The sequence below is a fragment of the Pseudomonas protegens genome (assembly GCF_003732485.1).
GTDB lineage: Bacteria > Pseudomonadota > Gammaproteobacteria > Pseudomonadales > Pseudomonadaceae > Aquipseudomonas > Aquipseudomonas protegens_B.
The window spans coordinates 360909-418579 of record NZ_MOAK01000081.1 but is presented as its reverse complement, the minus strand read 5'-3'; the positions used below and the strand labels follow the sequence as shown (position 1 = coordinate 418579).

At 65.4% G+C, this 57671-nt stretch carries 40 protein-coding genes and 1 pseudogene (1 of these 41 only partly in view); 22 read left to right on the top strand and 19 right to left on the bottom strand.

Annotated elements, in window-relative coordinates:
* A protein-coding gene (locus BLX41_RS25705; protein ID WP_123727145.1) for a sigma-54 interaction domain-containing protein crosses the window boundary here: on the top strand, positions 1-225 show its 3' end. 876 nt of this gene lie to the left of the window's left edge; only the last 225 of its 1101 coding nucleotides appear in the window; its start codon lies off the left edge, out of view; the stop codon is at positions 223-225.
* Here the strand turns inward: BLX41_RS25705 and BLX41_RS25700 are convergent.
* Positions 222-584, bottom strand: a complete 363-nt coding sequence (locus tag BLX41_RS25700; RefSeq protein WP_123727144.1) for an antibiotic biosynthesis monooxygenase — start codon at positions 582-584, stop codon at positions 222-224. The two genes, BLX41_RS25705 and BLX41_RS25700, sit on opposite strands and share 4 nt — an antisense overlap.
* 108 nt (positions 585-692) lie before the next feature.
* Here BLX41_RS25700 and soxR point away from each other — a divergent pair, with 108 nt between their 5' ends.
* The 5 genes from soxR (at position 693) to BLX41_RS25675 (ending at position 11653) form a co-directional block, all read left to right on the top strand.
* Positions 693-1166, top strand: coding sequence for a redox-sensitive transcriptional activator SoxR (gene soxR, locus BLX41_RS25695; protein WP_123727143.1), 474 nt, complete (start codon positions 693-695; stop codon positions 1164-1166).
* Between the two features lie 343 nt (positions 1167-1509).
* Positions 1510-3348: an AAA family ATPase gene (locus tag BLX41_RS25690; RefSeq protein ID WP_123727142.1), complete on the top strand. Its 1839-nt coding sequence runs from the start codon at positions 1510-1512 to the stop codon at positions 3346-3348.
* Positions 3345-3989: a 4Fe-4S cluster-binding domain-containing protein gene (locus tag BLX41_RS25685; protein WP_123727141.1), complete on the top strand. Its 645-nt coding sequence runs from the start codon at positions 3345-3347 to the stop codon at positions 3987-3989. Before BLX41_RS25690 ends, BLX41_RS25685 begins: the two co-directional genes overlap by 4 nt.
* 15 nt (positions 3990-4004) lie before the next feature.
* A complete protein-coding gene (locus BLX41_RS25680) occupies positions 4005-10322 on the top strand; it encodes an AAA domain-containing protein (protein ID WP_123727140.1) in 6318 nt (2105 codons plus the stop codon).
* On the top strand, positions 10319-11653 hold the full coding sequence (locus BLX41_RS25675) for a coiled-coil domain-containing protein (protein ID WP_123727139.1): 1335 nt from the start codon (positions 10319-10321) through the stop codon (positions 11651-11653). Before BLX41_RS25680 ends, BLX41_RS25675 begins: the two co-directional genes overlap by 4 nt.
* A gap of 254 nt (positions 11654-11907) precedes the next feature.
* Here the strand turns inward: BLX41_RS25675 and BLX41_RS25670 are convergent, their stop codons facing one another.
* From BLX41_RS25670 to BLX41_RS25660, 3 genes are all read right to left on the bottom strand, one after another.
* Complete coding sequence (locus BLX41_RS25670; RefSeq protein ID WP_123727138.1) at positions 11908-12678, bottom strand: MetQ/NlpA family ABC transporter substrate-binding protein; 771 nt, start codon at positions 12676-12678, stop codon at positions 11908-11910.
* 82 nt (positions 12679-12760) lie between these two features.
* The gene (locus tag BLX41_RS25665; RefSeq protein ID WP_123727137.1) at positions 12761-13426 is read right to left on the bottom strand and encodes a methionine ABC transporter permease; all 666 of its coding nucleotides are present in this window, start codon (positions 13424-13426) and stop codon (positions 12761-12763) included.
* A gap of 4 nt (positions 13427-13430) precedes the next feature.
* On the bottom strand, positions 13431-14654 hold the full coding sequence (locus tag BLX41_RS25660; RefSeq protein WP_123727136.1) for an SfnB family sulfur acquisition oxidoreductase: 1224 nt from the start codon (positions 14652-14654) through the stop codon (positions 13431-13433).
* 282 nt (positions 14655-14936) lie between these two features.
* Here BLX41_RS25660 and BLX41_RS25655 point away from each other — a divergent pair, with 282 nt between their 5' ends.
* The 10 genes from BLX41_RS25655 to BLX41_RS25610 all read left to right on the top strand — a co-directional run bounded on the left by BLX41_RS25655 (position 14937) and on the right by BLX41_RS25610 (position 22963).
* Positions 14937-15404 (top strand): VOC family protein, encoded by a 468-nt coding sequence (locus tag BLX41_RS25655; RefSeq protein WP_123727135.1) that lies wholly within the window; start codon positions 14937-14939, stop codon positions 15402-15404.
* Positions 15405-15751: 347 nt separating this feature from the next.
* Complete coding sequence (locus BLX41_RS25650; RefSeq protein WP_123727134.1) at positions 15752-16975, top strand: PepSY-associated TM helix domain-containing protein; 1224 nt, start codon at positions 15752-15754, stop codon at positions 16973-16975.
* Positions 16972-17511, top strand: coding sequence for a thiamine pyrophosphate-binding protein (locus BLX41_RS25645; protein ID WP_123727133.1), 540 nt, complete (start codon positions 16972-16974; stop codon positions 17509-17511). Before BLX41_RS25650 ends, BLX41_RS25645 begins: the two co-directional genes overlap by 4 nt.
* On the top strand, positions 17511-17849 hold the full coding sequence (locus BLX41_RS25640) for a hypothetical protein (protein WP_123727132.1): 339 nt from the start codon (positions 17511-17513) through the stop codon (positions 17847-17849). The genes BLX41_RS25645 and BLX41_RS25640 overlap by 1 nt, the downstream gene beginning before the upstream one ends.
* Positions 17846-18418 carry a DUF6162 family protein gene (locus BLX41_RS25635; protein WP_123727131.1) on the top strand — a complete coding sequence of 191 codons (573 nt, stop codon included), beginning with the start codon at positions 17846-17848 and terminating at the stop codon, positions 18416-18418. Before BLX41_RS25640 ends, BLX41_RS25635 begins: the two co-directional genes overlap by 4 nt.
* Before the next feature lie 36 nt (positions 18419-18454).
* The gene (locus tag BLX41_RS25630; RefSeq protein WP_123727130.1) at positions 18455-19384 is read left to right on the top strand and encodes a metal ABC transporter substrate-binding protein; all 930 of its coding nucleotides are present in this window, start codon (positions 18455-18457) and stop codon (positions 19382-19384) included.
* Entirely contained in the window at positions 19381-20124 is a 744-nt protein-coding gene (locus tag BLX41_RS25625; protein ID WP_123727129.1) for a metal ABC transporter ATP-binding protein, read from the top strand. Before BLX41_RS25630 ends, BLX41_RS25625 begins: the two co-directional genes overlap by 4 nt.
* Complete coding sequence (locus tag BLX41_RS25620; protein WP_011062450.1) at positions 20124-21023, top strand: metal ABC transporter permease; 900 nt, start codon at positions 20124-20126, stop codon at positions 21021-21023. Before BLX41_RS25625 ends, BLX41_RS25620 begins: the two co-directional genes overlap by 1 nt.
* Positions 21024-22013 carry a metal ABC transporter solute-binding protein, Zn/Mn family gene (locus BLX41_RS25615; RefSeq protein ID WP_123727128.1) on the top strand — a complete coding sequence of 330 codons (990 nt, stop codon included), beginning with the start codon at positions 21024-21026 and terminating at the stop codon, positions 22011-22013.
* A gap of 122 nt (positions 22014-22135) precedes the next feature.
* Positions 22136-22963: a class I SAM-dependent methyltransferase gene (locus BLX41_RS25610; RefSeq protein WP_123727127.1), complete on the top strand. Its 828-nt coding sequence runs from the start codon at positions 22136-22138 to the stop codon at positions 22961-22963.
* Between the two features lie 129 nt (positions 22964-23092).
* Here the strand turns inward: BLX41_RS25610 and BLX41_RS25605 are convergent, their stop codons facing one another.
* The 4 genes from BLX41_RS25605 to BLX41_RS25590 all read right to left on the bottom strand — a co-directional run bounded on the left by BLX41_RS25605 (position 23093) and on the right by BLX41_RS25590 (position 27050).
* Positions 23093-23317 carry an MbtH family protein gene (locus BLX41_RS25605; protein WP_011062453.1) on the bottom strand — a complete coding sequence of 75 codons (225 nt, stop codon included), beginning with the start codon at positions 23315-23317 and terminating at the stop codon, positions 23093-23095.
* Positions 23318-23399: 82 nt separating this feature from the next.
* A complete protein-coding gene (locus tag BLX41_RS25600) occupies positions 23400-24812 on the bottom strand; it encodes an aspartate aminotransferase family protein (protein ID WP_123727126.1) in 1413 nt (470 codons plus the stop codon).
* A gap of 234 nt (positions 24813-25046) precedes the next feature.
* Complete coding sequence (locus BLX41_RS25595) at positions 25047-26372, bottom strand: sensor histidine kinase (RefSeq protein WP_123727125.1); 1326 nt, start codon at positions 26370-26372, stop codon at positions 25047-25049.
* Positions 26373-27050, bottom strand: coding sequence for a response regulator (locus BLX41_RS25590; protein ID WP_011062456.1), 678 nt, complete (start codon positions 27048-27050; stop codon positions 26373-26375).
* A 154-nt stretch (positions 27051-27204) separates the two neighbouring features.
* Here BLX41_RS25590 and dsbD point away from each other — a divergent pair, with 154 nt between their 5' ends.
* The 3 genes from dsbD to dsbG are packed head-to-tail and all read left to right on the top strand — an operon-like array spanning position 27205 to position 30562.
* Positions 27205-28956 carry a protein-disulfide reductase DsbD gene (dsbD, locus tag BLX41_RS25585; protein ID WP_123727124.1) on the top strand — a complete coding sequence of 584 codons (1752 nt, stop codon included), beginning with the start codon at positions 27205-27207 and terminating at the stop codon, positions 28954-28956.
* Positions 28956-29819, top strand: coding sequence for a TlpA disulfide reductase family protein (locus tag BLX41_RS25580; protein ID WP_123727123.1), 864 nt, complete (start codon positions 28956-28958; stop codon positions 29817-29819). The genes dsbD and BLX41_RS25580 overlap by 1 nt, the downstream gene beginning before the upstream one ends.
* Entirely contained in the window at positions 29795-30562 is a 768-nt protein-coding gene (gene dsbG, locus BLX41_RS25575; protein ID WP_123727122.1) for a thiol:disulfide interchange protein DsbG, read from the top strand. The genes BLX41_RS25580 and dsbG overlap by 25 nt, the downstream gene beginning before the upstream one ends.
* Positions 30563-30775: 213 nt before the next feature.
* On the opposite strand, the gene BLX41_RS25570 is transcribed toward dsbG, so the two are convergent.
* The 8 genes from BLX41_RS25570 to BLX41_RS25535 all read right to left on the bottom strand — a co-directional run bounded on the left by BLX41_RS25570 (position 30776) and on the right by BLX41_RS25535 (position 52027).
* Complete coding sequence (locus BLX41_RS25570; protein ID WP_123727121.1) at positions 30776-31588, bottom strand: alpha/beta fold hydrolase; 813 nt, start codon at positions 31586-31588, stop codon at positions 30776-30778.
* A 108-nt stretch (positions 31589-31696) separates the two neighbouring features.
* Positions 31697-32053: a DUF6124 family protein gene (locus BLX41_RS25565; protein ID WP_123727120.1), complete on the bottom strand. Its 357-nt coding sequence runs from the start codon at positions 32051-32053 to the stop codon at positions 31697-31699.
* 409 nt (positions 32054-32462) lie between these two features.
* Entirely contained in the window at positions 32463-34904 is a 2442-nt protein-coding gene (locus tag BLX41_RS25560; RefSeq protein ID WP_123727119.1) for a TonB-dependent siderophore receptor, read from the bottom strand.
* Between the two features lie 86 nt (positions 34905-34990).
* The gene (locus tag BLX41_RS25555; protein WP_123727118.1) at positions 34991-35950 is read right to left on the bottom strand and encodes a FecR family protein; all 960 of its coding nucleotides are present in this window, start codon (positions 35948-35950) and stop codon (positions 34991-34993) included.
* Complete coding sequence (locus tag BLX41_RS25550) at positions 35947-36453, bottom strand: sigma-70 family RNA polymerase sigma factor (RefSeq protein WP_041752437.1); 507 nt, start codon at positions 36451-36453, stop codon at positions 35947-35949. Before BLX41_RS25550 ends, BLX41_RS25555 begins: the two co-directional genes overlap by 4 nt.
* A 111-nt stretch (positions 36454-36564) precedes the next feature.
* Positions 36565-37614, bottom strand: a complete 1050-nt coding sequence (locus tag BLX41_RS25545; protein ID WP_123727117.1) for a hypothetical protein — start codon at positions 37612-37614, stop codon at positions 36565-36567.
* A gap of 119 nt (positions 37615-37733) precedes the next feature.
* The gene (locus BLX41_RS25540) at positions 37734-38771 is read right to left on the bottom strand and encodes a hypothetical protein (protein ID WP_123727116.1); all 1038 of its coding nucleotides are present in this window, start codon (positions 38769-38771) and stop codon (positions 37734-37736) included.
* Between the two features lie 227 nt (positions 38772-38998).
* The gene (locus BLX41_RS25535; RefSeq protein ID WP_123727115.1) at positions 38999-52027 is read right to left on the bottom strand and encodes a non-ribosomal peptide synthetase; all 13029 of its coding nucleotides are present in this window, start codon (positions 52025-52027) and stop codon (positions 38999-39001) included.
* A 374-nt stretch (positions 52028-52401) separates the two neighbouring features.
* On the opposite strand from BLX41_RS25535, the gene BLX41_RS25530 reads away from it, so the two are divergent.
* Complete coding sequence (locus BLX41_RS25530) at positions 52402-52950, top strand: RNA polymerase factor sigma-70 (protein WP_011062465.1); 549 nt, start codon at positions 52402-52404, stop codon at positions 52948-52950.
* 40 nt (positions 52951-52990) lie between these two features.
* On the opposite strand, the gene BLX41_RS25525 is transcribed toward BLX41_RS25530, so the two are convergent.
* From BLX41_RS25525 to BLX41_RS25515, 3 genes are all read right to left on the bottom strand, one after another.
* Positions 52991-53350 (bottom strand): pyoverdine biosynthesis protein, encoded by a 360-nt coding sequence (locus BLX41_RS25525; RefSeq protein ID WP_123727114.1) that lies wholly within the window; start codon positions 53348-53350, stop codon positions 52991-52993.
* Between the two features lie 96 nt (positions 53351-53446).
* Positions 53447-54241, bottom strand: a complete 795-nt coding sequence (locus BLX41_RS25520) for a substrate-binding periplasmic protein (RefSeq protein WP_123727113.1) — start codon at positions 54239-54241, stop codon at positions 53447-53449.
* Between the two features lie 96 nt (positions 54242-54337).
* Positions 54338-54961, bottom strand: coding sequence for a TetR/AcrR family transcriptional regulator (locus BLX41_RS25515; RefSeq protein ID WP_102880406.1), 624 nt, complete (start codon positions 54959-54961; stop codon positions 54338-54340).
* Positions 54962-55139: 178 nt separating this feature from the next.
* On the opposite strand from BLX41_RS25515, the gene BLX41_RS25510 reads away from it, so the two are divergent.
* Both BLX41_RS25510 and BLX41_RS25505 read left to right on the top strand, forming a co-directional pair.
* Positions 55140-56930: an acyclic terpene utilization AtuA family protein gene (locus BLX41_RS25510; protein ID WP_123727112.1), complete on the top strand. Its 1791-nt coding sequence runs from the start codon at positions 55140-55142 to the stop codon at positions 56928-56930.
* Between the two features lie 10 nt (positions 56931-56940).
* Positions 56941-57671, top strand: a pseudogene (locus tag BLX41_RS25505) (SDR family oxidoreductase); the annotation flags it as partial.

Genomic DNA, 57671 nt, shown 5'->3' with positions numbered 1-57671 from the left:
AAACTCTTCGCCGAGCAGGCCGGCGCCTTGCATGAAAAGGTCGAGGACGCTCTGCTGCGCGCGGCCTACCGCTTCAGCCACTACAACCAGGTACACACCGCCAACCTGCTGGGCCTGAGCCGCAACGTCACCCGCACCCGGCTGATCAAGATCGGCGAACTGGCGGTCAACAAGCGGCGCCCGGTGGGCGCCCACAGCGAACGCACCCTGCAGCTGTCGATCTAGAGCAGGTTGCAGTGCAAGGCATTGTCCTGGCTGCGGGCAATACTGCTCAGCACCTGGAACGAGCCGAAGGTCACGGTCCTGGCCTGATGGGCCAGGATCAATTGCCAGAAATCCTGCTCGCCGCTCTCGAAACTCTCGAAGGCCGCCTCGCCGGCTTCCCGGGATTGCCATTGCAGGTAATTGAGCACCCGCCGACCGTCGTCGCTGGCCTGCACGCTGGCACTGAGAAAGCCGCCATAGCCCTGGGCCAGGCGCTCGGTCTGCGCGGACAAGGCCGACACCAGGGCCTCCTGCTGGTGCGGTTCGATCTCGAACTGGATCAATTGGGTAAAGCTGCGGTTTCTCTCAAATGCGGCCATGAACTGCTCCCTACGGCGGTCGGACAGAATCTTGCGATTGAATGCGCTGCAGGGTAATACCTCTAGTTAAGTCAAGGTCAAGCCTGTTTTTCATCCTGGTGCCCTTTAATGATCGAACCCGACGCCCTCCACAAAGAACTGACGGTTGGCCAACTGTCGGCGCGCAGCGGCGTGGCCGTGACCGCCTTGCATTTCTACGAAACCAAGGGGCTGATCAAGAGCAATCGCAACGCGGGCAACCAACGGCGCTACCCGCGCTCGGTGCTGCGTCGCGTGTCCCTGATCAAGGTGGCCCAGCGCCTGGGCATTCCCCTTTCGGAGATTGGCCAGGCCCTGGCCACCCTGCCCGCCGACCGCGCCCCCACTGCCGCAGACTGGCAGCGCCTTTCGGAACAGTGGAGCCGCGAACTGGACGAACGCATCCGCCAACTGAGCCTGCTGCGCGAGCGGCTGAACCAGTGCATTGGCTGTGGCTGCCTGTCCATGGAAGGGTGTCCGCTGCGCAACTATGGAGATGTCCTGGGAGACGCCGGCCCGGGCGCCCGCCTGCTGGAGCCCGACGCCGCCGCCGACAGCCCGTAGTCGGCTTCCCTCGCCGGAACCGGCTTGCCGGCCAAGGCTGACTCTCGGGCCTCTTCGCTGGCAAGCCAGCTCCTACAGCCACATCGCCTTCGTACCCGTAGGAGCCGGCTTGCCGGCGAAGGCGATCTCACGGGCTTTTTCGCTGGCAAGCCAGCTCCTACAGCCACATCGCCTTCATACCCGTAGGAGCCGGCTTGCCGGCGAAGGCGATCTCACCGGCATCTTCCCTCGCAAGCCAGATTCCCACTCAGCGCTGACAGGTAAGAAAACCTGTGGAGCATCGTAAGTAAAAACGTCCCTATGCTAATGTCGCGTCCTGCTTCCTACGACGAGCTCCGCTTCCATGCCAAGGACTGCCTCCTTCGAAAAGCCACGCTGGCTGCGCGATCTGCTGCGCTTTCTGCCCCTGAAAAGCCAGTTCGTACTGTCCGGCAACGTCCGCGACCTGCAAGCCAGTGAGGTGGCCCCCGGGGTCATTACCCCCCAGCCCTTCAACCTCAATCTGCGCGACGAACTGCTGGCGGTGGGCTATGCCCAGGTGCTGAGCTGGGACCCCCTTGGCGGCCTGCGCGTGCTGCTGCCTCCGGGCAGCGAACCGGCCCAGGCCGACAACCTGCTGCGCGAGCTGGGCCTGACCCCGGTGGAAGGAGCGGCGCCGGCCGGCCTCGATCTACTGGCGGCCACCTTGCCGCGCCTGGTGGAGCGCCAAGGCGCCCCCCTGGCCCTGATTGTCGACTTTGCATCACGCCTGGTGATCCGCAATGACGCCCTGAGCGCCGCCGAGCACCAACTGTTCACCCAGGCCCTGGTGCTGTCCCACCAGGCCCGCAGCCGCCCGGCCGGGGAGCAGCGCACGCCGTTCTTCAACAGCATCCTCTGGGTGGTGGAAAAGGAAGGCGACCTGCCCGACTGGATGCTGATCGACAACCCGCGCCTGCGCCCGATTCCCGTATCGAAACCCGACCAGCAGGCCCGCCAGGCCCTGGCACCGGCGCTGTTGCGAGGCCTGCCCGGCGCCCAGGAGGCTAGCGAAGAAAGCCGCGACAACGCGGTGCGAGCCTTCGTTGAGAATACCGAAGGCCTGCTGCTGCTCGACCTCAACGCGATCGTCCAACTGGCCCGGGTCGAAGGCCTGGCCATGGAGCGCATTGGCGACGCGGTGCGCCGCTATAAAGTCGGCGTCACCGAAGACCCCTGGCTGAAGATCGACCGCCAGCGCATTCGCCAGGCCGACGACTTCATCCGCCAGCGGGTCAAGGGCCAGGCCCACGCGGTGACCCACATGCTGGATATCGTCAAGCGCGCCATGACCGGGGTCGGCGCCAGCCGCAAGGGCAATCGCCCCCGTGGCGTGGCCTTTCTGGCCGGGCCCACCGGGGTCGGCAAGACCGAACTGGCCAAGACCATCACCAGCCTGCTGTTTGGTGATGAAAGCGCTTACATCCGCTTCGATATGTCGGAATTCAGCGCCGAACACGCCGACCAGCGCCTGGTCGGCGCACCGCCCGGCTATGTCGGCTACGACGTGGGCGGCGAACTGACCAACGCGATCCGCGAAAAGCCTTTCAGCGTGGTGCTGTTCGACGAGATCGAGAAGGCTCACCCACGGATCCTCGACAAGTTCCTGCAGATCCTCGACGACGGCGTGCTCACCTCCGGTCGCGGCGATCGCGTGTACTTCTCCGAAGCGCTGATCGTCTTCACCTCGAACCTGGGCATCTACCGCCAGGGCGACAACGGCGAGCGAGTCGCCAACGTCCAGCCCGGCGAAGCCTTCGAGGCCGTGCAGGGCAAGGTCCAGGGCGAGATCGAACGTTATTTCAAACTGGTGCTCAACCGTCCGGAAATCCTCAACCGGATCGGCGAGAACATCATTGTCTTCGACTTCATCCGCCCGGACATCGCCGAGCAGATCTTCCAGCAGATGGTCGGCAACATCCTCGCCGACCTGGCGGCCCAGGCACTGCATGTGCAACTCGATGACCCGTCCCTGAACAACCTGCGCCAGCTGTGCCTGCAGGACCTGTCCAACGGCGGCCGGGGCATTCGCAACCAGTTGGAGGCGCACCTGCTCAACCCCCTGGCCCGGGCCCTGTTCGACCAGGATGCCCAGCCCGGCCAATCCTTCGAAATCCGCCAACTGCAGGCCGGCGGCCTGCAACTGCTTGCCCGCGCCTCGTGAACATCAGCCTGTCGCGGGTGCACTTCCCGGTCACCACCCTGGGGCCGGGACAGCGCCTGGGCCTGTGGTTCCAAGGCTGCAGCATCCGTTGTGAAGGCTGCATTTCCGCGGACACCTGGGGGCCGGGCAAGCAGCCATTGCCGTTGAGCCAGGTGCTGCACGACCTGCAACCCTGGCTGGCCCGGGCCGAAGGCATCACCCTGTCCGGTGGCGAGCCCTTCGACCAGCCCGAGGCGCTACTGGCCCTGCTTAGAGCCCTGCGCGAACGCACCCAGGTCGACATCCTGGTCTACAGCGGGCACTCCCTGGAAACCCTGCAACCGCTGCTTGAACAAGCCGAAGGCCTGCTGGATGCACTGATCTGCGACCCCTTCGAGCAACAACAGGCGCAAACGCTGGTCCTACGGGGCAGCGACAACCAGCGCCTGATCCTCTTGACCGAGCTGGGCCGCCAGCGTCTGTCCGCCTACCAGCGCCCGCTGCACCGCGAGGACCGCGCGCTGGATGTGATGTTCGACGACAACGGCAGTGTCTGGATGGCTGGAATCCCTCGGCGTGACGACGTGCTGCGTCTGCGCGACCTGCTGCACGACCAGGGCCACCAACTCCAGATCAGCGCCCACACCTCACGCCGCCGTTAACCGGAACCGCTACCGATGATACGTTTTTGCCCCAATTGCCAGACTGAACGCTCACTGGCCGAAATCTTCTGCGAAGGGCGGGTCGACAACCGGGCCTGCGGCTGGGAACTCTCCGCCGAAGCGATTCATCCCGAAGGCTGGCGCCCACAGCCGGTCATCACCCTCGAAGCGCTTGAGCCGCAGCCCCCGGTCGCGGCGGACAGCGGCTCCCCCCTGCTCTGCGGCAACGGTCATGCCATGGCGGACGGCGACTTGATGTGCCTGGTCTGCGGCGCCGATCCGCTCGCCCCGGAGCAACAGCCACCCGCCGCGCCCCCAGCCGCCGACAGTGAAACCGTGATCGACGGCTGGCGCCTGTTGCGGCAGATCAGCAGCGGCGGCGTGCGCGAGCGCTTTATCGCCGAGCACCGTGAAACCGCCCACCAGGCGGTACTGACCCTCTACCAGGCCGGCGCCGAACCCGATCCCTCGGTGTACGAAGCCCTCAAGCGCCTGCCCCGGGAACACGTGCCGGAGATCATCCACACTGGCCGTTGGGACGAGCGCGCCTTCGAAGTGGCCGAGGAACTCACCGGCGGCACCCTGGCCGATCTGGGGATCGTGGTCAGCGACAGGGCCGCGGTGCAGCACATCGTCAGTGAACTGGGCCAGGCCCTGCATGCCTTCAGCGAAGCCGGCCTGCGCCACCGCGACCTGCGTCCCGCGACCTTGCTGGTGCGCAGCCGTGAGCCCCTGGACCTGGTGATCAGCGGCTTCGGTTCGGCGCGGCTGTCGGAGTTCGACCTGGACATCGTCTCGCCTCTGGAAACCAGCCGCTACATGGCCCCCGAAGCCATCGCCGGAGGCGTGGCCGCCGCCTCCGACTGGTGGAGCCTGGGGATGATCCTGCTGGAACAGTTGACCCAGGGTGAGTGCTTCGCCGGCATCAATGCCAACGCCTACCTGATTCACATCCTGGCCAATGGCGTAATGCTGCCGGACGACCTCGACCCGCGCCTGGAGCTGCTGCTGCGCGGCCTGCTGGCCCGGGACCGTCACCAGCGCTGGCAATGGCCCCAGGTGCAGGCCTGGCTCCAGGGCGAAAGCCCCAGCGTACCGGACTCGGTCGCCAGCGAAGAGGACGCCGACGAAGGCGCCAGCATCGCCCTGGGCAGCCGGCGCTTTCGCCGGCCGGGGCCGTTCGCCCTGGCGGCCGCCGAGGTCGAGCACTGGCCCCAGGCCCTGGATCACCTGTTGCGTGGGGTGATCGTCACCTGGGCCGAACAGGCCGGTTTGCCCGCACGGCAGCTGGCGGGCCTGCGCCAGGTGGCCCAGCACGAAGGGCTGGACGATGACACCCGGCTGATGCTCGCCTTGAAACTGCTGAACCCGGAAATGCCCCTGATCCAGCGCGGCGAGATCGTCACCCCCGGCTGGTTGCTGGAGCATCCCCTGGACGGTTACCGCTTGATCAGCGGCCCGGCCCCGGACCTGCTGGAACGCCTGGAGACCGAGCACTGGCTGTCGCGGCTCAAGCTGCGGGCCGAACAGGTACGCCAGCGCGCCCAGCACCAGGCCATCGAACTGGACGAGGAGCAACTGCGCATCTACCTGCTCTCCAGCTCCCGCGCCCGTCTGGCCGCACAGTGGGAAGAACGCCAGCGCCTGCTGCCGGACAGCGAGCACAACGGCATCCTGTCCCTGGCGGACCGCCGCTCCATCAGCGAAGAAGACCTGATCGTGCTGCTCAGTGCCGCCATCGGTCAGTTCCGCTCGGTGGACGCCATCCTGGAGGAGGCCACCACCCTGGCCCGCGAGGCCGTGGTCCTGAGCTTCGATGCCGATAGCGCCCGCGCACTGCTGGGGCTGCCGCGCCCGGCCTTGTACCGTGAAATCGACGAACGCATCAGCGGCTTCGCCCGCTGTGGCGTGCCGAGCATCGATGAGTGGGCCGAGCAATTTCGCCTGGAACGGCGCATGCCCCTGGCCAAGGCCCTGGTGCTGCTGGCCATCGGCGCCGAGCAGTGGCTGGAACCGCAAAAGCAGCATTACGTTTCGCAGATCCTCGACTTCTTCGAGAAAAAGGTCGCCAGCGTGGTGCTACGCGGCCCGCTGGTGCGCATGAGCATCGGCAAGACCACCGCCCGGGTCGACCTCAACGAATTGCACAGCGAGCGCAGCCCGGCCCCGGCGCTACTGGATCACCTGATCGCGCGCAACGCCCAGCCCATCACCCTCGACCCGGCGTGCTTCGCCGAGAACCCGCAGTTGGATGCGCGGCTCAACAGCCTGTACCGCCAGAGCTCGCTGTACAAACGCGACACCGGGATCGATGGCCTGTACCTGGGCTTCCCCTTCCTTCTGACCCGGGACCCGCGGGGCACCACCCGCACCCGCATCGCACCCTTGCTGCTGTGGCCGGTCAAGCTGCTGCTGGAAGTCGGCAGCCGCGGCAAGGTGGCCCTGGTCTTCGACAGCGAGCGTGAAGAGGTGCGCCTCAACCCGGGGCTCGACACCTTGCTGGGCATTGATGCCGCCAAGCTCTGGCGCAAGGCCGCCGACGAACTGCTGGGGCGCTCGGCGCTCAAGGCCGCCGACGTCATGGACGCCTTCGGCATGCTGGCCACAGCCAGCTCCCGAGTGCTCGGCAGCCTGCCGCCGCCGAGCACCGAAGTGCAGCCCTACCAGGATCAACTGGCCTGTGCCGCCGTGCTGTTCCATGTGGCCTTCATGGGCCAGGCCATTGGCGAGGACCTGCGCCAGCTCAAGGCCCTGCCTCCCGGCGGCACCGGCCTGGAAACCGCCCTGCGCCTGAGTCCGACGGAACCAGACAGCAGCGACAGCCAGGCCACCCCGCTCCCGCCTGAACTGCAGCGCTTCTTTACCGTGGCCAGCGACCCTTCCCAGGAAGCCGCGGTGCTCCAGGCCCGCCAGGCCCCCGGGTTACTGGTGGAGGGCCCGCCCGGCACCGGCAAGAGCCAGACCATCGTTAACATGGTGGCCGATGCCATCGGTCGCCAGCGCAGCCTGCTGATCGTCTGCCAGAAGCACGCCGCCCTGGAAGTGGTACACAAGCGCCTGGTGGCCGAGGGCCTGGGCAACCGGGTGGTGATGCTCAACGACATCAACCGCGACCGTGAACCGGTGATCCGCAGTGTCCGCGAACAGCTCGAAGCCCTGTTCAAGAGCGATGCCGCCCAGCAACCCTGGCTGCACCAGCGCGAACGCCTGGCGGCGCGGATCGAAGCCCTGGAGGGCGACCTGGATCGCTTCCACCAGAGCCTGCACCGCATCGATGAACACTGTGGCTTGAGCTACCGCCAGTTGATCGGCGAACTGATCGGCCTGGAACAGGGGCCTGCGCCACTGGATGTTCCGGTCTTGCGCCAGCACCTGGCCGCCCTGGACATCGCCGACCTGACGCGCCTGGAAGAAGCCTGTGCGCCGCTGATCCGCCTGTGGCTGCCGGCCCGCTATGAACACAGCGCCCTGGCCCAACTCCAGGCCTTCCCCACTGACGCAGCCACCCTGCAAGCGTTCAACCAGGGCTTTGAGCGCCTGTTGAGCGGCGAGGAGCTGCGCCTGGAAACCCTGCAGGCGCACCCGGCCGACTTCGAAGTCGACGACCCGGCGCCCTACCGCGCCTGGCTCGAGCAGCACCTGCACAGCCTGCTGGGCCTGGACGATGAGCGCCGCCAACGGCTGGCGCGCTGGCTCCCCCTGTTCCGTGGCAATAACGGCCAAGCAGCGCAAGGCGATGGGCTGATCCTGGCGCTGCAGGCCCTGCGCCAACAACTGGAGCAATGCGACACGGCGGCCCACCAGGACAGCCTGGCGCCGGGCCTCAGCGCCCTGCCCGCGGCCCAGCTGCGCACTCTGCAGCAACGCGCCCGCGCCGTGATCCAGGGTCGCTCCTGGCTGGCACGCCTCAACCCGCTGCGCCTGATCCGCCAGCGCAAGCTGTTGGCCTTCCTCGCCGAACAGGGCGCCCCGGCCGAACCGCAGCGCCTGCCGGAACTGCTGGCGGCGGCCCTGCTGGAAAGCCAGTGGCGCCCATTGCGCGCGCAGTTGCAGCAACTGCATCAGCAACTGAGCCTTGCAGATATCCCCAACGACTGTGGTCCGGGCCTGCTGCCGCAGGTACGCCAGGACCTGGGGCAACTGGACGAAATGCGCACTCTAGCCGCGGCGCTGGCGCAAGCGCCCCAGGTCCAGCAACTGGACGCCGTGATACTGACCGGTGAGCGGCGATCACTGGACAGCCTGCTGGCCGGTTATGACGCGGCCTTTATCCGCCACAGCGTGCGCCAGGACAGCCTGAATGCCCTGCAACGCCTGAATCAGTGGCTGCAACCGGAGCTGCTGGGCCAACTGCGCCAGCGCGTGGAGCTCAACCAAAGCAATCAGTTGCCTCTCAATCGCCTGCGCGAAGCCTTGCCGACCCTGAGCGCCTACCAGGCGTTCCGCGCCCGGGCCGGCCAGCTGGCGCCGGCAGACCTGGAGTTGCTGGGGGTACTGCGGGACTACCAAGCAACGCTCGACGAGATTCCCGCCGAGCAACTGGAAGCTGTGGTCCGGCGCATGCTCAACCGTGAAGCGCGGCTGGGCTGGAAACGCCAGATCGAACAACGCCAACCCGAACTGATGCTGGAGCACAGTGAAACCGCGGCGAAGATCGCCAGCCTCGGGGAAGCCGACACCCAGATGCGCAGCCTCAACCGCCAACTGCTCAGTGAAGGCATCGAGCTGTCGCGCCTGGGCACCCGCAAACAATGGGAAGACGTCACCCGCCTCACCGGACGGCGTTCGCGCAGGCTGCGCGAGTTCATGGAGATGGGCGCGGGACTGGGGCTGATGAGCCTGCGACCGGTGTGGCTGATGAACCCGGACGTGGCCAGCCGGGTGCTGCCGCTCAAGCCCGGGCTGTTCGATATCGTGATCTACGACGAGGCCTCGCAGATGCCGGTGGAGTTCGCCCTGCCGACCCTGTACCGGGGTCGGGTCACGGTGGTCAGCGGCGACGAGAAGCAGATGCCGCCCACCGCCTTCTTCTCCAGCCGGGTGGAAAGCGACGAGGCCGAACTCTTCGATGGCGACCAGCCGGACGCCGATGCCGACGAGGAACAACGGGAAGCCTTCGAAGACACCTGGAACCGCCGCGAAATCAAGGACTGCCCGGATCTGCTGCAACTGGCTCGCAGCTCGCTACCCTCCACCACCCTGCAGATCCACTACCGCTCGGCCTACCGCGAGCTGATCGGTTTCTCCAACGCATCGTTCTACGGCAACCGCCTGAGCATCCCGGTACGCCATCCCCAGGCCAATATCCTCGCCATCAAGCCGCTGGAGCTGATCCGCGTGGACGGCGTCTATCAGCAGCAGGTCAACCCCGACGAGGCCGAACGGGTGGTCGACTACCTGGCCGAGCTCTGGCAAGCGCCCTACGCCGAACGGCCCTCGGTGGGCGTGGTGACCTTCAACCGCAAGCAGGCCGACCTGATCGAGGAGCGCCTGGAGCTGCGCGCCGAGCAGGACCCGGCGTTTCGTGCGGCCTACAGCCAGGAGCGCGAACGCAGCGAGGACGGCGAGGACATGTCGGTGTTCGTCAAGAACGTCGAGAACGTCCAGGGCGATGAGCGCGACATCATCGTGTTCTCCTCGACCTTCGGGCGTAACAGCCAGGGCAGTTTCCGGCGCAACTTCGGGGTCCTGGGACAAACCGGCGGTGAACGCCGGCTCAATGTGGCGGTGACCCGGGCCCGGCGCAAAGTGGTGATGATCACCTCGATGCCGATTGCCGATATCTCCGACATGCTCACCACCCAGCGCCCACCCGCCAGCCCGCGAGACTACCTGCAAGGCTACCTGGAGTACGCCCGAGCCCTGTCGGCCGGTGAGTTCGCCAGCGGCCACAACCTGCTGGGGCGCCTGGTCACCGAGCGCCAGGATGCAAAGGTCCAGCACAACGCCCACAGCGACGGTTTCACCCAGGCGGTGGCGGCGTTCATCCGCACCCTGGGCTGGAGCCCGGTCAGCGCCAACGAAGGGGATGCCTTTGGCCTGGACTTTGCCATCGAGCATCCCGATACCGGGCTCTATGCCCTGGGCATCGAATGCGACACCCCGCGCCATGGGCTGCTGACCCGCGCCCGCTCCCGGGAAATCTGGCGGCCATCGGTACTGCGCCGGGCCATTCCCCATCTGCATCGGGTCTCGTCGCAGGCCTGGTACCACGACCCGCAAAGCGAACGCGCTCGCCTGCAGGCCGCCATCGAGCAGGCCTTGCAGCCGCTGGCCGGCAGCGCATCACAGACGCAACCCCAAGCCCTGGCTGACACGGAGCAAACCCCATGAGCGGCCCGAAAGTGGTGCGTATCGTCACCCGCGAAGAAATCCTGGAAATCTGCGCCGGCCACCTGCGGCGCCTGGAGCAAGCTATTGCCCGCTGGGAAGAGCAGGCACAACGCCTGGGGCAACTGACCGAACAGGAACGGGCCGCCACCCACGAGCGGTTCAAACAGTTGCACCAATTGATCGAGGCCGATCGCCTGCTGGATCTGCAGAAACAGGTGCCGATCGAAATCCAGTACCTCAAGGACGATCTGCAACAGCGGGAAAACCGCGCGGTGCAGCAGGCCACGCAACAGCGCCAACTGGCCCGCCGCCAGCGGGAAAACGCCACCACTCTGCTGGGCGCGCTGCAAGGCAAAGCGCTGCCAACCCAACTGCTGCAACAGTTGCAGGCGCTTGCCGACGGACAGCCCGTGGCGGCTGTCGAGTCGATTCTCGCCCAGGGTTTCGCCAGCCTCGGTGCCACAGCCGAAGAACAGGGCCTGAGCGAGGCACAGCAGCAACTGGCCGGGCGCCTGCAGGGCGAAAGCGCTACCCAGACCCTGGCGCAATGGCGCGCCGCCCATGAACAAAAGGAACCCAGGCTGGAACGCATCGAGCAGCACATTGCCCAGTTGCTGACCCTCGATGATCAGGCCAGTGCCGAACCCTATCTGGCCAAGTTGCGCCAGATAGACGCCGAAACCCGCGAGCAACAGCGCAACCTGCTGCTGGACAGCCTGGTGCTGGAACTGGCCCAGGCCACCCGCGACAGCCATGAACGCCGTGCGCGCCTGGTTCTTCTCCAGGAGCTGGCCAATGAAGTCGCGCTCCTATGTCCCACGGCTGTCGAGCAAGAGCTGGTCCAGGCCGGACAATGCAGCCTGGCCAATATGGCGCCAGTGGATGAGCTGATTGCCCGCTTCAACACACTGATCGAAGCCGAGCTGCAACAACGCGCTGCCCTGGCCCGTCGCCAGGCGGTACTCGAAGGCCTGGCCAGCCTGGGCTACGAAGTTCGCGAGGGCATGGCCACCGCCTGGGCCAAGGACGGTCGAGTGGTGCTGCGCAAGAGCGCCACTCCGGGGTATGGCGTGGAGGTTGGAGGCACGGCCGACAACGGCCGGCTGCAAGTACGTGCGGTCGCCCTCAGCGCCCAGCGCGACACCCAGCGCGACAAAGACATCGAGACCCTCTGGTGCGGCGAATTCCAGCGACTGCAAGCCCTGCTGGCCGCCCAGGGCGACGACCTGAGCATCGAGAAAGCCCTGGCCGTAGGGGCCGTGCCGCTCAAGGAAGTGCAACTGGACGACACCCAGCAGGAGTACCGGGAGCGGGCGCAACAGCGCACCTGACCCGCCTCGCCCTGTGGGAGCCGGATTGCCGGCGAAGGCGATCTCGCGGGCCTCTTCGCTGGCAAGCCAGCTCCTACAATCCGCCTCCCCAGTAGGAGCCGGCTTGCCGGCGAAAGCGATCTCTCGGCCTCTTCGCTGGCAAGCCAGCGCCTACCTATCCGCCTCGCCTGTAGGAGCCGGCTTGCCGGCGAAAGCGATCTCGCGGGTCCCTTCGCTGGCAAGCCAGCTCCTACGGCCGGGGATGGGGCAGATGCTCAGAAGCCGGGGGCGATCTGGCCTTTGTAGCGGGTCAGGATGAATTGGCGCACTGCGTCGGAGTTCAGGGCCTTGGCCAGTTTCTGAATCCGCGGGTCGTTGAGGTTGTCCGGGCGGGCCACCAGAAACTCGATGTACAGGTCCTTGCCCTTCTCTACGATCAAGGCGCTGTTGGTGTCGATCCCGGCTTCCAGGGCGTAGTTGGCGAACACGAACGCCAGGTCCACCTGGCTCACCGAGCGGGCCAGCAAGGCGCCTTCCAGTTCACGGATCTTCAGGTGCTTGGGGTTGTCGACGATGTCACGCGGGGTGGCCAGGGTGTTGCTCGGGTCCTTGAGCTTGATCAGCCCCGCCTCATGCAGCAGCACCAGGGCACGACCGGTGTTCACCGGGTCGTTGGGAATCGACACCGTGGCGCCGTCCTTGAGCTCGGCAATGTGCTTGATCCGGGTGGAATACGCACCGAAGGGCTCGATGTGTACCCCCACCACCGGCACCAGGTCGGTGTGCCGGGTCTTGTTGAAGTCATCGAGGAACGGCCGGTACTGGTAGTAGTTGGCGTCGAGGTTCTTCAGCGCCAGTTGCTGGTTGGGCTGGATGAAGTCGGTGAACACCTTGATCTGCAGGTCCACGCCTTCCTTGGCCAGTTGCGGTTTGACGAACTCGAGGATCTCGGCGTGGGGCACCGGGGTCGCGCCCACCAGCAGCTTTTCGTTGGCGTTGACGCTCAGGGACAGTACGGCGGCCAATACGGCCAGGGTTTTCTTCATGGGTTGCTCCTAAGGAAGAGGCAGGCAGCCGTCGTGGGGCGCACGTGGGGCCGTGTTTCGGGTTGGGTTCAAAGAAATCGCTTCAACGTCGGCTGTAGCGCGCCACCAGGCGATCGCCGGTCATCTGCAGGGCCTGCACCAGCACCAGCAACAGGACCACGGTAACCAGCATCACGTCGGTCTGGAAACGCTGGTAGCCGTAGCGAATCGCCAGGTCCCCCAGCCCGCCACCGCCGATCACCCCGGCCATGGCGGTGTAGTCCACCAGGACGATGGCGGTCACCGTTACCGCTGCCAGCAGGCCGCCTCGGGCTTCGGGCAACAACGTGTGGCGGATGATCTGCCAGGTGCTGCCGCCCATGGCCTGGGTCGCCTCCACCACTCCACGGTCCACCTCCCTCAGGGCGGTTTCCACCAGCCGGGCAAAGAACGGCGTACAGCCCACCACCAGCGGCGGGATGGTGCCCGGCACCCCGAGGGAGGTGCCCACCAGCAGCGTGGTCAGGGGAATCAGCACGATCAGCAGGATGATGAAGGGCAACGAACGCAGCACGTTGACCAGCACCGACAGCACTCGATAGATGCCCTGGGCTTCATGCAACTGGCGCTTGCCGGTGAGAAACAACAGCACCCCCAGCGGCAGCCCCAATAGCACGGTAAAGCCCAGGGCCGCACCGAGCATGCTCAGGGTGTCGAGACAGGCCTGGGCGATATCGGCCCAATAAATGTTCTTGAACCACTCGGCCATGGCGTCAGGACCAGTCGTGGCGCGGTGGCTTGATGTCGTTGAGCAGCCAGTTGCCCACCACGTGGTACTTCCAGCGCACCGGGTCGTGCAGGGTGTGCACCCGGGCATTGCGCCAGTGGCGGTCAAAGTTGTGGCGCTTGAGGGTCGAGCGGGTGCCGCCCAACTCGAACAGCTTGTTGCTGGCCTCGATGGCGATCTCGGTGGTCAGCACCTTGGCCTTGGCCACCGCCAGGGAAGCCAGGGCGACACTGTCTTCATCGGGTGCCGGACGCGCCGCGTCCAGGGCCAGGCCGGCCCGTTCCAACAGGGCTTCGGCGGCCTCCAGGCGGATCTCCAGGGCCCCCACCTGGATGATGGTCAGTGGATCTTCACTGGCCTTTTCCACCCCGGCGTCGATCCACGGCCGGGCGTGCTGACGAACAAAGGCGATGGTGTCCCGTAGCGCCGCCCGGGCGATGCCGGCGTCGATGGCCGCCGTGGTCAGCTGGGCGAAGGGCCCGGCCAGGGTCGGGCTTTCATAGGAACGATAGGTGGGGAACAGGTTGAAGGCCGGCACCAGCAGGTTTTGCGCCAGCACCGTGCCGCTGGACGTGGTGCGCTGGCCGATGCTGTCCCAGTCATCGATCACTACCAGTCCCTCGCTGCCCCGGGGCACAAAGGCCAGTTGCCCGCGGCCCTGCTCGTCCAGAGCCAGCACCGCCAGCCAGTGGGCATACAGCGAACCGGTGCAGTAACCCTTGCGGCCGTTGATCACATAACCATCACCTGAGCGACGGATGCTGGCCTGAATGTCCTGAACGTTCTTGCCGCCGGTTTCCGACAGCGCATTGGCAAAACGGTGGCCTTGCAGGGCCAGGGCAAAAAAATGCGCCTGCTGCTCCGGGGTGCCTTGCAGGCGGATGTCTTCCAGCAGGCAGTAGTGATTCTGCGGGATCTGCCCCAGGGACGGATCGGCGGCGGAAATGATGGCGATCACCTCGGCCAGCACCGCGTAGGACACCTGGGCACCGCCATATTCCCGGGGCACGCTGATGCCCCACAGGCCACTGTTGGAATAGAGGTCGACCACCTGCGACGGCACCTCACGAGTGCGGTCGCGCTCGGCATCCTGCTCCAGCAGGACGGCAGCCACGCGCCGGGCCACGATCAACGCTTCGGCGCCATCACCGATCACATGGGCGGCCGGGGTATGCAGGGGATAAAAGGCAGATTCAGGCAATGAAGACATACAGCGCTCTCGGGCGAATGAAGGTTCTACCCCGTCACTGCAGCTTCTGTGCCGAAAGATCTGGCCTTTGAGTTCAAGGGCTTACAGGTCATCGCTGACGTTTGCCCAGCAGGCCGCCGGACAAATTGCTGGATGGCTGTTGCTGGACCAACAGTGCCTTGCTGTTGCCTGGACGACACCTCGTCGGCCCACACCGGTACCGAAGGTTCCCGGGTATAGAGTGAAAGCGGCTCGATCCGGCGACGGACCCGTTTCCAAAAACAACATCAAGGAGAAACCCAGATGAGCGTCAAACCCATTCCCGAAGGCTTCAGCGGCGTCACTCCGTACCTGGGCATCAAGCGCGCCGCCGAGGCCATCGAGTTCTACAAACAGGCCTTCGGCGCGGTGGAAACCATGCGTCTGGACATGCCCGACGGCAGCGTCGGCCATGCCGAACTGCGCATCGGCGGCTCGGCCATCATGCTCGGCAGCCCCTGCGAAGAAACCCCGATGGACAGCCCGGACACCCACAAGACCTCGGTTGGGCTGCATCTGTATGTCGAGGATGTCGATAGCAGCTTCGCCCGGGCATTGGCCGCCGGCGGCACCGAAGTGTCGGCGCTCAAGGACCAGTTCTATGGCGATCGCAGTGCCAGCCTGCGAGACCCTTTCGGACATGTCTGGTTTCTGGCCAGCCGCAAGGAAGACTTGAGTCCCGAGGAAATCAGCCGCCGCGCGCAGGAAATGTTCCAGCAACAGCCCCACTGACCCGCCCTGACGCCCAGCCGGCGAAGCCCCTCTCACGGCCCTCCTCTTGTAGGAGCCGGCTTGCCGGCGAAGGCGATCTCACGGTCCCCTTCGCTGGCAAGCCAGCTCCTACACCGGTCAGCCGCCCCTGATGCACAAACCGCAAGCCTAGGAAAAACCCCATTTTTACGGGGCTTCCTTGGCTTCGTAACATTTACTTTCATATCGCCTTTCGGGATTTACGATTCTCATTCGTCTTAATTAGATGCAGCAGGCCGCGTTGGCCAAGGCTATGCCCGGTACTTTTGCGCCAGGCCCGGCCCAGGGTTCCAGTGCCGCTCCATTCCTCGAATCAAGACGCCCACTCCATGTCGAAGAAGTCCCGTTCAAAAATCTGGTTTCTGGTGCACAGCTGGCTGGCCCTGCCCATCTGGTTCTTTGTGCTGATCGTCTGCGTTACCGGCACCCTGGCGGTGGTCAGCCAGGAGATCGTGTGGCTGGCCAATCCGGATATCCGTGCCAGCAAACCCAGCGATGATGCGCAGCCGCTCAATTACGACCAGATCGTGGCGGCCATCAAGCAGGCCGAACCCAGCACCCGCATCGATACCATCGTGACCCCGGACGAAAGCCATTTCGCCCTGAGTGTCAGCGTCAGCTACCCGGACGGCCGTTCCCCGACGCTGTACGTCAACCCCTACACCGGGGCAATCCAGGGCACCAGCCCAGAGTTCGATTTCCAGGGTTTCACCCGGGCTCTGCATGGCTGGTGGCTGGTGCCCTTCACCAACGGCTATAGCTGGGGCTGGTACCTGGTGTCGTTCCTGGGCCTGCCGATGCTGATTTCGTTGATCACCGGACTGGTGGTCTACAAGAAATTCTGGAAGGGCTTTCTCAAGCCGACCCTGCGCCTGCGCCATGGGGCACGGATCTTCTGGGGCGACTTCCACCGCCTGAGCGGCATCTGGTCCATCTGGTTTATCACGGTGATTTCGATCACCGGCACCTGGTTCCTGATCGAGGCGGTCCTCGCCGACAACCACGTCAGCATTTCCAGCCAACCCATTGTCCCGGTCATTGCCCGGGAGCAGGTGCCGACCACCACTGACGGCAGCCCGGCACCGATGATCGGCCTGGACCAGGCCATCGGCATCGCCACCCAGAAGATCCCCGGTTTCGACATCAGCTTCGTCAGCCTGCCAAGCAATGCCTACAGCCACCTGTACGTGGGCGGTCGTGGCTGGTACCCGCTGATGTACCAGACCGCCAACATCAACCCCTACACCGGCTCCCTGGACACCTCGCACCTGCTGAGCGACCGCAACACCCTGGAGTTCGTCACCGAGTCCATGCGCCCGCTGCACACCGGCGACTTCGGCGGCCTCTGGATCAAGCTGATCTGGTTCTTCTTCGGCCTGGTGCTGAGCATGATGGTCCTCAGCGGCCTGTTGATCTGGACCAAACGCACCGCCCTGGCCACCGCCAACGCCCTCAAGCGCGAAGAAAAGGCCGCCCGTGCGCGCCCCGCCAGCAAACCCGCCCAGGCACCCGCCCCGGCCATGAGCGCCAAAACCTCGGAGAGCACCCTGTGAGCCAGACCAGCACCGCCACCGCGCCTTCGAACCTGAGCCGGCTTTGGCACAAATGGCGCTTTCACCTGAACATCCTGCTGTTGCTGATTCCCCTGGGCTTCATGCCCAAGTACTTCGCCGACGTCGCATTGTTTCGGGGTGAAAGCGGCCTGGGTGAACGGGAGATCGGTGAAATCCAGGTCGGCCCCTGGAGCCTGCGCCTGGCCGAGATGCGCAACGAAGCGCCGCGCAGCGATGGCCCCGCCGGTTACGTGAAAAGCTTCAACGCCGCCCTGTGCCAGGCCTGCATCGAACCGGTCAAGGCCACCTACCTGCGCATCGGCAAACCCCGCAGCCTGCGGGCCGCCGGGGTGATCTTCTTCGGCAGCCCGTATCGCATGGGGGCCAGCCTGCCCGTCCCGGAAAAGACCAAAGTCGACGCTGAGCTGTGGATCACCATGGAAGGCTGGGACGGCAGCATGCACCAGGCATCCATTCCCCTGAGTCAGGCTTCGCCCGCCACCGTGGCCTGGCTCGAAAAACAAGGAGGCAAATGATGATTCGCGCAGTATCCACCCGGCGCCTCGGCGCCGTTGCCCTGTTGCTGCTGGGCGGCGCCTTCAGCCACAGCGCCCTGGCCCACAACCCGATGTGCGAATGCAAGGCCATCGACGCCGACCAGATTCGCTGCACCGGTGGTTTTTCCGATGGCAGCGGCGCTCCGGGGGTGACCCTGGACGTGATCGGCTACGACGAAACCATCCTGGTGCCGGGCAAGCTGGGGGCCGATTCGACCCTGACCTTCAAGAAGCCCTCCAGCGAGTTCTACGTGCTCTTCGATGCGGGCCCCGGCCACGTGGTCGAGATCGACCAAGCGGATATCGAGGCCCCATGACTCCTGCCACCACCCAGGTCGTGCGCCCCGCCGGCGCCGGCCACGAAACCCTCTATGTACTGTTGTTGTGCGCGCTGATTCTGAGTGTGGCCGCCACTGTGGTGCTGTGGCGCGGCGAAAAAGTCGAAACCGCCAGCGTCGCCAGCCACCAGCTCGACGCCCGCCGCGACCTGAGTGCCGGCGAACAAGGCATCTACGCCGACCTGCGGGTGACCCTCGATGAAATCCACCTGCTGCAGGCCGAAAGCCAGACGCTGCCGAGCCCGGCGCAACTGGCCGAGGAAGGCTTCGCCCCCTTCGCCCAGGACGCCAGCTCGGTGAGCCGTGGTGGCCATGCCTGGCAATTGCAGGATCAGGCCTACCTGGGCCTGAGCCAGAACCCGCAAGTGGCCGGTTCCTTTCTGATGCGCCTGGATACCAAGGATCAGACCAAGGTGGATATCTGGCTCAATCGTGCCCCGTCCGTCACCGTGCCTTTCGATCTCAGCGACACGACGCTGGCCGCCACCGGTTGGCAACAGGTGGTCGCGCAATTCGATGCCGGGGTGACTCGCCAGCATCGTCATTGATCTTTTTGCATTCATCCGAGAGAAGAACGCTTGCCCATGCCTATTTCATCGCAACGCCGCCCATTCCTGCGGGTGCTGCTGGTCAGCCTGCTGGCCCTGGTGCTCAGCCCCCTGGTCAGCGCCGACCCGGCCAAGCGCCTGCGCATCGGTATCACCCTGCACCCCTACTACAGCTACGTGGCCAATATCGTCGGCGACAAGGCCGAGGTGGTGCCGCTGATTCCCGCCGGCTTCAACCCCCACGCCTACGAGCCCCGGGCCGAGGACATCAAGCGCATCGGCAGCCTGGATGTGATCGTGCTCAACGGCGTGGGCCACGATGACTTCGCCGACCGCATGATCGCCGCCAGCGAGCGCCCGGACATCCCGGTGATCGAAGCCAACGAAAACGTGCCGCTGCTGGCCGCCACCGGCGTCGCCGCCCGGGGCGCCGGCAAGGTGGTCAACCCGCACACCTTCCTGTCCATCAGCGCCTCTATCGCCCAGGTCAACAACATCGCCCGGGAGCTGGGCAAGATGGACCCGGCCAACGCCAAGAGCTACACCCAGAACGCCCGAGCCTACGGCAAGCGCCTGCGGCAGATGCGCGCCGATGCCCTGGCCAAGCTGACCCAGGCGCCCAACGCCGACCTGCGGGTAGCCACGGTGCACGCTGCCTATGACTACCTGCTGCGCGAGTTCGGCCTGCAAGTGACCGCGGTGGTGGAGCCGGCCCACGGCATCGAGCCCAGCCCTAGTCAGCTGAAAAAAACCATCGACCAGCTGCGGGAACTGGACGTCAAGGTGATCTTCTCGGAGATGGACTTCCCCTCCACCTACGTCGAGACCATTCAGCGTGAATCCGGGGTCAAGCTCTACCCGCTGTCGCATATCTCCTACGGCGACTACAGCGCCGAGAAATACGAGAAGGAAATGAAGGGCAACCTCGACACCGTGGTCCGGGCCATCCAGGAGGCCGGGGCATGACCGCCATCGAGACCCTGATGCGGGGCCCGGCCATCGAGTTCGATCAGGTCAGCCTGACCCTGGGCCGCACCACCATCCTCGACCGCGTGACCTTCCAGGTCCAGCCCGGCAGCGTGCACGCACTGGTGGGCCCCAACGGCGGCGGCAAGAGTTCGCTGATCAAGACCCTGCTGGGGCAGATGCCGCACCAGGGCCAATTGCGCCTGCAATGGCCGGATGCGCCCGGCACCATCGGCTACGTGCCCCAGGCCCTGGAGTTCGACCGTGGCCTGCCGATGACCGTGGACGATTTCATGGCTGCCATGTGCCAGCGCCGCCCGGCCTTTCTCGGCCTCAGCCGGCATTACGCCCAGGCCATAGGCGAGGCCCTGGAACGGGTCGGCATGCAAGACAAGCGCAAACGGCGCATGGGCGCTCTGTCCGGCGGTGAACGCCAGCGGGTGCTGCTGGCCCAGGGCCTGATCCCGGCCCCGCAACTGCTGGTATTGGACGAACCGATGTCGGCCCTGGACGAAGCCGGTATCCAGGTCTTCGAACGCCTGCTCCACGATTGGCGCCAGAGCGGCATCACCCTGCTGTGGATCGAGCACGACCTGGAAGCGGTGGGCCGTCTGGCGGACCGGGTCACCGGCCTCAACCGTCGGGTGCTGTTCGACGGCCCGGCGCAGCAGACCCTGACCCCGGAGCGCCTGCTCAGCCTGTTCTCCACCCATCCACGAACCGCCGGGAGCGCCGCCTGATGACCTATGAAGCTTTTCGCCTGATGGTCCAGGGCTGGGCTTCGGCCGGCTACCTGCCCGAAGCCCTGGCCTACGGGTTCGTGGTCAATGCATTGCTGGCCGGCCTGCTGATCGGCCCGGTGCTCGGCGGCCTGGGCACGCTGGTGGTGGTCAAGCGCTTCGCCTTCTTCTCCGAAGCGGTAGGCCACGCTGCCCTCACCGGGGTGGCCATCGGCATTCTCCTGGGCGAACCCTACACCGGCCCCTACGGCAGCCTGTTCGGCTACTGCCTGCTGTTCGGCATCCTGCTCAACTACCTGCGCAATCGCACCGGCCTGGCCCCGGACACCCTGATCGGCGTGTTCCTTTCGGTGTCCCTGGCCCTGGGCGCCAGCCTGCTGCTGATCCTGGCCGGCAAGATCAACGTGCACATCCTGGAAAACGTGCTGTTCGGCTCGGTGCTCACGGTCAACGGCAACGACCTGCTGGTGCTCTTGATCGTCGGTGCCCTGGTGCTGGGCCTGAGCCTGCCGCTGTACAACCGCATCATGCTGGCCAGCTTCAACCCACAGCTGGCGGCCGTGCGCGGCGTCGCCGTGAAGACCCTGGACTACCTGTTCGTGATCCTGGTGACCCTGATCACCGTGGCCGCGGTCAAGGTCATCGGCGCCATCCTGGTGGGCGCGCTGCTGGTGATTCCGGCCGCTGCCGCCCGCTTGCTCAGCCAGTCGCTCAAGGGCTTCTTCTGGATCTCGGTGAGCATCGCCACCGTCAGCACCTTGTGCGGCATCCTGCTGCCGATCGTCTTCGACCTGCCGGTGCCCTCCGGCGCGGCAATCATCCTGGTGGCCGGCGTGGCCTTCGCCCTGGCCGCCATCGCCCGCGGCACCGTCCCCAGCCTGAAAGGGAATATCGGATAAATGCACAGTTCATTGCGTCACTTGTCATTGCCTCAACTGAGCCTGGCCCTGGTCCTCGGCGGCCTTACCAGCAGCCCGGCCCTGGCCGAGCGCGACCACTTCGAACCGATGCGCGTGGTGGCCAGCCACGGCATGGGCAATACCGCGCTGCACAGCGCCACCTCGGAAAAACCGCTGACGGTGCTGGCCTCGCTGCCGGTGACCTTCGGCCTGGGGCAGATCCTGCTGCAAGGCACCCACGTCAAGCTGGAGCGGGCGGCCCCGGCCAACCTGCCAGGCTCGCGACAGACCGCCTACTTCACCGGGCGCGGCGCCCCGGCCCTGAGCAAACTGGCGTTGAATGCCGACGCGGTGATCGGCCTGCGCTCGATCTGGCCGGACGACCCGCTGTACCCCAACGCCCGGCGCAGCAACATCCGCATCGTCGAGATCGACGCCGCACGCCCGGTGGACGGCGCCCTGCCGGGGGTGGCCCTGCAACCGGGCAAGAGCGACGGGCTCAACACCCAGCCCTGGCTGTCCAGCAACAACCTGGGGCGCATGGCCGACGTACTCGCGGCCGACCTCGCACGCCTGGCCCCCGAAGCCAAGCCACAGATCGAGAGCAACCTGGCAGGGCTGAAACAACGCTTGCTCAAACTCAGCGCCGACAGCGAAGCGCGCCTGGCCGAGGCCGATAACCTCAGCGTGCTGAGCCTCTCCGAGCACTTTGGCTATCTGGTCAGCGGCCTGAACCTGGAACTGGTGGAAGTCGACGCCCGCGCCGACAACGAATGGACGCCCGAAGCGCTGCAGAAGCTGCAAGCCCGGCTCAAGGACAACGATGTGGCCGTGGTCCTGCACCATCGCCAGCCGTCCGATGCCCTGAAAGCCGCTGTCAGCGCCGGCGGCAGCCAGTTGCTGGTACTGGAAACCGACAGCGCCGACCCGCTCGGCGAACTGGAAGGCAACCTGCAGAAAGTCACCCAGGCCCTGGCCCCGAAAAGCTGAGCCCATCCCCGTCGCTGCTGCCGCCTGTTCGGCGGCGGCGCTTACATATTCCCTCAAGATTGTGGTCATTTCCCGGTGCTAGTCTGCGCTTCGCAAAAATGCCCAGACAGGAAATCCACGCCATGAGCGAATACCTGAAACTCAACAAGACCAATTGGGATGAACGCGCGCCCTTGCACGCCGCCTCGGCGGATTACGCGGTGCAACGCTTTGTCGACGACCCACAGTTTCTCTCCGATGTCGTGCAGTTCGACCGCCCCTTGCTAGGCGATATCCAGGGCCTGCGTGGCGTGCATCTGCAATGCCATATCGGCACCGATACCCTGTCCCTGGCCCGCCTCGGCGCGCGGATGAGCGGGCTGGACTTTTCCTCGGCCTCACTGGCTGAAGCCCGGACCCTGGCCCAGCACTGCAAGACCCCCATCGACTACCACGAGTCGGACGTGTTCGCGGCCGCCGAAGTGCTGCCCCGCGGCGAGTTCGACCTGGTCTACACCGGCATCGGCGCCCTGTGCTGGCTGCCGAGCATCGAGCGCTGGGCCCACACCGTCGGCGCCTTGCTCAAGCCCGGTGGCCGACTGTTTATCCGCGAGGGGCATCCAATGCTCTGGGCCCTGGATGAGGGTCACAGCGACTCGCTGCAAGTGGCGTTTCCCTACTTCGAACGCAGCGAGCCGCTGGTCTGGGACGATGACGCCACCTACGTGGAAACCGACAGCAGCCTCAAGGCCACGGTGACCCACGAGTGGAATCACGGCATGGGGGAAATCATCAGCGCCTTGCTGGCCCAAGGCCTGGAAATCACCGGGCTGGTGGAACACCAGAGCATTCCCTGGGAAGCTCTCCCCGGGCAGATGGTGGTGGATGAACATGGCGAATGGCGACTCAAGGAAGCGCCATGGCGCCTGCCACTGAGCTACACCCTACAGGCCGTCAAACGCACGGCCTGATCGCCGGGCATGAAAAAAGCCCGCTGGCCTCAAGGGGTCAGCGGGCTTTTTTACGTTGGGATTGTCGAAAGTCCTACAGCCCTTTTCGCAGCCTCGCAGGCTCGGCAGCGGCTACAGACCTTCCGAAGATCAGCCGGCCACGGCCTGCTGGTCCATCTTCTGGCGCAGGCTCAGGGGACGCATGTCGGTCCAGACTTCCTCGATGTAGGCCAGGCAGTCTTTCTTGAAACCGCTCTTGCCCACAGTGCGCCAGCCCTGGGGCACGGCCTTGTAGTCGGGCCAGATCGAGTACTGCTCTTCATGGTTGACCACCACCTGGAACAGGATGTCCTCACGGTCGAATACTGAAGTCATTACTTGTCTCCATCGCTAATAAAGTGTGCCGCGCCCCAGGCGCGGCCGTTGTGTAGAAGGAACGAATCCAGGCTGCGAAAAATTAGAGGCTGGCCACTGCCGCCGCTACTGCCTTGCTGAAGATCCCCGCCACCTGATCGATCTGCGCCGCGCTGATGATCAGCGGCGGCAGGAAGCGCACCACGCTGCCATGGCGCCCGCCCAGTTCAAGGATCAGGCCGCGCTTGAGGCATTCACGCTGTACCAGGGGAGCCAGGCGCGAATGCTGTGGCGGATGGCCCTGGGCGTCCGGCGCGCCGGTCGGGTCCACCAGCTCGACGCCAAGCATCAGGCCACGGCCGCGGACATCCCCCAGTTGCGGGTAGTCGCGCTGCAGGATCAGCAGGTGCTCGCGCAAGCGCTCGCCCATGGCCGCCGCGTGCTCGGGCAGCCGGTGTTGCTTGAGGTAGCGCATCACCGCGGAACCGGTGGCCATGGCCATCTGATTGCCGCGGAAGGTGCCGGCGTGGGCGCCTGGCTGCCAGGTGTCGAGCCAGTCGCGATAGACCATCACCGCCAGCGGCAGGCTGCCGCCGATGGCCTTGGACATCACCACCACATCGGGAATGATCCCCGCGTGTTCAAAGGCGAACATCTTGCCGGTACGACCAAAACCGCTCTGGATTTCATCGACGATCAGCGCCACCCCAGCCTTCTCGGTGATGCGACGCACCCCTTGCAGCCATTCCAGGTCCGCCGGGATCACCCCACCCTCGCCCTGCACGGCCTCAACGATGACCGCCGCCGGCAGGGCCACTCCCGCTTCAGGATCGGTCAGCAGGTTTTCCAGGTAATGCAGGTTGACCTTGACCCCCTCGGCGCCCCCCAGCCCGAACGGGCAGCGGTAGTCATAGGGAAAGGGCAAAAACTGCACGCCGTTGTTCAAGAGTCCCGCCAGCGGGCGCTTGGGCCCCAGGCTGCCCATCAGGCTCAGCGCGCCCTGGCTCATGCCGTGGTAACCGCCCTGGAACGACAGCACGGTGCTGCGTCCGGTGGCGGTGCGTACCAGCTTCAGCGCGGCTTCAACGGCATCGGTGCCGGTGGGGCCGCAGAACTGGATCTTGGCCTCGGCGGCCAGGGCCTCGGGCAACAGGCCGAACAGGTCCTGGACGAACTGATCCTTGACCGGGGTGGTCAGGTCCAGGGTCAACAGCGGCAACTCATCGGCCAGCACCTGCTGGATCGCAGCGATCACCACCGGGTGATTGTGGCCCAGGGCCAAGGTCCCGGCACCGGCCAGGCAATCGATGAAACGCCGGCCCTCGACGTCCTCGACGTGGATGCCGCTGGCCCGCTTGAGGGCCAGGGGGATACGTCGCGGATAGCTGCGAGCATTGGATTCCTGGCGATTCTGACGGGCCAGCAGGGGCGACTCGTCGAACTGGTAAAGCGTCTCCGCCGCAGTGGCGGCAAGGCCCACCGGGGAATCTTCCATAAGGCTGGTAACGGCTGACATGTCTCGAACCCTCGCGCTGCAATTTGAGCAAAACGGCCACCGGCCGGATGCGCAGCCGAAGCGGGGTGCGCACTGACAGGTTTTCCTGTTTTGGAAACGCACCAGCGAGGTCGGGATTTACACCTCGGGGCGATGAAATTGCACATATCGACCCGTAGGAGCCAGCTTGCTGGCGAAGGCGGTCTCAAAGGCCCCTTCGCTGGCAAGCCAGCTCCTGCAGTGGACGGTGATGGGTCAGGCGCGGTGGGCAGGCAGGGTCAGTTCAACGCGCAGGCCGTCGGGACGGCTGTCGAAATACAGGTCGCAACCGCAACGCTGGACGATGGCCTGGACAATCGCCAGCCCCAGGCCGCAACCGCTGCTCTGGCTGTCACGCCAGAAGCGCTGCGTCAGGTGCTGCAGATCTTCTGCGGGGATTCCCGAGCCATGGTCACGCACCTGGAAGCGCAGGCGACCGGCGACGATCTCCAGGTTCAACTCCACCGGGCATTCTTCGGGTGTATGCCGCAGGGCGTTGTCCAGCAGGTTGCGCAAGGCGGCAATGGCCAGGGTCGAGGGCATTTCCACCGGGGCTTCGCCAGCCTTGTCCCCCAGGTGCACCTTGACCCGCTGGCGGGCGCCCATGGCAGCGTCCTGGATCGCCAGGCGCGCCACCTGCTCGGCGTTGCAGTGCACACCGTCATCGAACGACAGGCTGCCCTCGACCCGGGCCAGCAACAGCAGTTGCTCCAGGGTCCGGTGCATGCGGTCGGCGCCTTCCTCGGCCCGGGCCAGGGACTGGTCACGGGCCGCGCCTTCGGTCATGCGCGCCACTTGCAGGTGGGTCTTGATCGCGGTCAGCGGGCTGCGCAACTCATGGGCCGCGTCGCCGGTCAGCCGGCGCTCGCGCTCGATGGTCTTGGCAATACGCTGGAACAGCTGGTTCTGGGTTTCCAGCAACGGCCGCAACTCGCTGGGCATGGGCTGGATCTGCAGCGGTTCCAGGGAGTCGGCGCTGCGGCGCATCAGCGCATCGCGAATCCGGTTCAGCGGTGCCAGGCTCTGGCCGATGCCCAGCCACAACAGCCACAGGCAACCCAGCAGAGCCACGCCTACCGGCACCGAAGCGGCGAGCAGCACCGACATGTTCAGGGCCTCGCGTTCCACCTGACGGTCGGCGGTGGTGATGCGCAAGTCACCGCGCACCAGGGTGAAGGTGCGCCAGGGCGCACCGTCGATCATCTGGTCATGAAAGCCCAGCTTCTCGGCTTCCAGGGTGTGTTCCGGAGTGCTGTGGCTGCGAGCCAGGATCTGCCCACGCAAGGAGCTGACCTGGCAGGCCATGCCGCCGGGAATGGTCAGGGCCGCGCTATTGATCTGATTGCCCGGGGCGTGGGACGGCAGCGTCGGCATCTGCTCCAGCAGGCCGGCCACCATGCGCGCCGAGGCCACCAGGCGCTGGTCCAGGGAAAACATCATCTGGTTGCGCAGGTCACTGAGCATCCACGCCGCCGCCAGGGCCCAGATCAGGATGAAAGCGGCGCCGAGGGTCATGCTCAGGCGCAGGCGCAGGCTCCTCACTTACCGGTTCTCCTCGCCGTCGGCCGGCCCCAGGCGATAGCCCAGGCCGCGCACGGTTTCAACGATGCCATTGCCGAGTTTGCGTCGCAGGTGGTGGATGTGCACATTCAGCGCGTTGCTCTCCAGCTCATCGTTGAAGCCGTAGACACTGTCCTTGAGTTGCTCGCTGGAGAGCACCCGACCCCGGTTGTGCAGCAGCGCCTGGAGCAGGGATTGCTCGCGCCGGGACAAGTCCACCGGCTGGCCGCCCAACAGGGTTTCCCGGGTGCTGGGGTCGTAGGTCAGGCGTCCGTGTTCAATGAGGTTGACGCTGCGCCCCGCCACCCGGCGCAACAGGGTGTGCAGCCGCGCCGCCAGTTCCCGCAGGTCGAACGGCTTGAGCAGGTAGTCGTCGGCACCGGCCTGCAGGCCGTCGACCCGGTCGGTCACCGAGTCGCGGGCGGTGAGAATCAGCACCGGAATCTCCAGGCCCTGCTGGCGCTGTTGCTTGAGCAACTTCAAACCATCTTCATCCGGCAGGCCCAAGTCCAGTACCATCACGTCGAAATCGGCCACGCCGAGCATGGCCCGCGCCGCAGAAGCGGTAGCCACATGCTCGACCGTCAGGCCCTGGGCCGTGAGGCCGGCGACTATCCCGCTGGCAATCAGCTCATCATCTTCACAGACAAGTACGTGCATGGTCGGTCCTGTAACAAAGGCGTTGATTAAGCAGGCTGCGGATTAAGCGGACATTATGCCTGCCGCTCACTGGCCACAAGCCAGGTAGGGTTAATCATCGGTTAATCAGGACCCGCCATTGTGCTCGCTACTTGCACCGGTTTAAGGCTTGGCCATGCGTCGATTGTTCATTTTGCTGTTCATGCTGTTCTCCACCCTGGCGCAAGCCGGCAACAACCCGTTCGAGGTCAAGCCCGACTTCCTGCCGGTGGGCAAGGCCTTCGTGTTTACCTCCGAACGCCTGCCTTCCGGGGAAACCCAATTGTTCTGGCAGATCGCCGACGGCTACTACCTGTACCAGAAGCGCCTGAAGTTCGACGGCCTGCCGCCCGAGCAGCAACCGGCCTTGCCGGCGGGTGAAGACCACAGCGACGAATTCTTCGGCGAGCAGACGGTGTATCGCCAAGGCCTGGAAGTGAAATTGCCCGCCGCCGCCAGCGGCAAGATCAAGCTGGGCTGGCAGGGCTGTGCCGACGCCGGCCTGTGCTACCCGCCGCAAACCCTGGAAGTGGACCTGGGCGGTGCGCCCACAGTCGCTGCCGCCAACTCTGCGACAACCAGCGGCGGCTCGGCCCAGGACCAGTTGCTGGCCAATGAGCTGCAACAGAAATCCTGGGGCCTGGGCCTGCTGGCCTTCTTCGGCTTCGGCCTGCTGCTGGCCTTCGCCCCCTGTTCGCTGCCGATGTTGCCGATTCTCGCCGGCATGGTCGTCGGCAGCGGTGCCAGCCCGCGCCGCGGCTTGGCCCTGGCCTCAAGCTACGTGCTGTGCATGGCCCTGGTGTATGCCGGCATGGGGGTGATCGCCGCCCTGCTGGGCAGCAACCTGCAGGCCTGGCTGCAACAACCCTGGGTGCTGGGCAGTTTCGCCGCCCTGTTCGTGCTGCTGTCGCTGCCGATGTTCGGCTTCTTTGAATTGCAGTTGCCCGTGGCCCTGCGCGACCGCCTGGAAGGTGCCAGTCGCCAGCGTCAGGGCGGCAGCCTGATCGGCTGCGGCGCTCTCGGCGCCCTGTCGGCGCTGCTGGTGGGCCCGTGCATGACCGCGCCCCTGGCCGGTGGCCTGCTGTACATCGCCCAGACCGGCAATGCCCTGTTTGGCGGCCTGGCGCTGTTCGCCCTGGGCCTGGGCATCGGCCTGCCGCTGCTGTTGTTGGTGACCGTGGGCAACCGCTTCCTGCCCAAGCCGGGGCCGTGGATGAACCTGCTCAAGGGCGTGTTCGGCTTCCTGTTCCTGGGCACCGCCATCTACATGCTGCGCCCGGTACTGGGCGCCAGCCTGTGGATAGGTTTGTGGGGCGCCCTGGCCCTGGTACTCGCCTACTGCGCCTGGCAACAGCGGGCCATCGCCGGGCGGCTGGTGCACGCCTTCGGCGCCGGCTCGGTGCTGTTCGGGGTCTGGGGCAGCATGCTGCTGGTGGGCGCCGCCGGTGGCAGCGACGACCTGTGGCGACCACTCAAGGTCTACAGCGGAGGAGGCGTGGCGGGCAGCGTCACGGCCCACGATGCCTTCAGCACCGTCAAGTCGCCCGCCGAACTGCAACGTGCCCTGGACAGCGCCCAGGCCCAGGGTCAGTGGGTGCTGCTGGATTACTACGCCGACTGGTGCGTGTCCTGCAAGATCATGGAGAAAACCGTGTTCGGCCAGCCCCAGGTCCTGGAGGCCCTGAAGGACGTGCGCCTGCTGCGCCTGGACGTCACCCTGGACAACGCCGACGGCCGTGAACTGCTCAGCCGCTACAAAGTGCCGGGGCCACCGAGCATGCTGTGGATCGGCCCGGACGGCAGCGAGCGCCGCAGCCAGCGCATCACCGGCGAAGTGGATGCCAACGTCTTCCTGCAACGCTGGACCCAGACCCGGGAAGCCCGTTGATGCTGACCTTTACCATCGGCACCTTTGCCATTGCCCTCAACCACCTGCTGCTGATCAGTGCCTTGGCCCTGGCCACCCTGGTGGGCTGGCGGGTGGCCAAGCGCGGCGGTGACAACCCTGAGTCGGTGCTGTTTTCGCTGTTCCTGCTGGGCATGCTGGCGGCGCGGATCAGCTTCGTCATCGCCTACTGGAAGCACTACCGTCACGACCTGTGGATGATCATCGACCTGCGCGACGGCGGCTTCCTGGCGTGGCCCGGGGTCATCCTCATGCTCCTGGCGGCCCTGGCCTGGGGCTGGAAACGCCCGGCACTGCGTCGCCCCCTGGGCGCCGGAGTCGGCAGCGGCCTGGCCTTCTGGCTGCTGGCGACCCTGTCCCTGACCCTCTACGACCAGGGCACGCGCCTGCCCGAAGTGGCCCTGCACAATGCCACCGGCGACCACGTGCAACTCACCGACTACCAGGGCGGGCCCTTGGTGATCAATCTCTGGGCCACCTGGTGCCCGCCGTGCCGGCGAGAGATGCCGGTGCTGGAAAAAGCCCAGCAGCAACGCCCGGACCTGACCTTCCTGTTCGTCAACCAGGGCGAAAGCATGCAAAGCGTGGCCACCTTCCTCGCCACCCAGGAACTGAACCTGGACAACGTCCTGTTCGACGGCGGTGGCCGCCTGGGCCAGGCCGTGGGCTCCATGGCCTTGCCGACTACGCTGTTCTACAGCGCCGACGGCCGCCTGCTGGGCAGCCACCTGGGGGAGTTGTCCGAGGCCAGCCTGGCCCGGGCCCTGGAAAATTTCGACGGCATACACCCGACTCCGGTCGCCCCATCAAGGAAACCGCCATGCCCTTCATCCGCCACCTGCTGAGCCTGTCTTTGGGCGCAGCGTTGCTCAACGTGCCGCTGCTGCAGGCCGAAGAACTGCCTGCACCGATCCGCAAGATCGAGGAAAAAGGCGCCAAGATCATCGGCAGCTTCGATGCGCCGGACGGCCTCAAGGGCTACGCCGCGCAGTACCAGAACCGCGGCATGACCCTGTACCTCACCCCTGACGGCAAGCACGTGCTGCTGGGCAACCTGTACGACGCCAACGGCAAGGACCTCAGCGCCGAACCCTTGCAGAAACTGGTCTACGCGCCGATGGCCAAGGAGGTCTGGGGCAACCTGGACAAGAGCAACTGGATCGCCGACGGCAAGGCCGATGCACCGCGCATCGTCTACCTGTTCAGCGACCCCAACTGCCCCTACTGCAACATGTTCTGGGAACAGGCACGGCCCTGGGTCAAGGCCGGCAAAGTGCAGCTGCGGCATATCATGGTGGGCATCATCCGCGAAGACAGCCCGGGCAAATCCGCCGCCCTGCTGGCCGCCAAGGACCCGCAACAGGCCCTGCAGAATCATGAGAAGGCCGGCAAGGGCAGCACCCTGAAACCCCTGGCCAGTATTCCTGCAGCGGTCCAGGCCAAACTCGACGCCAACATGAAATTGATGGAAGAACTGGAGCTGTCGGCGACCCCGGCGATCTTCTACCTCGACGACAAGGGCGAGTTGCAACAGCAGCAAGGCGCCCCGGCCCCGGGCAAGCTGACGCAGATCCTCGGCCCCAAATAACCCCGCCCCTTCCCCGTAGGAGCCGGCTTGCCGGCGAAGGCGTCCGTCAGGTTGGCGCCCGACTCGCGGGCCTCTTCGCTGGCAAGCCAGCTCCTACAACGCGTATCCCCACCCGTAGGAGCCGGCTTGCCGGCGAAAGCGTCCGTCAGGTTGGCGCCCGGCTTGCGGGCCCCTTCGCTGGCAAGCCAGCTCCTACAACGGAAGAATCGGGCTTCAACCGTGGCGCTGTAAAAACGCCAGCAAGGCCCGGGTCACGAACTGCGGATTCTCCCGACTGGAAATATGCCCCGCCTCGGGCACCAACTGGTAAGGGCAGCCAATGCGCTCAGCCATTTCGAGGGTTTCTGCAGGCGGCCGCGGCTGGTCCTGATCACCACACAGCAGCAAGGTGTTCTGCCCATCCAGGCGCTCCAGCTGATCCAGCACATCCGCCCGACTGAAGGTGATGCGCCCCATGGGAATCACGCTCGCGCGCAAACGCTCGGTCGGCAGCGCCGCGAGGCTGGCGCGAAAATCCTGGAACAGCGCCGACTGCCGATCGATACCCGGACGGAAGAAAATCGGCACCACGATATCCAGCAGCGCTTCGGCGATCAGGCCACTGTCCTCAATCTGTTGGAACAGGGAAAAGTAATACTGCCGGGTCGGCTCAGGCTCGGCGCCCAGGTAAGTGTCCATCAGCACCAACCCGTCGATGCGCTGCGGCGCCGCCAGGGCCAGACGCGCGCCCCACATGCCGCCCACCGACAAGCCCACCAGGGTCACCCGTTCGATCTGCAAATGATCGAGCAAGGCCAGCATCTGCCGCGCCACATCGTCCAGCGATGCGGTGCCTGCCGGCAACGGCCCGGACTGGCCGTGGCCCCACAGGTCCACGGCAATCACCCGGTACTGCGCCGACAACGCCTCGATCTGCGGTGCCCACATGCTCGTGTCCCACAAATAACTGCCGGCCAGGAACACCACCGGCCCCTGGCCCTGGTCAAGGTAGTGCAACGGTTGTCCATCGATGGTCGCGAAGGGCATCGGGTAGCTCCTGTAGGGAAATGACGAAAAAGGTCCGACAGACTGTGCCGTGAAAAAAGCTCAGTCAATCGGACCCTGCCGACAAAACGTATCAGGAAATGCCCGGATTCAAGGCCCGCGTTGGCCGTCGAGCAAGGCCTCCACCACCGCGCGGGCCATCTCCACCGAATGCACCATGGACCAGATCAGCCCGCGCTCCAGGCCGCTGCCCTGCGGGGTGATTTCATCGCAGACCTCTTCGGCGCATTTGAGCAGCAGCGCCACATGCACCAAGGCCTCTTCGGCGCTGACGCCTTCGCGCACGCTGAACAGCGAGTCGGGGGAAACGGGTTTGGCTTGGGTCGTGAGCTGGAACACCGCGGGGTCCAGCGGTTGCCGGGCCAGGGCCACGCGCAGGGTGGCGTTGGCGGCCTTGAGGGCGGGATCGCGATAGGACGTGGGTGGATCGGGGACGAGCTTTTTCATGGTGTAACTCCGATATGAACTCAAAGGAGCCGTCACCGTTCGCTTGCACACGAATAGGGTGGCAGCCGTACGCAGGTGTGCAAGACCGGGCATATCGGAACCCGGCAGACTCGAAAGTCTCCCACGCACGGCTGCCATAACGCAGAAACAACGGGCAAAAAACCCCGAACTGCTTTTGACAACGATGCGCCGACATGACCGGACTTGCACATCCGAGCCATCGATTGGGCGATGGCTCCGGAACCCTAGCCCGCCCACCAGGCGCATTCAAGCGGCCCGCAGTTTCTCGGATTTGCCTTACAAAAGAAAGCGAACCGCCTGACTATCAGACGTTGTTCCTCGACATTCGGAGCCACTACGTTCCAGGGCAGCAGGCGCCTTCACGGCCATCTGCTCCCCTGGCCCTGCGTTACCAGTCGTAGCTCATTTCCACCGAAGCCACCCGCTCCTGGCCGTAGTAGCAGCCGAAGTTGTAGTTGCAGTCGGAGACGTATTCCCGGTCAAACAGGTTCTGCACGTTGAGGCTGCTTTTCAGCCCGCGCAGGCTCGGGTCGAGCTTGCCCAGGTCATAGCTGATGGTGGTGTCGTACACCACATAGGCTGGTGTGCTGAAGGTGCTGCCCGAGTCCCCCGGCTTCCTGCCGGTGTAGCGCGCGCCCACGCCAAAGGTCAGGCCGCTGAGCGCCGCCTGGGTGAAGTGGTAGTCGACCCAGGCACTGGCCGAGACCGGCGCTTGGGCTTCATTACGGTTGCCCTTGGTGGAGTCATTGGCCTTGGTATAGAAGGAATCGATGTAGGTGGCGGCAGCCATCACATCGATGTTGTCCAGGCTGGACTTGATTTCCAGCTCGATGCCCCGGGAACGAATCTCGCCCTGCTGCGCGTTGTATTCGGGGTAGTCGATGTCGTTGGTCAGGGCGTTCTTCTGCTTCACCTGAAACACCGACGCGGTCATCAGCGTCTTGTCCACGGGCTGGTACTTCACCCCCGCTTCATACTGCTCGCCCTCGGTCGGCTTGAAGGCCTTGGCACCGCGCTCCGGGGCGCTGGTGCCCACGGTCGGCAGGAAGGACTGGGAGTAGCTGACATAGGGCGCCAGACCGAAATCGGTCACGTAGGTCAGGCCCACCCGACCGGTGAACTTGTGGTCCCGCTGTTCAACGATGCTGCGGGCCAGCAGGTCCTTGTTTTCCACTTCGGCCCAGTCCTGGCGGCCGCCGAGGGTCAGTATCCATTGGTCAAGCTTGATCTGGTCCTGGACGTAGACGCCGGTCTGGCTGACGGTGTTGTCCCAGCGCGTGGTCAGTTCGGGGGTGACGCTGCTGGTGTCGTAGTTGTTCTTGCCGTACAGGTCTACCGGCAAGACCCCGTAGGCGTTGTAGCCGGTGTACTTGCGATTGAAATGGCGATAGTCCACGCCCGCCAGGGTGGTGTGCTCCAGGGCACCGGTGTTGAAGCGGTACTCCAGGTTGTTGTCCAGGGTGTAGGCCGTGTTGTGCTGCTGCCAGTCGAGCTTGGTGCGGGTAGCTCGAGTGTAGTCGGTCACACCGCCAGCATCGGTGACGAAGCCACGCAGGTAAAAGCCCTTGTAGCGGTCGCGCACGTCGATGTAGCGCGCGGTGGAACGGAATTTCAGGTCGTCGTTGAGGGCCTGGCTCAACTCGTAGCCAAGGATGTACTGGTCGCGCTTGTAGTCGTTGTAGCGCGAATCGCCATTGAAGAAATCGCGGTCGATCTTGCGCCCATCGGGGCCGCGTTCGAGGGTGCCGATTTTCGGCAACGCCTGGTAGTCGGCCAGCCCATCGTCGCGCTGGATCTGCGCAAACAGCGTCAGGCGCGTGGCGTCGCTTGGGCTCCAGGTCAGGCTCGGCGCCAGCAGGGTGCGCTGGCTGTTGGTGTGAGCCACCTGTTCGTTGCCCTTTTTCGCCACGCCGATCAGGCGATAGGAGAACTCTCCCTGATCATCCAGTGGGCCGCTGCTGTCCAGGGCGCCATAGACCCGGTTGTAGCTGCCCAGGCCGAACTTGACCTGATGTTGCGGCGTACTGCTGGGGCGTTTGGACACTAGATTGACCAGGCCACCGGGCTGGTTCTGTCCATAGAGCACCGACGACGGCCCCTTGAGTACCTCGACGCGCTCCAGGGTGTAGGGATCGATTTGCGGCGCCCCGCCCAGGCTGCCGGCATAGGGCAGGTAGGCGCCGTCCAGGTACAGCGGGGTCGGGGCGAAACCGCGGCTGGTGATCTCGTCGGCAATGGTATTGCGGTCGGTGTAGCCGTTGACGCTCAGTCCCGGCGTGTAGCGCAGGACCTGGGTCAGGTTGCGCGCGCCCTGGGTCTGCACCTGATCGGCAGTGACCACGTTGATGGTCTGAGGAATTTCCAGGATCGGCGTATCGGTCTTGGTCGCGGTGGCGCTGCGAGTAGCCACGTAGCCATCCACTGGCCCCCAGGCCTGCTCCTGATCCTGGCCCTGAATATGGGTCGGCTGCAGTTGCAACGCCGACCCCGTGGGCAACAGGTACAGGCTCCAGGTGCCACTGGGGGTGGTGGTCAGGCCCAGGCCGCTGCCCACCAGGGCCTGCTGCACAGCCTGCTCGGGAGTCAGTTGGCCACTGACCCGACTGGCGCGCTTGCCGCTGAGCAACTGCGGGGCCACCGACAGCACCCGGCCGCTGTCCCGGGCGATGCGGCTCAAGGTCTCACCCAGGTCACCGGCGGGCAGATCGAACGCTCGGGTGGCCTGAGCCTGCTGCGGGTCGGTCGCGGCATGGGCGACAGTGGGCAGAGCGGCGTAACTCAGAACGACAGCCATCGCCAGCAAGCTGGGACGGAAAATAATCTGGGACATGGAAAGGGCTCGTTATTAGGTTGGCTTTCCATAACCAGGACACGGGAAAAACCGAACCCCCTCACTGTTCCTGGCTTTTTTAACAATCAGCGCAGCTCGATACGGGTCAGCCAGAAGCCATAGCGAGTCACCTGGATCGGCAGGGTTTCGCCGAGGGAGCGCAGCACCTGATCGCTGTCATCCAAGGGGAACACCCCATAGACCCGGACCCGCGCCGCTTCCGGGCTGATGCGCAACAGGCCGCTGCGGTAGGGCCGCAGCAGCTCGATCAATTCGCCCAGGGGCTCGTTGCGCACATCGATGCGGCCGTCGAGCCAGTCCACCCGGGTACGCAACGACGGTGCCTGACGCTCGATGCCTTGAGCGTCGAAAGCAAAGGCTTCACCGGCCTCGACCCGCTGCTGGCGCCCCTGGGCGGTGGTCAGCAGCACGCTGTGTTGCTGCACGGAAACCAGACTGCCGAGATCGTTGCGGCTGACCATGAAACGGGTGCCCAGGGCCTGCACCCGCCCCTCGCGGCTTTCGACGATAAACGGCCGCGCCGGGTCGGCGGCGACGTCGACCTGCACCGTGCCTTCACGCAGGACGATGCGCCGCTGCCCGGCATCGAAGCGGATATCCACGGCGCTGCGGGCGTTCAGGTGGAGCCGACTGCCATCGGCCAGGATCATGGACTGACGCTGGCCGGTGGCAGTATCCAGGTCGGCCAGCACCTGACCCAAGGGCAACACGCGGTTAACCAGCCCGGCAGCACCGCCTCCCAGCACCAGCAACGCCAGCCCGCCGCCCAGCACTTTGCGCCGCGCTGGCGAAGGCAGCGATCGCAAGGCCCGGCTGGCCGCCTGCAGTTGCTCGCTGCTCTGCAGTTGCTGCAAGGGCTGGCTGAGCACGGCGTTGACCCGCTGCCAGGCAGCGGCGTGTTCGCCGCTCTGCGCCAGCCAGTGGGCAAAGGCTTGCTGCACGGCATCTCCCTGGCTGCTGGATTCCAGCTTCAGCAACCAGTCCACGGCGGCGCGATTGGCCTGGTCGCTGGCGGTACGGCTCATGCGGCGCGCTCGCTGAGGCAATGCAGGAAGGCTCGCCGCAGGTCGCGCTCGACGGTCGCCAGAGAAACTCCCAGGCGCTCGGCGATCTGCGGCTGCGCCAGGCCTTCAAGGCGATGCAGGATAAAAGCATGGCGCACCCGTTGCGGTAGACCTTCGAGCAGCCGGTCGATCAGTTCCAGCGCTTCGCGTACCAGCGCCAGCTCCTCTTCGGAGGGGCTGAAGGCCTGCGGCATCCGCGCCAGTTCCAGCAGGTACTGCTGCTCCAGGGCACGGCGCCGGAACAGGTTGCTCAACAAGCGCCTGGCCACCGTGGCGAGAAAGGCCCGCGGTTCGTTGAGATCGGCCAGTTGGCCGGCGGTCAGCGTGCGCACGAAGGTGTCCTGAGTCAGATCCGCGGCATCCTGCGGGCACTGCAATCGGCGATACAGCCAGGCACGCAACCAGCGGTAATTCTCGCTATAGAGGTTGGCAACTATGGCTTTGGTGTCTACGGGACTGTGCATCGAGACCGGCACGCTAATGGTAATTGTTATCATTATCCAGTTTGCCGATCATGAAAATCAACGTTCGTCGTTGCAAATCCCCCAGCGCCGCGGCAAATCCGGGGGTGGCGGTCAACGGTACTCTTCCGGCGCTTCGCGTTCGAGGATTTCCTCCAGGTCGCTCAGGTCACCGCGTTCCTTGAGAATGCCGCTGACCTGGTCGATCCACGCCTGCTCCGAGGCAATCCCCGCCCAGGACTGGCTGCCGAAGCCGTGATACGGCCGGTCGTCGAAGGTGCTGATCAGCAACTGGTTGAAGCGCCCGGTGTCCAGTTTTTTGCGCTGGATTTGCACTTGTAGCGCCCCCAGCACCTTCTGCTGCTCTTGCGGGTTGGGGCGATAGTGGTAGAGCCGCGGCGAGCTGAGCACCAGAAACTCCGGCGGCAGGTTTTCATCGATGGCCGCCTGCAGGCGGTAATGGCCATCGAGAATCAGATAGCAGCTCAGACCGGTGACGTACCACAGCAGGATCGGCGGCAAGCTGCCTTCGCGGGCTTTTTTGCGCCACCACTTCAAGCGCCCGGAATGCGGGTCCACGGCATGCAGGCCGACTACTGCGCCACCGTACTCCCCCAACCCGACCCAGCGCGCCGTACCGGCCTGTTGGTTGTCGAGGATGTTACGACCATAGATCGCCCACTGCGGCATATGGCTCAGGGCGTCTTCACCGCCCTTGAAGTACCAGGCTTCGGTGCCGCTGAGCAGCGGCCGCATCGGTTTCTGCGATGCCGGGCGCAGGGCCCGCACCAGCCAGTAGCCGGGGTAAAAGAAGTCCGGCTGGTGCTGCATCAATTGCTCGACGAAGAAGCGGCTCCAGGCCTTGAGGCGCAGCGCCGGGTCAAGGCGCGCCTGTTGTTCCACCTGAGGCGAGTCGATGGGGCCCACCAGGGTTTGCGGCAGTTGCTCCGGCAGGTGATTGCGCACCAGCCACACGCCATACAGGCAGCGGGACATGGTGCCCCAGAGCAGGGTCTGGTCGCCGAGCACCAACTGCATACGGCTGTTGTTGCCACTGAGCAGGCACAGGTTGGGCTTGCCACTGGCCGGGCGTTTGACGTCCACGCCGAGGCCGTTCCAGTGGCCGGCCAAATCCTCGATATCACGCCAGAAAATCTGTTCCACGATTGTCCCTAATCCTTGATCAATGACCGGCCCTGCGGCGGGCAGGCGCGACTATAGCAGAGGGCTGGAGGGCGCATTCGCCTGTAGGAGCTGGCTTGCCAGCGAAGGCGGCCAGCGCTTTACCCATGGCGACCAATGACCGCGTCTACTTCGTCTGCCAACCCTTGCCCGCCCAGGCACTGACGCACCTCGTCGCACCACTGCGACTCCGGCTCATTGCCGGCCCAGGCCGGGGTAGCGCTGCGGTACTGCGGCCGGTCATCGAACGCCTGGATCAGCACCCGGTTGAGGTTCTCGGTGCTCAGGGCCGGGTTGCGCGGCACCGCGTCGCCGCGCTTGCGCAGTGAATCCATGACCCGTTGCTGATGCTCCAGGCTCGGTGCGAAGCCGCGCTCGCGGGTGGCGCTGAGGACGATGAATGATGGCGCAAGGTTTTCCGCGATGGCCGCCTGCAAACGGTAATGGCCGTCGATCACCACGTAGGACGCCAACCCGCCGACGTACCACAACAGGATCGGCGGCAGGCTGCCTTCGCGGGCCTTCTTGCGCCACCACTTCAGGCGCCCGGCCTCGGGGTCGACACGGTGCAGGCCGATGAGCTTGCCGCCGCCATGCCACCAGTCGATCCACTCCAGGGGTTGGGGTTGCAGGTTGTCGAGAAAATCCTCGCCGTACAGGTGCCAGTTGGGCACATGGGTCAAAGGGTCGATCACCGAGGTGAAGCGCCAGTGGTCCAGGCCGCTCGCGGTGCTGGAGGGCTCCGGCAGCAGGCCCTGGGCCAGCCAGAAACCGGGGGTGAGGAAGTGCCGGGCGCTTTCACTGAGACGGCTGACGAAATAGCGGCTCCAGGCCTTGATCCGCAGCTCGGGCGCCAGGGCGGCGTGCTGCTCCACGGTGGGTGAGTCGATGGGTGCCAGCAGCCGGCATGCGGCGCCGTCCGCCAGCGGGTTGCGCACCAGCCAGACGCCGCCGTGGTCCCGGGCCAGGGTGGCCCAGAACAACGGCATGTCGTGGTGCATCAGCTTGATCCGGGCATTGGCGCCGGTGCGCAGGTACAACGGCGGTCTGTCCGTGGAGCCCGGTTCGACCTCGACACCGAGGCCACTCCAGTTGCCCAGGGAATCTTCGATGTCGCGCCAGTAAAGCTGTTCTGCCATGGTTGCGGTCCTTGAATGAAAACGCCCGGCGCAGGTGCTTGGACCTGGGCCGGGCGCGATCATAGCAGAGGACCTGCGGGCCTCTTCGCCCGTAGGAGCTGGCTTGCCAGCAAAGGCGTCGGCCAGGACGATGCAAGGCTTGCGGGCCTCTTCGCCGGCAAGCCGGCTCCTACGCCAGATGTCGGTCCTCCTGCTGCGCGAACAACGCCCCACCGCTCATCCGTCGATCACAGCCCCTCCAGCTCGGCCATCAGATCACTCAGCCGGTCGACCTTCTCCTCGCTGATCTCACTCCCGGCCAAACCGTCGATGTACGCGGCCAGCTCCTGCACCGTGCTGCATTCGAACATGGCCCGCAGCGGCACGTTGCGTTGCAGGGTCTTCTGTACCCGTGAAGCGATCTGGGTCGCCAGCAGGGAATGCCCGCCCAACTCGAAGAAGTTGTCGCGCACGCCCACCCGTTCGACCTTGAGCACCTCGGCCCAGATGTCCGCCAGGGTTTGCTCCAGTTCATTGCCCGGCGCTTGATAGTCCTGGCTCTGCAACTGACCGATCTCCAGGGCCGGAAGGGCCTTGCGATCGAGCTTGCCGTTGGCGTTGAGGGGCAGGCGTTCCAGCCATAGCCAGTGCAGCGGCACCATGTATTCCGGCAGTTCGGCGCGCAGCCGCGGCTTGATCCGCTCCAGGCATTCGCTCGGGCTCAGGTTCGTGTCACTGGCCACCAGGTACCCAACCAGGTGCTTGCCGTTGACGCCCTCCTGCACGCCCACGGCGGCATCGCGCAGTTCCGGCTGTTCATGCAGGCGCGCTTCGATCTCCCCCAGCTCGATGCGATAGCCACGGATCTTCACCTGATGGTCGATCCGGCCAACGTATTCCAATACGCCGTCGCTGCGCCGGCGCGCCAGGTCGCCGGTGCGGTACAGGCGTTCGCCCGCAGCACCGAACGGATGGGGCACGAAGGCCAGCGCTGTACGCAACGGGTCGCTGACGTAACCGCGGCCAACACCGGTACCGGCCACGCACAACTCGCCGACCGCGCCCAGGGGCACCAGCTCCAGGGCTTCGTCCATCAGGTACAGGCGGTTGTTGTCGGTGGGCGTGCCGATGGGCAGGTAGGCGCCACGGGTCGAGGCCATATCGACACGGAAGAAGGCCACGTCATCGGAGCACTCCGCCGGGCCGTAGGCGTTGACCAGACCGATCTGTGGATAACGCAGCAGCCACTGGTGCGCCAGCTCGGGCGGCATGGCCTCGCCGGTGGGCAACATCCAGCGCAGGCCATCCAGGGCGATGGCGTCCTGGGCGAGCATGCCCTGGATCAGCGACGGCACGCTCTCCAGCACCGTGATGCCCTGCTCCTGGACGTGAGCCAACAGGCCCTGGGGATCGTGGGCGATGGTGTTGGGCACGATGTCCACCCGAGCGCCGAACAGCGGTGCGGCAAGGAACTGCCAGACCGAAATGTCGAAGCTCTGGGACGCGGTCTGGGCGATCACGTCGGCCTCACTCAGTTGCAGGTACGGCACCTTGCTCAACTGGTTGTTGAGCATGCCGCGCTGCTCCACCATCACGCCCTTGGGCAGGCCGGTGGAACCGGAGGTGTAGATCACGTAGGCCAGGTTGTCCGGCGCGCTGTAGCGGCCCGGGTTGTGCTCGGCATGCCCGGCGGCTTGCAGCTCTTCCCAGACCAGCAGCCGCGGACGCCCGGCACAGCCGAACTCGTCCAGCAGGGCCTGGGCCTGTTCACGGCAGGCCGCGCTGCACACCAGGATCGGCGTGCGGCTGAGCTCGATGATACGGCCCAGGCGCTGGCCCGGCAGGCCCGGGTCCAGGGGCAGGTAGCCGGCCCCGGCCTTGAAGCTGCCGATGATCATGCCCAAGAGTTCCAGGCCGCGCTCGGCCAGCAGGGCCACCGGCTGATCAAAGCCCACGCCGTTGGCGATCAAGGCATGACCCAAGCGGTTGCTGTAGCGGTTCAACTCGGCGTAGCTGTAGCGCCGGTCCAGGCAACTGGCGGCGATGCGTTGCGGATGGGCCGCCACCTGGGCTTCAAACAGCTCCACGTAGCTGCGCTCCAGCGGGTACTCATGCTGGCTCTGGTTGCAGCCGGCCAGCAGGAAGTCCTGCTCCTCTTCACCCAGCAGCGCCAGTTCGGCCATGTCGCCATGGAAGCCCTGCATCAGGGCCAGCAGCAGGCGCTTGAACTCGCCGAGCATGCGCTCGATGGTCGCCTGCTCGAAGTAGCGCTGGTCGTAGGACAGGTGCAGGCCCAGGTCATCCCCCGGGTAGCACACGGCAGTGATCGGGAAGTTGGTGTGGGTGCGGCCGGAATCCGAACTGGCGTTCAGGCTCTGGGCACGGTCCAGCACCGAGACTTCCACCGGCGCGTTCTCGAACACGAACAGGCTGTCGAACAGCGGCTGGCCCTTGGGCAGTTCGCTGGTTTCCTGGATCGCCACCAGCGGCAGGTACTCGTATTCACGCAGCTGCATGTTGCTGTCGAGCAAGGCGCTGAGCCACTGGCGCACGCTGCAGCGCTCACCGTCCTGGGGCAGCTTGACCCGCAGGGCAATACTGTTGATGAACAGGCCGACGGTGCGTTGCATCTCCGGCATTTCCACCGGGCGCCCGGCCACGGTGACCCCGAACAGTACGTCGCGATCGCCGCTCATGCGCCGCAGCACCAGAGCCCACGCCGCCTGGGCGAAGGTGTTGACGGTGAGCTGGTGCTGTTGCGCCAGTTCCCGCAGTTGCGCGCCGTCCCGGGCATCCAGGCGGGTGTAGCAGTCGCCGACAGTCATGCCGCCGCTGTCGCCGGCGTGTTCCCGCAGGAACGGCCGGTCGCTGGGGATCGGCGTGGTGCGTTCAAAACCTTCTAGGTTCTGCCGCCACCACTGCCGCGCCTCCGACAGGCTCTGGTGCTGCAGCCAGCCGATGTAGTCGCGGTAGCGCGGTGGCACCGCCAACTGCGCCTCGCGACCTTCACCGAGGGCGGTGTAGATCTCGAAGAAGTCGTTCATCAGCAAGGAGCGGCACCAGGCATCGATGAGGATGTGGTGGTTGCTCATCATGAACCAGTAACGGGCCGCACCGACGCGGATCAGCCGCAGGTGGAACGGCGCCTGGTTGAGCAGATCGAAACCGGCCTCGCGCTCCTGTTTATGCAGGGTTTGCAGCTTGGCTTCCTGCTCGGCCTCGGGTACCGCGCTCCAGTCGAGGAATTCGATCGGGGTGCGGCCCGGCTTGTGGATAACTTGCAGCATGTCTTCGCCGACGTTCCAGCAAAAAGACGCGCGCAAGGCTTCGTGGCGCGCCACCACCGTCTGCCAGGCCTGGGCGAAACGCTCCGGGTCCAGTTCGCTGTTGATGCGGTAGCGGTCCTGCATGTAGTAGAGGCCGGTGCCCGGCTCCAACAGGGTGTGCAGCAGCATGCCTTCCTGCATCGGGGTCAGCGGGTAGACATCCTCGATCTGCACAGCCGGCACCGGCAGGCCATCGAGCTGGGTCTGGGTCAGGCGCGCCAGGGGGAAGTCCGACGGCGTCAGGCCACCGGCATCGTCCTTCAGGCAATGGGCGATCAGGCTGTGCAGCTCGCCCAGGTAGGCGTCCGCCAGCTCGCCGATCAGCTCGGCGTCGAAACGTTCGCTGCTGTAGGTCCAGCGCAGCACCAGCTCGCCGCCATACACCTGGCTGTCGATGCTCAGTTCGTTGGGCAACGGTGCTTCCGGTGCGTGGGCCGGGCCGACGGATTCATCCAGCGGACGCAGCAGTGCGTCGGCGCCGAAGCTCTGGTCGAACTGCCCCAGGTAGTTGAAGGTCACCGGCGCCAGCGGCAGCGCTGCCAGGGCCTCGCGGCAGCTTTCATCCGCCAGGTAGCGCAGCACGCCGTAACCCAGGCCCTTGTGCGGCACGGCCCGCAGTTGTTCCTTGATAGCCTTGATCGAGGCGCCCTGCCCGGCCGCTTCTTCCACTTGCAACGGGGTCAGGCGCAACGGATAGGCGCTGGTGAACCAGCCCACGGTACGAGTCAGGTCGATCTCGTCGAACAGCGCCTCGCGGCCGTGGCCTTCCAGTTGCACCAGGGCCGAAGGCTGCCCGCTCCAGCGGCACAGCACCCGGGCCAGGGCGGTCAGCAGCAGGTCGTTGACCTGGGTGCGGTAGGCCGCTGGGGCCTGTTGCAGCAGCTGGCGGGTGCGCTCGGCATCCAGGGTCACGCTGTGGCTTTGGGCCTGCTGATGCTGCTGGCTGCCAGTGGCCTTGAGCCCCGGCAGTTGCGCGGCCGGGCCGGCCAGTTGCTGCTGCCACCAGCCCAGCTCTTCACGCAGGGATTCGCTGCCGGCATAGGCTTGCAGGCGGCTCGACCAGTCCCGCAGGGCGCTGGTCTTGGCCGGCAGGTTCAGGGCCTGCCCGGCCTCCAGCTGACGATAGGCGTTCTGCAGATCCTCCAGCAGCACGCGCCAGGACACGCCGTCCACCACCAGGTGGTGGATGGCCAGCAACAGGCGTTGCTCGCCTTCAGGGCCGTCCACCAGCACCGCCCGCAACAGCGGCCCGTGTTCCAGGTCGAGGCTGCGCTGGGCATCGGCGAACAGCGCCTCGCAGGTGTCCATGGACGGCACCCGCACCTGCCACAGCAAGGGTGCGTCGGACAGCGGCAGGTACTCGGCGCGCCACTGCCCGCCTGCCTGCCCGCCTGCCTGAGAGAAACGCAGGCGCAGGGCGTCGTGCTGCTCCAGCACCGCCAACAGCGCTTGCTCCAGCAACGACCCATCCAGGGTGCCCAGCGGTTCCAGCAACAAAGCCTGGTTCCAGTGCTGCGGCTGGGGAATGCGGCTGTCGAAGAACCAGTGCTGGATCGGCGTCAGCGGCGCTTCGCCACTGAGCTGGCCCTGCTCGGCGCTGACGCGCTGAGTGTGGCTGGCGACCCGCGCCAGGGTCTGCACGGTCTGGTGCTGGAACAGGTCTCGCGGGGTGAAGTGAATCCCCAACTGGCGGGCACGGCTGACCACCTGGATCGACAGGATCGAGTCGCCCCCCAGTTCGAAGAAATTGTCGTTGAGGCCCACTTGCTGCACGTTCAGCACTTCGCCCCAGACCCCGGCCAGGGTCTGTTCCAGCGCGTTGCTCGGCGCCACGTACTGCTGGCGATTGAGCTCCGGATCGGGCATCGGCAGGGCTCGGCGATCGAGCTTGCCGTTGGCGGTCAACGGCATGCTGCCGAGCAGGATCAGGTGGGTCGGCACCATGTAGTCCGGCAACTGGGTTTTCAGTTGCTGCTTGAGGGCTTCACGCAGGTTGGCCTGCTGCACCTCGTTGTGCTCGGCCACCTCGGTCACCAGGTAACCAGCCAGCTGCTTGCCGGCCGGGGTATCCAAGGCCAGCACCACCGCTTCACGCACGGCCGGATGATCCAGCAGACGAGTTTCGATCTCCCCCAGCTCGATGCGGAAGCCGCGAATCTTCACCTGATGGTCGACCCGGCCGATGTACTCCAGCTGGCCGTCGGCGCACTGGCGCACCAGGTCCCCGGTGCGGTACAGGCGCCCGCCGTCGGTGGCGAACGGATCGGCGACAAAACGCTCGGCACTCATCCCCGGACGACGGTGATAACCCTGGGCCAGACCGGCACCGCCGACATACAGCTCACCGGTCGCCCCTTGGGGCACCAGCGCCAGATCGGCATCGAGAATGTAAGCCACCCGGGCCCCGACGATGCGGCCGATGGGCACGCTGGCCACGCCGTCCGCCAATTGCTCCGGCGCCAGGCTGGCCAAAGGCATGACCACGGTTTCGGTGGGGCCGTAGGCGTTGAAGAACAGGCTCGGCTGGAAGGCCGCACGGATGCGCTGCAGGTGTTCGCCGGTCAGGGCCTCGCCGCCAGTGATGCACATGCGCACCGGCAGGGTCTGCTGCTGGGTCGCCAGATGCTGGGCCAACTGGCTGCCGTAGCTCGGGGTGAAGCCAAGGATGCTGATGCGATGCTGACGAATCAGCTGGCAGATTTCCTCGGCGTCCCACTGGCCCTGGGCCCGCAGCACCACCTGGGCGCCGCTGAGCAGCGGCACCAGCAAGCGCTCGGTGGCGGCGTCGAAGTTGATGGAATAGAAGTGCAGCTCGCAGTCGTCCAGGCGCATGCCGAAGCGGCGGATCACCGCCTGGCAGTGCATGGCGATTTCCCCGTGGGACACCACCACGCCCTTGGGCTGGCCGGTGGAACCGGAGGTGTAGATCAGGTACGCCTGATGCTGGGGCAGGCTGATGAAGGGCAATTCGCCCGCCGGGTAGTCGGCCAGCAGCGCACCGTCCTCTTCCAGGCACCAGCGGCCGACTCCGGCCGGCAGCTCGCCCAGGGCGGCGAACATCCGCGCATCGCTGAGCAGCAGGCCGATGCCGCTGTCTTCGATCATGTAGTGCAGGCGGTCCAGGGGGTATTCCGGGTCCAGAGGCACGTAGGCGCCGCCGGCCTTGAGGATCGCCAGCAGGCCGACGACCATTTCCAGGGAACGCTCCAGGGCCAGGCCGACTCGCACCTGCGGGCCCACACCGCGCTCGCGGAGCATCCAGGCCAGGCGGTTGGCGCGGCTGTCCAGTTCGCTGTAGCTCAGGGTCTGCCCGGCGAAGGTCAGGGCCGGGGCGTCCTTGCGGGCCAGGGCCTGTTCGCTGAACAGGTGGTGGATGCACTGGTCCAGACGTTGCTCGCCAGGCTCGACACTCAAGCTGTCCAGCAGCTGTTGCTGCTCCTCGGCGTGCAGCAGCGGCAACTCGCACAGACGCTGTTGCGGATCGCTGAGCAAGGCCTCCAGCAGATTGCGCCAATGGGCCGCCATGCGCGCAATGCGCGGCTCGTCGAACAGGTCGGTGCTGTAGGTCAGGCAACAGCCCAGGCGCTGATCCAGGTCGGTGACTTCCAGGTTGAGGTCGAACTTGGTGGCCCGGGCATCGTTGACCAGGTATTCCACGGTCATGCCCGCCAACTGCCGGATTTGCTGGAATTCCCAGCGCTGGACGTTGCACATCACCTGGAACAGCGGGTTGTAGGCGGTGCTGCGCGGTGGTTGCAAGGCTTCCACCAGATGGTCGAACGGCAGGTCCTGGTGGGACTGGCCCTCGATCACGGTGTGGCGCACCTGCTCCAGTAACTGGCCGACGCTCATCTGCCCGTCGAGCTGGCAACGCAGCACCTGGGTGTTGAGGAAGGCGCCGATCAGCCCTTCGCTTTCCGGGCGGATGCGGTTGGCCACCGGCGCGCCGATGCGCAGGTCGCTCTGGCCGCTGTAGCGGTACAGCAGCACCGACAGTGCGGCGGTCATGGTCATGAACAGGGTCAGGCCGTGCTCGGCATTGAAGGCGCGCACCCGGGCCGCCAACTCGTCGCTCAAGTCGAAGCGGTACAGCTCGCCCTGGTGGCTTTGCACCGCCGGCCGTGGCCGGTCGCTGGGCAGCTCCAGCAGCGGGTGTTCGCGGCCCAGTTGCCCGGTCCAGTAGTCCAGCTGGCGCTGGCGCTCGCCGGATTCCAGCCACTGGCGCTGCCACACGCTGTAGTCCAGGTACTGCACCGGCAAGGGTTCCAGGGGCGATTCGCGGTCGTCGAGGAAGGCTTCGTACAGCGCGCCCAATTCGCGGGCGAAGATGTCCATGGCCCAGCCTTCGGTAACGATGTGGTGCAGGGTCAGGACGAAGTAGTGCTCCTGCTCGCCGGCCTTGACCAGGCAGGCGCGCAGCAGCGGGCCGGTTTCCAGGTCGAAGGGCTGGTGCGCTTCGCTGTCCGCCAGTTGTTGCAGACGCTGCTGCCGCGCATCAGGGGCCAGGGCCGAGAAGTCCTTCCAGGCCATGCGCAGGCCGGTGTCGGCATGCACTTGCTGACGGGCCACGCCATTGATGCTGGGGAAGGTGGTACGCAGGGTTTCGTGGCGCAGGATCAGCGCTTGCAGCGCCGCCTCGAAGCGGCCCACGTCCAGCACCCCGGAAAGCCGCGCCATGCCGCCGACGTTGTAGGCCGGGCTGTCCGGCTCCATCTGCCAGAGGAACCACATGCGCTGCTGGGAATAGGACAGCGGCACCGGTAGGCTGCGGTCGACCCGGGCAATCGGCGGCTGCTGGTTGCGCGCGCCGGACTGCTGGATCAGCAGCACCTGTTCGGCAAAGTCTCCCAGTTCGCTGGCTTCGAACAGCGCCCGCAGCGGCAGTTCGACGTCGCAGGCCTGGCGGGTGCGGGAAATGATCTGAGTGGCCAGCAGGGAATGCCCGCCCAGGGCGAAGAAGTCGTCCTTGAGGCCGATCCGTGGCTGACCCAGCACTTCGCGCCAGATCTGGGTGATCTGCCGTTCCAGATCGGTGCTCGGTTCGACGTGCTCGCGCACCTGCCATTGCGGCTCCGGCAGGGCCCGGCGATCCAGCTTGCCGCTGGGGCTCAGGGGCATGGCGTCCAGGCGCAGCAGTTGCGCCGGCACCATGTACTCCGGCAGCTCGGCGGCCAGGGCGCTTGTCAGCCGAGCGCGTTGCTCGGTTTCATCTTCGTCGCTGGCCTGGGCGGTGTAGTAGCCGATCAACTGCGGGCCGGCGACGGTGTCCCGCACCAGCACCGCGGCCTGGGCCACGCCGTCCTGGGCCAGCAGCCGCGCTTCGATTTCCTGCGGCTCGACCCGAAAGCCCCGCAGCTTGACCTGCTGGTCGAGGCGGCCGAGGTATTCCAGCACGCCGTCGGCGCACCAGCGTACGCGGTCACCGGTGCGGTACAGGCGCGCGCCCTCCTCACTCAGGGGGTCGACCACAAAGCGCTCGGCGGTCAGCGCCGGGCGTCCCAGGTAACCCCGGGCCAGGCCCTGGCCGCTGATGCACAGCTCGCCGGGCACCCCGACGGGCATCAGGTTGAGTTCGGCATCCAGCACCCGGCACAGCACATTGCCCAGCGGGCGGCCGATGGGCGAGCGCTCGCCGTCATCGATCGAACACTGCCAATGGGTGACGTTGATCGCGGTTTCGGTGGGCCCGTAGCGGTTGTGCAGTTGCGCGTTCGGCAACAGTTGCAGCAGGCGATTGCGCAGTTCGGCGGGCAAGGCTTCACCACCGGAGAACACCCGGCGCAGGCTGTGGCATTCGGCGCTTAGCGGCTCATCGACGAACAGCTGCAACAGCGGCGGCACGAAGTGCAGAGTGGTGACGCCGTACTCCTGCACCAGCTGGGCGATGCGATGGGGATCGCGGTGCTCGCCGGGGGCGGCGATCAGCAGGCGGCAACCGGTGATCAGTGGCCAGAAGCATTCCCACACCGACACGTCGAAGCTGATGGGGGCTTTTTGCATCAGCACATCGTCGGCCTGCAACTGGTAGCTGTCCTGCATCCATTGCAGGCGCTCCATCAGCGCGCGATGGGTGTTGCCGACGCCCTTGGGCTGGCCGGTGGAACCGGAGGTGTAGATCACATAGGCCAGGTGTTCGCCGTGCAGGTGCAGGCCCGGCGCGTGGCTCGGCCAGCTGTCGAGCTTGAGGCTGTCCATGGCGATGGCGCTGACACCCGGGGCTTCGGGCATCCGGCCCAGCAGATGGGTCTGGGTCAGCAGCAGGCCCACGCCGCTGTCTTCGAGCATGTAGGCCAGGCGTTCGGCAGGGTAGTCCGGGTCCAGGGGTACGTAGGCGCCGCCGGCCTTGATGATTGCCAGAAGGCCGATCAGCAGTTGCGGCGAACGCTCGGCGGCGATGGCCACGCACACGTCCGGGCCGACGCCCTTGTCCCGCAGGTAGTGAGCCAGGCGGTTGGCCTGGGCATGGAGCTCGGCGAAGCTCAGTTGGCCGCCGTCCCAGACCAGCGCGGTGCGTTCCGGGCTCTGGCGCAGTTGTTCGTGCAGGCGCTCCGGCAGCCACTGCTCGGCCGGCGCGCAGGGGGCCACGCTCCATTGCTGCAGTTGCGCCGCTTCGGCGTTGCCGAGCAACGGCAAGTCGCCCAGGGCGCAGTCCGGTTGCAGGCAGGCATGCTCCAGCAGGCTGATGAAATGCCCGGCCAGACGCTGGATGCTGGCCGCCTCGAACAGCTCGTCGGCGTAGTCGAAGGCCAGGCTCAGGCGGCCGTTGCGGTCTTCCTCGCTGTGCAGTTGCAGGTCGAACTTGGCTTCGCGGCTGTGCCACGGCAGCTCTTCGGCCAGCAGCCCCGGCAGACGGCGCAAGGCGCTGAGGTCGCGCTGCTGGTGGTTGAACATGACCTGGAACAGGCCTTGCTCGCGGGCTTCGGGGAAGGCTTCGAGCAACTGTTCGAAGGGCAGGTCCTGATGAGCCTGGGCTTCAAGCGCGGTGCTGCGGGTCTGTTGCAGCAGCTCAGCAAAGGTCTGGCGCGAATCCAGTTGACCGCGCATTACCTGGGTGTTGATGAAAAAGCCCAGCAGGCCCTGGGTTTCCAGGCGCGGACGGTTGGCGTTGGGCACACCGATGCGGATATCGCTCTGCCCGCTGTAGCGGTGCAACAGGGTCTGGAAGGTGGCCAGCAACAGCATGAACGGCGTCACTTGCTGGGCCTGGGCAGTCTGGCGGATCGCCTCGCTGAGGGTCGCGCTCAAGCGCTGGCTGTGGCGCGCCGCGCTGTGGCGGACCTGGGCCGAGCGCGGGTGGTCGGTGGCCAGGCTGAGTACCGGAGCCTCGTCGGCCAGCTGGCGCTTCCAGTAGTCCAGCTGACGCTGGCCTTCGCCCTGGGCCAGCCATTGGCGCTGCCAGCTGCCGTAGTCGGCGTACTGCAAGCTCAGGGGAGCCAGCTCCAGGCTCTGCCCCTGGGCCGCTGCTGCGTAGAGCCGGGAGAACTCGTCAATCAGCACATTCAGCGACCAGCCGTCGGCGATGATGTGGTGCAGGGTCAGCAGCAGTTGGTGCTCTTCGTCATCCAGGCGCACCAGGGTCGCCCAGTACAGCGGGCCTTGCTCCAGGTCGAACTGGGTATGGGCTTCATCCTCGCGGATCTGCTGCGCCCGGGCTTCACGCTCGGCCACAGGCAAATCGCTGATATCGATCACTTGCAGATTGAATTCGCCGGCCGCGTCCACCTGCTGCAGGGCCTGGCCGTCACGCTCGAAGAAGCGCGTGCGCAGGGCTTCGTGGCGCTGGAGCAACTGCTGGAAGCTGGTACGCAGGGCGTCTTCGTCCAGTTCGCCACGCAGGCGCAGGCCGCCGGGAATGTTGTAGGCGCTGCTGTGCGGGTCCAGTTGCCAGGTGATCCACAGACGGTTCTGTGCCAGGGATTGGGGCAGCGGCTGCTGGCGCGACAGGGCCTGAATGCTGCCCTGGGCCACGCCGCCGTCCTGTTGCAGGCGCGCCACTGCGGCGCTGAAGGCGCCCAAGGTCGGGGCCTCGAACAACAGGCGCAGGCTCAACTCCAGGCCCAGTTCCTGACCCAGGCGGGCCATGACCTGGGTGGCCGCGATGGAGTTGCCTCCCAGGAGGAAGAAGTGATCGTCGGCGGCCACTGCCGCGCATTGCAGCTGTTCCTGCCAGATCCGCCCGATCAGGTTTTGCAGCTCATCGCCAGAACCTTCGCCGACGCGGGCGGGTTCGCTGTTGGCCTGGGGGAACAGCGCGTAGTAATCCAGGCTGCCATCGGCCAGACGGGTGCGGCAGGCGGAGCGCTGCAACTTGCCGCTGGAGGTTTTCGGCAAGGCCCCGGGGTTGAGCAGCACCACCACGCTCGGCGCTTCCTGGCAGGCTTCGGCGACCGCCTGGCGAATGGCCTTGATCAGCGCTTCGGGGGGCAGGATCTTCTGCACGCTGCGGCTGATTTCCGCAGCGATGCCGATGCCTTCCTGGCCCTGGTCGCTGACCGCGAACGCTGCCACCCGGCCCTTGCGCACCACTTCCACTTCGCGCTCGATGGTTTTTTCAATGTCCTGGGGATACAGGTTGTGCCCGCGCACGATCAGCAGGTCCTTCAGGCGCCCGGTGATGAACAGTTCGCCTTCGCGCAGGAAACCCAGGTCGCCGGTGCGCAGCCAGGTACGGCCGGCATGCTGGACGAAGGTCTTGGCGGTGGCTTCAGAATTGCGCCAGTAGCCGTGGGCAATGCTCGGTCCGGCGGCCCAGACTTCGCCGATACGGTTGTCAGGCAATTCGCCCAGTTGCTGCGGATCCATTACCAGCACGGCATGTTCCGGCTGGCTGAAGCCGCAGCTCATCATCGCGCTGCCCTGCCCCGGCTCGGCGCGGTTCTGCGCCAGGGCCTGGTCGTCCAGGTGCAGCGCCGGGATGCCCCGGCCGCGCACGCCACCGGCGACGAACAGGGTGGCTTCGGCCAGGCCGTAGGAGGCAAGGAAATTGTCATGGCTGAAACCGCAGGTGCTGAACTTCTCGGCGAAACGCTCCAGGGTGTCCAGGCGAATCGGCTCGGAGCCCGAATAGGCCACGCGCCAGCCACTGACATCGAGACGCTCCAGGGCCGATTCACTGACTCGCTCGCTGCACAGGCGGTAGGCGAAATCCGGCCCGCCGCTGATGGTGCCGCCGTATTCGCTAATCGCTTCCAGCCAGCGTACGGGCCGCGCCAGGAAGTAGGCCGGCGACATCAGCACACAGGGCACGCCGCTGAAAATCGGTTGCAGCAGGCCGCCAATCAGGCCCATGTCGTGGTACAGCGGCAGCCAACTGACGATCACGTCGTGCGGATTGAGATCGATACCGAAACCGCGACGGATCAGCAGTTCGTTGGCCACCAGGTTGCCATGGCTGACCTGCACGCCCTTGGGCAGCGCGGTGGAACCGGAGGTGTATTGCAGGAAGGCGATGTCGTCGTCCTTAAGCTCAACCGCCTGCCAGTCTTCGGCCAGCCCGGCGTCCAGGGTGTCCACGCACAGCAGTTGTGGCGCGCCCGCGGCCTGCAGCTCGTCCATTTGCGCCAGCGACTCCCGCAGCCCGGCGCTGGTCAGCAGCAGACGCGGTTCGGCGTCGGCGAGGATCGAGATCAGGCGCTCCTGGTGATGACGCCGGGTCGATTCCGGCGGATAGGCCGGCACCGCTATCACCCCGGCGTACAGGCAACCGAAGAACGCCGCGACGTAGTCCGGGCCGCTGGGAAACAGCAATACCGCGCGATCGCCGAATTCGGCGTTGGCTTGCAGAGCCGCAGCAATGGTGCGCGCACGAAGGTCCAGGTCCCGGTAACTGAGGACCACGCTCTGATCCTGCTCTTCGGCGAGAAAGCGCAACGCCACTTGATCAGGTGCCAGGACTGCCCGGCGTTGAAGGGCTTGGGCCAGGGTGCTGGGGAGTTCGAACGCGTCCGTCATGGGGTTTCCTGCCAGGATTGTGCTTGCAATGGAGAGCGGGCCCTGCTCTCCCATAACCTTAATAACTAGCTATAAATCAAATAGTTATAAGAAAGTCATGGGCATCCGGAGGGCGCCGTAGCCGGACCTGCTGCCCGGAATCTTTCTCCAATGAGAACGGATGACGTCTTGAAATAATTAGTCCGCATGCTGCCCTTCAAGGCCCTGATCCAGCTCATGAACGAGCAGCCGTTCTCAATCTGCACCGACAGAGAGCATTAGTTCTTTTTCTCAATTGACAATCATTATCATTCAGCCTAATTTGTCGCTCGATGTGTAGGACAGGTCAGATTTTTCTGACGTCCCACTTACCTCTTTGCAGCAAGGTGATTTCCATGACGGAACAAGTATCCACAAGCAGGTGCGATTCACCGTTACTCCAGGCTTTTGTCGACAACCGTCTGATCCTGGTGAAGATCGCAGCCCGTATTACCGGCTGCCGATCCCGGGCTGAAGATGTGGTCCAGGATGCCTTTTTCCGCCTGCAGTCGGCGCCGCAAATCACCTCCTCGTTCAAGGCCCAGCTCAGTTACCTGTTCCAGATCGTGCGCAACCTGGCCATCGATCACTACCGCAAGCAGGCCTTGGAGCAGAAGTATTCAGGCACTGAAGAGGAAGGCTTGAATGTGGTCATTCATGGCGCTTCACCTGAAACCTCCCACATGAATTTTTCCACCCTGGAAAACATCGCCGAAGCGCTGACCGAGCTGCCCAGCCGCACGCGCTACGCCTTCGAGATGTATCGCCTGCACGGCGTCCCGCAAAAGGACATCGCCAAGGAGCTGGGGGTCTCGCCGACCCTGGTGAACTTCATGATTCGCGATGCCCTGGTGCATTGCCGCAAAGTCTCGGGCAACCGACCCGATACCTTCGCCCGCCGCTGACCTGCGACCGGCACCCTGCATCACCTGGCTTGAGCCGTGTTCACACCTCAAGCAGGCCGCTCTGGCCAAGCACCAGCAACGCCGCACGTTTGTGCAACAGATCGAACTCCTGCTGGCAGTACCGACAACGGTTATGCCCGGCACAGGAGGGGGCGTGGGCGAATGCCGGGGGCGCTTGCGTGCCCGGCGGGTCCAGGTACAGCGCATGCACCTGCGCCGACAACCAGAATGCCAGCCGGTCCTGCCGGGCCTCCTCTACGGACTGGGCATCGATGGGCGCGGGCACCTGCCCCCGGGTACACATCCATTCGAACAGCCGCTGCCGGCCGGCAACCTCGTCGATCACCGGCACCCTGCCTGCGGACACAGCCTCGACACTCAGCGGATTCACAAGGGACATGGCAAGGCTCACCGTCAATGGGCATTCAACCAAGTGACGTGGGCCGGCAGGAGAAATTTAGGCGCGTGCCCCGCAGAACCGGGCAAACCCGGGCCCTCAGGCGTGGGGTACGGGCATCACGACGATGCGGTAGGGATCGAAGATTCTGCGCATCTGGCCGTTGTCCCGGAGTTTTTGCAGGAGCCCGGCAAAGTCTTCGGCGCTGATGGGCGCCTTGGGCCGGATCAGGGTGTAATGGTGGTAGACCTGATCGATGCGCTGGGACACCAGCAACTGACCGTTGCTCTGGGTATTGCGGGCAAGGAAGTCGCTGAGGTAGGAACGGGTCACCAGGGCGATGTCCGCCCTGTCCCGCAGCACCATTAGCAGGTTGCTGTCGTGGGAATAGGTGAGCGTGGCGTTGTAGGTATCGGCCAGGTACTTGGGGTCGGCATTGAACTGGGCGAAGGCGTAGTGATAACCGCTGAACAGCGCCAGGCGTTTGCCCTTGAGGTCAACGAAATACTCCTGGTCCCGGCCGGGCTCACGCTGAGCAACGAAAATTTCCGCATCTTCCAGGCCCATATCGACACTGGTATGGGCAATGTTCTGCCAGCCCCAAGCCGGATTCTCGAAGATCGCCAGGTCCACCCGACCTTGCTCGAAGTCTCGGAAGCGCCGGGGAATCGACGTGGGTACCAGGACGAACTGGTATTCGTCCTGGGACTGGTTGAGGACTTCCACCAACTGCGGCAGCAAACCGGTATCGGCACCGGTTTCAGGACGGACGGTATAGGGCGGGAAATGCGCCGCCGCGACCCGCACCAGCTGCGCCGAGGAGGCCGGACAGACCCAAAGTGTTGCCAGCGCCAGCAAGAGCATTCGCAAGGCTGACCGCAGCGGCAAGGACATCAAGGCAACACACCTCGGATAAGTGAAAAGGGATGCCGTAAAGCTAGGCGTTTTCAGGCGCTTCGACAATCTCGCGGCAGAGAATAAATCAGCGCCTCAATGATCCTTGAGTACCAGCAGCAAGGCTTCCTGGGCCAATTGCTCAAGGGTCATGCTGCCCTGGGCGCGGAACCAGGTGGTGGTCCAGGACAGGGCGCCGGTGAGGAAGCGTCGGGTGATGAACACATCGCCCTTGATGAATCCGGCGTCCTTGGCCTCGCCCAGCACCTGCAGCCAGATCTGTTCGTAGATGTCCCGCAATGCCAGGACCGCGGCCTGGCCTTCCGGGGACAGCGAGCGCCACTCATAGACCAGCACTGCCATGGCTTCGCCGCTGCCGCCCATGATCGATTGCAGTTCGCAGCGGATCAGCGCCAGCACTCGCTCGCGCACGCTGCCGGCCTCGGCCAGTTCGGCGCGCATCAAGGCGGTGTTGTAGTGGATGGTTTCCTGCATCACGGCGCGCAGGATGTCGTCCTTGCTCTTGAAGTGGTGGAAGATGCTGCCGGATTGAATACCCACCGCACCGGCCAGATCCCGCACCGTGGTGCGTTCGTAGCCCTTGTTGCGAAACAGGTGCGCGGCGGTCTGCAACAGCTTGCCCCGGGCGCTCTCGGGATCGGTCACTTGTCCGCTGGCGATCAGCTCGCGCACTACCTGCAAGGCTTTTTGCTCGTCCACCGGTGTTCTCCTACCGTCACTTCGTCAAAAGCTCAGCCGGAAACCGGCTGTAACGCGCGCAATTTAAGCCCCTCACTGCTACCAAGCAAGCGCTTGGGTGGAAGAATTCACTCGCCCATTTACAAACCAAGCGCTTGCTTGGTAGCCTCCTCGCAGTTCTTTTCTCGAGAGCCCTGCCATGACCAAGACCGTACGAATCGGCTGCGCCAGCGCCTTCTGGGGCGACACCAGCAGCGCCGCCGCGCAACTGGTGGAAGGTGGACGCCTGGATTACCTGGTGTTCGATTACCTGGCGGAGATCACCCTGTCGATCATGGCCGGGGCCCGCATGAAAGACCCGGACTCGGGTTACGCCACGGATTTTGTCGAGGTGCTCAAGCCGCTGCTGGCCTCGATCCATCAACAGCAGATCCGCGTGATCAGCAATGCCGGCGGGGTCAATCCCCACGCCTGCGCCAGTGCCTTGCGTACCGCCTGCGAGCAGGCCGGGGTGGCGCTGAAGATCGCCGTGCTGCTGGGGGACGACCTGCAACCGCAGTTCAAGCAACTGGCCGGCGCCGGGATCAAGGAAATGTTCAGTGACGCCCCCTTGCCAGCGATGTGCGTCTCCACCAATGCCTACCTGGGTGCCCCGGGCATCGTCGAGGCCCTGCGCCTGGGAGCGGATATCGTGATCACCGGTCGCGGGGTCGACAGCGCGGTGGTCAGTGGCGCCCTGGTTCACGAGTTCGCCTGGTCCTGGCGGGACTACGACCGCCTGGCCCAGGCGGCGCTGGCCGGGCACATCATCGAATGTGGCGCCCAGTGCAGCGGCGGCAACTTCACCGATTGGCGCGACGTGCCGGACTACGAGCACATCGGCTTCCCCATCGTCGAGGTCGACGCCGACGGCGGGTTCGTGGTCAGCAAGGCCCCGGGGACCGGTGGGCTCATCAGTCCGCTGACAGTCGGTGAGCAGTTGCTGTATGAAATCGGTAATCCACGGGCTTATCTGCTTCCCGATGTGGTGTGCGATTTCTCCCAGGTGCAGGTGCAGCAGTCGGCACCGAATGAAGTCCGGGTCCAGGGCGCCAAGGGCCTGCCCCCAAGCCATCAATACAAGGTCAGTGCCACCTACCCGGATGGTTTCCGTTGCACCGCCAGTTGCCTGATGGCCGGGATCGATGCGGTGGCCAAGGCGCGCCGGGTCAGCCAGGCGATCATCGACAAGACCCGCGAAATGTTCAGCCAGCGTGGTTGGCCGGACTACAGCGAAGTCAACATCGAACTGTTGGGCAGCGAGGCCACCTACGGCCCCCATGGCCGGCGCCAGGACAGCCGCGAAGTGGTGATCAAGCTGGCGGTGCGCCATCCGCACAAGGCGGCGCTGGTGCTGTTCTCCCGGGAGATTGCCCAGGCGGCCACCGGCATGGCTCCTGGGTTGACCGGCATCGTCGGCGGACGACCCACGGTGTATCCGGTGATCCGGCTGTTTTCTTTCCTGCTGGACAAGGACGCCTGCCACCTGGAAATCGACCTCGCCGGCCAGCGTCATCCCTGCGCCCTGCCCGAAGTCGACCGCCTGGACGCCAGCGCCCTGCCCGCCCCGCATTCACTGCCCAAGCCCCAAGGCCGTCCCGATGCCAGCGTGCCCCTGGTCAAGCTGGCGGTGGCGCGCTCGGGCGACAAGGGCAACCACAGCAACATCGGCGTGCTGGCGCGTCATCCCGACTACCTGCCGTGGATCGCCGAAGCCCTGACCCCCGAAGTGCTGGTGGACTGGATGGGGCATGTGCTGGACCCGGTCCTCGGCCGTGTACAGCGCTGGTACCTGCCGGGCATTCATGGCCTCAACTTCCTGCTGGAAAACGCCCTGGGCGGCGGCGGTGTCGCCAGCCTGCGCATCGACCCGCAAGGCAAGGCCTTCGCCCAGCAGTTGCTGGAAATCCAGATCCCGGTGCCCCAGCGCATCGCCGACGCCGTCAACTAAAGGAGCTGCCGTGGTGTACGACTCGATTTTCAAGGCACAACTGTTTGCCGGCCAGACCATCATCGTCACCGGCGGCGGCAGCGGCATCGGCCGTTGCACGGCCCATGAGCTGGCGGCCCTGGGCGCCCAGGTGCTGCTGGTGGGGCGCAAGGCGGAGAAACTGCAGAAGGTCGCAGGCGAAATTGCCGAGGACGGCGGCCTGGCCCACTGGCAAGCCTGCGACATTCGCGACGAGGAAGCGGTCAAGACCCTGGTGGCGCAGTTGATCGAGCGCTTTGGTCCGATCCATGGCCTGGTGAACAATGCCGGTGGCCAATATCCGGCGCCCCTGGCTTCGATCAACCAGAAAGGTTTCGAAACCGTGCTGCGCACCAATCTGGTGGGCGGCTTCCTGATGGCCCGGGAAGTGTTCAACCAGTCCATGAGCCGCCATGGTGGCAGCATCGTCAACATGCTCGCCGACATGTGGGGCGGCATGCCCGGCATGGGCCACTCCGGCGCGGCGCGCTCGGGGATGGACAACTTCACCAAGACCGCCGCCTACGAATGGGGCCACGCCGGGGTCCGGGTCAACGCCGTGGCCCCGGGCTGGATCGCCTCCAGTGGCATGGACACCTACGAAGGCGCATTCAAGGCAATCATTCCCACCCTGCGCGAGCACGTGCCGCTCAAACGCATCGGTACGGAATCGGAAGTCAGCGCGGCCATCGTCTTTCTGCTCAGCCCCGGTGCGGCCTTTGT

What these genes read in the sequence shown, in the direction of transcription:
- BLX41_RS25700 (WP_123727144.1), bottom strand. Translation starts at nt 584, where the DNA reads ATGGCCGCATTTGAGAGAAACCGCAGCTTTACCCAATTGATCCAGTTC.
- soxR (WP_123727143.1), top strand. Translation starts at nt 693, where the DNA reads ATGATCGAACCCGACGCCCTCCACAAAGAACTGACGGTTGGCCAACTG.
- BLX41_RS25690 (WP_123727142.1), top strand. Translation starts at nt 1,510, where the DNA reads ATGCCAAGGACTGCCTCCTTCGAAAAGCCACGCTGGCTGCGCGATCTG.
- BLX41_RS25680 (WP_123727140.1), top strand. Translation starts at nt 4,005, where the DNA reads ATGATACGTTTTTGCCCCAATTGCCAGACTGAACGCTCACTGGCCGAA.
- BLX41_RS25675 (WP_123727139.1), top strand. Translation starts at nt 10,319, where the DNA reads ATGAGCGGCCCGAAAGTGGTGCGTATCGTCACCCGCGAAGAAATCCTG.
- BLX41_RS25670 (WP_123727138.1), bottom strand. Translation starts at nt 12,678, where the DNA reads ATGAAGAAAACCCTGGCCGTATTGGCCGCCGTACTGTCCCTGAGCGTC.
- BLX41_RS25665 (WP_123727137.1), bottom strand. Translation starts at nt 13,426, where the DNA reads ATGGCCGAGTGGTTCAAGAACATTTATTGGGCCGATATCGCCCAGGCC.
- BLX41_RS25660 (WP_123727136.1), bottom strand. Translation starts at nt 14,654, where the DNA reads ATGTCTTCATTGCCTGAATCTGCCTTTTATCCCCTGCATACCCCGGCC.
- BLX41_RS25655 (WP_123727135.1), top strand. Translation starts at nt 14,937, where the DNA reads ATGAGCGTCAAACCCATTCCCGAAGGCTTCAGCGGCGTCACTCCGTAC.
- BLX41_RS25650 (WP_123727134.1), top strand. Translation starts at nt 15,752, where the DNA reads ATGTCGAAGAAGTCCCGTTCAAAAATCTGGTTTCTGGTGCACAGCTGG.
- BLX41_RS25640 (WP_123727132.1), top strand. Translation starts at nt 17,511, where the DNA reads ATGATTCGCGCAGTATCCACCCGGCGCCTCGGCGCCGTTGCCCTGTTG.
- BLX41_RS25635 (WP_123727131.1), top strand. Translation starts at nt 17,846, where the DNA reads ATGACTCCTGCCACCACCCAGGTCGTGCGCCCCGCCGGCGCCGGCCAC.
- BLX41_RS25630 (WP_123727130.1), top strand. Translation starts at nt 18,455, where the DNA reads ATGCCTATTTCATCGCAACGCCGCCCATTCCTGCGGGTGCTGCTGGTC.
- BLX41_RS25625 (WP_123727129.1), top strand. Translation starts at nt 19,381, where the DNA reads ATGACCGCCATCGAGACCCTGATGCGGGGCCCGGCCATCGAGTTCGAT.
- BLX41_RS25620 (WP_011062450.1), top strand. Translation starts at nt 20,124, where the DNA reads ATGACCTATGAAGCTTTTCGCCTGATGGTCCAGGGCTGGGCTTCGGCC.
- BLX41_RS25615 (WP_123727128.1), top strand. Translation starts at nt 21,024, where the DNA reads ATGCACAGTTCATTGCGTCACTTGTCATTGCCTCAACTGAGCCTGGCC.
- BLX41_RS25610 (WP_123727127.1), top strand. Translation starts at nt 22,136, where the DNA reads ATGAGCGAATACCTGAAACTCAACAAGACCAATTGGGATGAACGCGCG.
- BLX41_RS25605 (WP_011062453.1), bottom strand. Translation starts at nt 23,317, where the DNA reads ATGACTTCAGTATTCGACCGTGAGGACATCCTGTTCCAGGTGGTGGTC.
- BLX41_RS25600 (WP_123727126.1), bottom strand. Translation starts at nt 24,812, where the DNA reads ATGTCAGCCGTTACCAGCCTTATGGAAGATTCCCCGGTGGGCCTTGCC.
- BLX41_RS25590 (WP_011062456.1), bottom strand. Translation starts at nt 27,050, where the DNA reads ATGCACGTACTTGTCTGTGAAGATGATGAGCTGATTGCCAGCGGGATA.
- dsbD (WP_123727124.1), top strand. Translation starts at nt 27,205, where the DNA reads ATGCGTCGATTGTTCATTTTGCTGTTCATGCTGTTCTCCACCCTGGCG.
- BLX41_RS25580 (WP_123727123.1), top strand. Translation starts at nt 28,956, where the DNA reads ATGCTGACCTTTACCATCGGCACCTTTGCCATTGCCCTCAACCACCTG.
- dsbG (WP_123727122.1), top strand. Translation starts at nt 29,795, where the DNA reads ATGCCCTTCATCCGCCACCTGCTGAGCCTGTCTTTGGGCGCAGCGTTG.
- BLX41_RS25570 (WP_123727121.1), bottom strand. Translation starts at nt 31,588, where the DNA reads ATGCCCTTCGCGACCATCGATGGACAACCGTTGCACTACCTTGACCAG.
- BLX41_RS25565 (WP_123727120.1), bottom strand. Translation starts at nt 32,053, where the DNA reads ATGAAAAAGCTCGTCCCCGATCCACCCACGTCCTATCGCGATCCCGCC.
- BLX41_RS25560 (WP_123727119.1), bottom strand. Translation starts at nt 34,904, where the DNA reads ATGTCCCAGATTATTTTCCGTCCCAGCTTGCTGGCGATGGCTGTCGTT.
- BLX41_RS25555 (WP_123727118.1), bottom strand. Translation starts at nt 35,950, where the DNA reads ATGAGCCGTACCGCCAGCGACCAGGCCAATCGCGCCGCCGTGGACTGG.
- BLX41_RS25550 (WP_041752437.1), bottom strand. Translation starts at nt 36,453, where the DNA reads ATGCACAGTCCCGTAGACACCAAAGCCATAGTTGCCAACCTCTATAGC.
- BLX41_RS25540 (WP_123727116.1), bottom strand. Translation starts at nt 38,771, where the DNA reads ATGGCAGAACAGCTTTACTGGCGCGACATCGAAGATTCCCTGGGCAAC.
- BLX41_RS25535 (WP_123727115.1), bottom strand. Translation starts at nt 52,027, where the DNA reads ATGACGGACGCGTTCGAACTCCCCAGCACCCTGGCCCAAGCCCTTCAA.
- BLX41_RS25530 (WP_011062465.1), top strand. Translation starts at nt 52,402, where the DNA reads ATGACGGAACAAGTATCCACAAGCAGGTGCGATTCACCGTTACTCCAG.
- BLX41_RS25525 (WP_123727114.1), bottom strand. Translation starts at nt 53,350, where the DNA reads ATGTCCCTTGTGAATCCGCTGAGTGTCGAGGCTGTGTCCGCAGGCAGG.
- BLX41_RS25520 (WP_123727113.1), bottom strand. Translation starts at nt 54,241, where the DNA reads ATGTCCTTGCCGCTGCGGTCAGCCTTGCGAATGCTCTTGCTGGCGCTG.
- BLX41_RS25510 (WP_123727112.1), top strand. Translation starts at nt 55,140, where the DNA reads ATGACCAAGACCGTACGAATCGGCTGCGCCAGCGCCTTCTGGGGCGAC.